Source organism: Flavobacterium sp. W20_MBD1_R3 (assembly GCF_052119725.1).
Classification (GTDB): domain Bacteria; phylum Bacteroidota; class Bacteroidia; order Flavobacteriales; family Flavobacteriaceae; genus Flavobacterium.
In genome coordinates this window covers 173,015-230,685 of record NZ_JBGQOR010000003.1, presented here as the reverse complement: position 1 = coordinate 230,685, position 57,671 = coordinate 173,015, and the positions used below count along the sequence as shown (strand labels likewise).

The following is a 57,671-nucleotide window of genomic DNA, read 5'->3' as shown; positions in this document are numbered from 1 at the left end:
TTTGTTTGTAACTGTAATGGTCTTTATACGAGAAATGAATGAGTTTATTTTTTAATTTGCCAACACTTCCGTTAACAATTAGTTTTTCGTGTACAATCTTTTGTGAGGCATAGTTTGCTTTATCTTTTTTGAAAAGTCTGAATATTTTATCCGTTTGCCAACCACTAAAGAATAGTTTTTTGTTTTGGAACATAAAAGTTCTATGAAAAAAATAGGCTGAAAAACTTTCTTCCTGAGAAACAACTTCCATGATCTCGTCCTTAAGTTCTGCACTAATTCTTTCGTCAGCATCAAGGAAAAGAATCCAATTATGTTGGGCTAAACTGATAGCGAAATTGCGCTGCGCAGCATAATTTTCAAATGTATGTTGAACTACTGTTACATTGTCGTGTGAGGAGGCAATAACTGTAGTTTGGTCTGTACTAAAAGAATCGATTACGATAATCTCTGCTGCAAAATCTAAATCGTTTATTGCAGATTTAATGTTCTCTGCTTCATTATACGTGATGATCAAAGCACTTACAGGCACTTTGTTTTGATGAACAGTTAGGTTTGATTTTTGGGTATTGTTAAGATTTTGGTTTAAAAATTGTTCGATTTTATCCTCGAATAAATCAGGTGTTAATTTTAGGTAGAGAGAAAGTGCCTCTTTCTTGAGTTCTTTTTCGGTTTTTGAATGAAATAATTGAGGTTTAAAATCATTCAAATGAACGGACATGTGCTGTATTCCATCTTCAAAAGTGGCCCATATTTTCTTTTCGATCCAAGGAGAAAAAATAATAAAAGAAGGTTTTCCTAATGCTTTTGCCATGTTTATTGCGCCACCATCATTACCAATAATTAAGTCACATTGATTCATTATGGCAATAAACCCTCTTAAATCTTTAGCTAATAAGTCAAAATAGATCTTTTCTTTGGTAGCAGTTTTACAGGCATCAAAAATAATTTTGGCATCCTCAATTTGCTTTGGAAAATAATTAAAAAGTATATTTACATCTTGATTATCGGCTATTGTATCAACTACTTTTGCCATGTATTCCAGCGGATAAGTCTTTAGTTTTTCGCTGCCCAAAAGGCTGATTAAGACTGTTTTTCTATTTTTTTGTAATTGATGTTGCTCAAAAACACATAGCGCTTCCTCATTTTCTTTTTGGGTTACAAATAACTTGGGTAGCGGATCTATCTCAATAGGTAAATCTAGGGGCTCTAGTAATGAAAGTCTTCTCTCAATTGCTAAACCTAAATTCGTTTTTGGAAAAGCAGCAAAGGGAACATTGTCTGTATATAAAAAATTTCGTCCTTTCTTTTGATAGGAGATTTTCCTTTTGGCACCACTTAATAAAACGATCAGCCAGCTTTCTAATTTCGAATAAGCATCGATCAGTATGTCGTATTCAGTAGCTCGAATTTGAAGGGCCAAACGGAAAAATTCTTTTTTGCTGTTGCGATGTTTTTCCTCAAAGAGAATGATGTTGTCAATACTTAGATTTCCCTCTAAAACGGGCGTTGTAGATTTGTAAACCAAATAGTCAATTTGAGCATCGGGATAAGCCATACGCAAATTGTTGCATAAAATGCTGCTTATCAAAACATCGCCAATCATTTTTTGTTGTATAACCAGTATTTTCATAACATAAAAAAACCTCCCGTTGAAGGGAGGAATATACAATATTTTTTTGTTTTTAAAACAAATTAAACGGCTACGTCATATTCGCGTAAAGCATTATTTAAAGAGGTTTTCAAATCTGTTGAAGGTTTGCGGGTTCCAATGATTAAAGCACAAGGAACCTGAAAGTCTCCCGCTGGAAATTTCTTAGTGTAGCTTCCTGGAATCACTACTGAACGCGCAGGAACAAATCCTTTCATTTCAACTGGAGTTTCACCTGTAACATCAATAATTTTTGTTGAGGCAGTTAAACAAACATTAGCACCAAGAACGGCTTCCTTACCTACATGAACGCCTTCAACTACGATACATCGGGAACCAATGAATGCTCCGTCTTCAATAATTACCGGAGCGGCTTGCAACGGTTCCAGAACACCACCAATACCTACGCCACCACTTAAATGTACGTTTTTACCAATTTGAGCACAACTTCCTACGGTTGCCCATGTGTCTACCATAGTTCCTTCGTCAACATACGCACCAATGTTTACATAACTTGGCATCAAGATAACACCACTGGAAATGTAAGCACCATAACGCGCTACCGCATTAGGAACTACACGAATTCCTTTTTCAGCATAGCCTCTTTTTAGTAGCATTTTGTCATGGTATTCGAAAATTCCAGATTCCCATGTTTCCATTTTTTGAATAGGAAAGTACATCACCACGGCTTTTTTAACCCATTCGTTTACTTGCCAATTATCTCCTACTGGCTCTGCAACACGCAATTTTCCGGTGTCTAATAATTCAATAACTGCTCTGATAGCATCAGTGGTTGTCGTTTCTTGTAACAAAGCACGGTTTTCCCAGGCTTGTTCTATAATGGGTTGTAATAGATTCATTTTTGATAGATTTTTGACAAAGATAGGATTTTTAACCAAAAGCAAAAAAGCAAAACGGGTTGAAAATGTTACAGATTTAACTTCTTGTTTGATTGCCTTTTTACAAACAGTAAGATTCGGTTTTTACTTTCCAAAAAGTCCTATCTTTGTACATCAAACAAAAAGATTATGGAAACAATTAGATTAGAATTTCAACCAAAAATAAAAGCCAAAATTTTGGAGTTATTAAGTTCGTTTTCATCGGATGAACTAAAAATTGTTCAGGAAAGGTCAACTTTTGAAGAAGAAAAAAGAATGTTACAGTCCAGAATTGATAAAATTGATGATGGAACTGCAGTGTATTCTAGCTTTGAGGAGCTAGATGTTTTGCTGGAAAAAACCATATCAAAATATGAGGATTAAATTAACTATCGAATTTAATCACGATTTGGAGGATATAATTGATTTTATTTCTAGAGACAAACCACTTGCTGCAAGAAAGTTTAAAATTGCATTAATAAAAAACATAAAAAAAGATTTGCAGCGGCCATTTCTTTTCAAAAAGTCAATTTATTTTGGAGATGAGAATATAAGAGATTATGTTTTTAAAGGTTTTACAGTTATTTTTAAAGTTGATATTGAGCTTGAAACTGTTTCAGTTGTGGCAATTTTGAAACACAGAAATTCATTATAAATAAAAAGATTATGGAAACAATTAGATTAGAATTTCAACCAAAAATAAAAGCCAAAATTTTGGAGTTATTAAGTTCGTTTTCATCGGATGAACTAAAAATTGTTCAGGAAGATCCTGATTTCGATGAAAATAAGCGGAAACTAGATATTTCTTTGGCTAAGATTAAAGATGGAACAGCAAAATTTTACACATCTGAAGAGATAAATGCTATACTTGAGGAAACAATTTCTAAGTATGAGAATTAAGTTTCAAGATGATTTTTTGTTTGAATTAAATAGTCAGATTTATTATATTTCGAAAAATAAGCCTGTTGCTGCTAGGAAGTTTAAAAATGATTTATTGCGAAATATTCAAAAAGATTTAAAACAACCTTTTCTTTTTAAGAAATCTAGATATTATAACGATAAAAATATAAGAGATTATGTTTTTAAAGGCGATACTATCATTTATTATATTAATGAGGCTGAAAACTCCGTTTCTGTCTTTGGTCTTATTAAACACAAACATTCTTTATAAATGCCAAGAATTCTCGCCATAGATTACGGACAAAAACGAACCGGAATAGCGGTTACCGATGAAATGCAAATTATTGCTTCGGGATTAACAACCATTGCATCAGCCACAGCCATTACTTTTTTGAAGGATTATTTTACCAAAGAAAAAGTCGAAGCAGTTCTTATTGGCGAACCCAAACAAATGAATGGCGAACCTTCAGAAAGTGCTTCAATAATTAAAGGTTTTGTTACCCATTTTACTAATCATTTTCCGGATATGAAAGTCATTCGGGTGGATGAACGGTTTACTTCAAAAATGGCTTTTCAATCCATGATAGACAGCGGTCTTAGTAAAAAGCAACGTCTTAATAAAGCACTTATTGACGAAATTTCGGCAACGATAATGCTACAGGATTATTTGACCAGAAAACGATTTTAAAAATAGTGCGAAAAAGCTGTTTTTTTGCTAAAACGAGTTGATAAATGTAACTTTTACGGCAAGATTTATACTTTTTTTTGCAATTTTATATTTTACCTTTGTACTTTAAAATATAATTATGTCTGACACAACCATACGTACAAAAAGTGAGGTAGTTCTTATTGGAGCCGGAATTATGAGTGCCACTCTAGGCTTAATCCTAAAGGAACTGCAACCCGATATAAAAATTGAAATTTACGAGCGATTAGATAGAGCCGCTGCCGAAAGTTCTGATGCGTGGAACAATGCCGGAACGGGACATTCAGCTTTTTGTGAGCTCAACTATACTCCTGAAGGTCCTAATGGAAGTATTGATCCAAAAAAAGCGATTAGTATAGCAGAATCTTTTGAAGTTTCCCGACAGTTTTGGGCGTATCTTGTTCAAGAAAATATAGTTCCCTCTCCTGAAAATTTCATTAAAAGTATTCCTCACATAAGTTTTGTCTGGGGAGAAAAAAATGTAGCGTATCTTCAGAAAAGATTTACAGCCTTGCAGCCTAATCCTCTTTTTAAGCAAATGGAATTTAGTACTGATTTTGCAGAATTAAAAAAATGGATGCCTTTAGTTATGGACGGAAGATCTGAAGATGAAAAAGTTGCTGCTACCTCCATGGCAATTGGTACAGACGTTAATTTTGGAGAATTGACTCGAAGTATTTTTGGCTATTTAAGCAATTTAGAAGGGGTGACAATTCATTTTAATCATGAAGTTCAAAAATTAAAGCAAAGAGAAGATAAATCTTGGAGAATAAAAATTACTGATATGGCTTCTGGCCAAAAGAGAAAGGCATACTCCAAATTTGTTTTTATTGGTGCTGGCGGTGGTTCCTTGCCTTTACTAGAAAAAGCAAGTGTGCCGGAAGGAAAAGGGTATGGAGGTTTCCCTGTGAGCGGACAATGGCTAAAATGTACAAATCCTGAAGTGATTGCAAAACATCAGGCAAAAGTATATGGAAAAGCCAGTGTGGGAGCACCACCTATGAGTGTTCCGCATATTGATTCCCGCATGATAAATGGAGAAAAGGCATTGCTTTTTGGTCCTTTTGCTGGTTTTTCGACTCGGTTCTTAAAAAATGGTTCCTATTCCGATTTACCATTATCGATAAAACCGAATAATATTATTCCAATGTTAGCCGCTGGTATTAAAAATATTCCACTTACAAAATATTTAATAGATCAAGTTCGCCAGTCCCCAAAAGACCGTATTAATGCATTGCAGGAATATGTTCCTGGAGCAAGATCTAAGGACTGGGTTTTAGAACGAGCAGGACAACGCGTGCAAGTAATCAAAAAAGACGAAAAAGAAGGAGGAATACTGGAGTTTGGAACCGAAGTAATAACAACAGCGGATGGGTCTTTGTCTGTTTTACTTGGTGCTTCTCCCGGAGCTTCAACGGCAGTTTCTATCATGGTAGACTTGGTTGGAAGATGTTTTAAAGAGGAGATGGCAACGGCAGAATGGCAGGAAAAATTAAAAAAAATGATTCCATCTTATGGACAAAATCTGAATGAAAACCCTATTTTTTTAGAGCAAATAAGAAAAGAAACCGCAGAAGTTTTAAAATTAAATAATTAGAAATTCAGGCTACTATAAAAAGCGGTTAAATTAGATTTTATTCTTTTTTAACCGCTTTTCTTTTTAAGATTTTTGAAGTGCTGTAGTAGTTTTTAAAATATTTTCAGATAAACTCGTTAGCCAAATTAGCTGTTCGATAATTAATTGTGCCTCTTGCATTTTCAGTTGGAATGCTTTGTCATCGATTGGAATTCCTTCTTTTAATTCTCGTTCACGGATGTTCTTTAATTCCGAGAAACGCAGTGCTAGATCTTCTTTTGGAAGGTTTTCTCTCCAGTCTGAACCATTATCCTTCAAAAGGGCTACCGCATTGTCTAGGTTTTTAATTACAGTTTCCACTACAACATTAAAAGCTTCCGATGCTGAAGTTGTTTTGTGGGATTGTATATATGTACCTAAAGAGGCTAATGAGGAGAGTAAAGAGTGATTTAGAACGGTTAGTTTATATACGTTCGGCAGATGTGTTTGTTTTGATTTGGGCTCTTGCGCCATTCTTTGAAAAGAAGCCATTAAATTGCCAATTTCGACAAAAGCATTTTTTCGAGCTAAGCGATAGGATGTTGAAACGCTTCCTTTCTTATTGTAAAAAACGGAAATTTCTGTAAGATAACTTTGATTGGCTTTGATAGATTTTTCTAAATACATGGGCATGTTCAAAAATTCCCAAGAGGGCCATAAAAAATGATTTGCCAAAAAAGCGAGAGTAGCGCCCACCATGGTATCTAGAATTCGAAATTGAACGAGATTGCTAATATTAGGAGTTACAATTCCATAAACAAAAACTACATACATGGTGATAAATGTCGCACTGACTTTGTAATTTACTTGGGTAAAAGAGAAACCTAAGAGCATACAAATAATACAAAAAACACTGATAATAATATTGTCTTTTATAAAGTAAAGAATTCCAAAGGCAATTAGTCCACCTAAAACAGTACCTAATATTCTATGAAAAGTACGCTGCTTAGTCAAGCCATAACCCGGTCTCATGATAACGATAATAGTCAATAAAATCCAATAGACATTATCGAAAGGTAATATTTTTCCGCAAATAAATCCAACTAATAGCGTTATTGTTAGTCGCAACGAATGCCGGAATATTGTACTGGAAAAACTAATGTTTTCTGTCAGAGTGCGCAAGAGATAATACTGCGGCGTTAAGAATTTTTCTAAATCGGTATCAATTCCCTTAAAATCCTTTAAATTAAAAACTAAGGTGAAAGCACGCTCTACAACTTTTATTTTCTCTACTTGTTTTTCGGCATATTCTAGCATAGTGGTAAGCATAAAAACACCTTCGGAAGCGGAATTTACTCCTAAATCCTTTTCATAATCAGTAATTGCCAGATGCAAGGCATTTAAGTCAGTAAGCAAGGTGTGTTTTGGAATGTAATTAGTTCGTTTTTTTACACTTTTGGATAACTGCTTTAAACTAGCGGCCAAGTTATACGCTAAGTTTTGATAGGTCGATAGCACTTTTGGTTGATTATCAAATTTTTGATTTAATTTATCATGGTCAAATGCGGTGGACAGTGCTACTTCAAGAATTTCGACTAATGCTATAAAAACAAGTAACATTTTTCGGTTTTGATTTGACGAACCATCGCTGCTGTGGCTATTAATCAAGACTTCTCTAATATTTTGATGAATGGTATTCAACTCGACCTGCAGGTTCAATTGTTTTTCAATAATTGCTTTTTTATCGGTATTTAAGGTCCACAAATCACCTCTTAGTTTTAAATATTTAGCCGTGAGTTTGATGCATTCCGCAATTTGTAATTCGATGTATCGATTGGGTCTGATGTAGTGAAAAGTAAGTGAAACTAGCAGATAGAATAGTCCTCCAACAAGAATTAAACCAGAATGTTGTAGCATTTCCCAGCCGGTATTGATTCTTCCAAAGGCCAATGAAACTGAAATTAGAGCAGAAAAAGAAACCATTGTAGCGCGCTGTCCGTAAACGGCAAGCATCGATATAAGGAAAATTAAAACGGCTAAAAAAGGATAAAAAATCCATGAATAAGGAAAGACTAGGTTGACCATCAAGTTTACACCAGCAACAAGAACCACAGCCACAAGAATTCCGTTGATTTTATGTTTTAAACTGCTGGGAATATCGCTGGGGTAAGTAAAAAAGGCTCCGAGAGCAATGGTAAAGCCTATTTCAAATTTACCTAAAAAAGAAAATAGTACCACGGGAATCACTGTGGCAATAGTCACTTTTAGTGCATTAGTAAAGTAGGTTGTATTGGTAAATTTTTTAATTTTATAAATCATACTCTTGTATAGGTCCCAAAGGTAGGGATTGTAAGAATTTTTCAAAGGAATAATAAAGGACTTTTAAACTAAATTTAAATAGTGACGAATTATCATAAGAGGATTATTCATTGTCTATTTTTTTACTATTTTTGCACACTGAATTAAAAGAGAACTTTTTTCTATTTTAATAGCTAATATTTAATACAACACGAATGATTTTACCAATTATAGGATATGGCGATCCCGTCTTAAGAAAAACAGGAGAAGTTCTTTCACCGGAACATCCAAATTTGACAGAAACCATTGCTAATATGTATGAGACCATGTATAATGCTTATGGTGTGGGACTTGCTGCGCCACAAGTTGGATTAGCATTTCGTTTATTTGTAATCGATACAACTCCTTTTAGCGATGACGAAGATTTGAAAGATGCAGAACAAGAGGAATTAAAGGGATTCAAAAAAACGTTTATCAATGCAAAAATGATAAAAGAAGAAGGGGAAGAGTGGTGTTTTAATGAAGGTTGTTTGAGTATTCCTGACGTTAGAGAGGATGTTTACCGAAATCCCACGATAACAATTGAGTATTGCGAAGAAGATTTTGTAATGAAAACAGAAGTTTTTGAAGGATTAATCGCTAGAGTAATCCAACATGAGTATGATCATATTGAAGGAATATTATTTACTGATAAAATTTCATCATTAAAAAAACGGTTGATTCAAAAGAAACTGAAGAACATCATAGAAGGCAAAACATTCCAAGATTACCGAATGAAATTTTTTGCAAAAAAGGGAAGGTAAAATAAATTTACAGCTTCGCTTGGTATGATTTTTGGTTTTAAATAAAAAATAAATAAGTCAAATTCTTAATAATAATTACACAAAACATGAATTTAGAAAAAATATTAGCCATTTCTGGTAAACCAGGTTTATATGTATTGAAAGTGCAAACAAGAACTGGCTTCGTAGCAGAATCATTGGCAGACGGAAAAAAAATTACAGTAAACTTGAAAAGTAATGTGAGTTTATTATCGGAAATTTCGATTTATACGTATGAAGGCGAAAAACCATTAGCTGAAATCATGCAAAAAATTGCAGATAAAGAAAATAAAGGTGCTGCACTTTCTCATAAAGAAGACAATGCTAAATTGATGGATTATTTCAAAGAAATTTTACCAGATTATGACGAAGAAAGAGTGTATCCTTCTGATATCAAAAAAGTTTTAAACTGGTACAACATGTTGCAAGCAAAAGGATTAGTAACTGATGAGGTTGCAGCAGTTGCAGTGCCAGAAGAAGTTGCTGCCGTTGCCGAAGAAACTCCTGAAGCTGAAGTGAAAGCTCCTGCAAAAAAAGCTAAAGCTAAAAAAGAATAATTAAAATTTAAAATACTATTTAATCCTGTTCGGTTATTTTCTGAACAGGATTTTTTTATTTTTACCAAAAACAATTTCTGATGAATTCAAGACAAAACCAGCTGCAAGCTTTTGAAAGATTATTAGACATCATGGATGATTTGCGCGAAAAATGTCCTTGGGACAAAAAGCAAACTATGCAAACCTTGCGTCATCTTACCATCGAAGAAACGTACGAATTAGGAGATGCGATTTTAGATAACGATTTAAACGAGGTCAAAAAAGAATTGGGTGATTTGTTGCTGCACATTGTTTTTTATGCCAAAATAGGAAGTGAGACCAACGATTTTGACATGGCTGATGTGTGCAATGAAATTTGTGAAAAGTTGATTCATCGTCATCCGCATATTTATAGTGATGTGGTTGTGAAAGATGAGGAGGAGGTAAAACAAAATTGGGAAAAACTTAAACTGAAAGAAGGTCGGAAATCCGTTTTGGAAGGAGTACCAAAGAGTTTACCTGCATTAGTAAAAGCTAGCCGAATCCAAGATAAAGTAAAAGGAGTGGGATTTGATTGGGAGGAATCACATCAGGTTTGGGATAAGGTTCAAGAAGAATTAGACGAATTACAAGTTGAGGTTGAAGCAGGTGATCAGGATAAAATTGAAGCCGAATTTGGAGATGTTTTGTTTTCGATGATTAATTATGCACGATTTTTAAATGTAAATCCGGAAGATGCTTTGGAACGAACTAACAAAAAATTTATCAAGCGCTTTCAATATTTAGAAAGTAAAGCTGGAGAATTAGGAAAACCCTTAATGGACATGACTTTAGCTGAAATGGATGTTTTCTGGGAGGAAGCTAAGAAATTGTAGTGTTCAGTGTTCAGTATTTAGTGTTCAGTATTCTGTGTTCAGTGTTCAGTCTCTATGCGCAGGGATTAGTGTTCAGAGTTCAAAGTCTAGTTTGAGATTAATTTATAATTACCCATGTCAGAAAATAAAACCGAGTTAAAACGTTCTTTAGGATTAATAGATGCCACGAGTTTAGTTGCCGGCTCCATGATAGGATCCGGAATCTTCATTGTTACATCAGCCATGGCGAGAGATATTGGGTCTGCAGCCTGGTTATTGGTCATTTGGTTAGTCACAGGATTAATTACAGTTGCAGCAGCATTGAGCTACGGAGAATTGGCTGGAATGATGCCTAATGCGGGTGGACAATTTGTTTATATACAACGCGCTTATGGAAGATTAGTTTCTTTCCTGTACGGTTGGACTGTTTTCACGGTAATTCAAACCGGAGTTATTGCAGCGATTGCGGTTACTTTTGCGAATTATGCGGCGATCTTTTTTCCTGTTTTAGATCAAACTCTTTTTAGGATTGGCAATGGTTTTGTTTTTTCGTACCAAAAAGTATTGGCTATTTTTAGTATAATTCTACTTACTTATATCAATACAAAAGGTGTCGAAAGCGGAAAAACAGTGCAGTTGATCTTTACTTCGGCTAAATTAATTGCCCTTTTTGCATTGATTATTTTAGGATTGTATGTTGGTTTACAAACAGATGTTTTGTCCAATAATTTTGCAAACATGTGGGAAGCTAGCAAAACGGTAGTTAATCCTGACGGTACAATTACAGTAACAAAATTAGTGGGAATGGCTATTTTAGGCGCTGCTGGAGCAACAATTATTAATTCGTTATTTTCTAGTGATGCATGGAATAATGTGACTTTTATTGCCGGTGAAATTAAAGAACCTAAGAAAAATATTCCCCGAAGTTTGTTTCTAGGGACCTTAATTGTCACTGTTATTTATGTTTTAGCAAATCTAGCTTATTTGGCTTTGCTACCCATGCAAGGAACGATAAATGCCGCTGATATTGCCAGTAACGGAATCATGTTTGCCAGTAATGATAGAGTGGGGGCAGCCGCTGCAAGTATGATTATGGGTAATATAGGTGTATTTGTGATGGCTGGGTTGATCATGGTTTCCACTTTTGGTTGTAATAGCGGTTTGATTCTTTCTGGAGGACGATTGTTTTTTGCTATGGCAAAAGATGGATTGTTTTTTAAACAAGCAACTGAACTAAATAAAAATCAAGTCCCTGCTAAAGCGCTGTGGGTACAATGCATTTGGGCTTGTGTGCTGTGCGTTTCTGGAAAATTTGGAGATTTGCTTACCTACGCTACTTTTGCCTCATTGTTGTTTTACATCTTAACTATTTTAGGTGTTTTTATCCTTAGAAAAAAAGAACCAAATACAGATAGACCTTACAAAGCATTTGGTTATCCAGTTGTTCCCGCGCTATATATCATTGTGACATCAGCTATTTGTTTCACATTATTGATTTATGACACCTTCAATACAGGATTAGGTTTGTGTATTGTAGCGCTGGGGGTGCCAGTATATTATTTTGTGATGAATAAGAAAGAGCAAAATTAATGTGAAGCTATTCTGCTAATTTTTTTAAGGCATTAATATCTTTTAAAACAATTTTTTTACCTGTTAATTCAATTACCCCTAATTTTTTAAAATCAGATAGCAAACGGATGCAACTTTCGGTAGCTGTTCCAATTATGCTGGCTAGTTCATCACGTGAAAGCTGCACTTTTAGTGAATTATCATCGTTTTTTCCAAAAGTTTCGTATAAATAAAGAAGCGTTTCGGCTAACCTTTCTTTGACTGTTTTTTGTGCTAAATTTACCATGTGGTCATCAGAATCTTTTAGATCACCACAAATTGTTTTCATCACATTCATTGAAAACTGATTATTTTTGTCAAAATATCCCATCACTTCTGATTTTGGGATAAAACAAACTTGCATATCTTCGAGAGCTATGGCGCTTAGGTTTACCGGTTCGTCACTAATCATTGAGCGTTGTCCTAATAGTTCGCCTTTGGTAACCAATTTTACAATATGGTCTTTACCGTTTGCACTCAGTTTAGTCAGCTTGCAAATGCCGTCTTTGATGCAGTAAATACCGTTTACATTTGAGCCTTCTTCAAATATAATATCTCCTTTCTTAATAATATGGGATGTTTTGCAGTCAGAAAGTTTTATGAGTTCATCTTTAGTAAGTGCTTTTAAAGAACTGAATTCTCTTACGATACATTGTTCGCATTTACACATAATGTTTTGGATTTATTGGTAGAACAAAAGTAGCTCTTTAATATGACAAATATCATATTTTTAAGTGATTCAATGAATCACCTTTGTTCCAGGTAAAATGAGCATAGTTATGGACACACAAAACTGTTTCCATTGTGGATTAGATATTATAAAAGAAGACGAAATTATTTTTGATGATAAAAATTTCTGTTGCAACGGTTGTAAAACGGTGTATGAAATTTTTAGTCTGAATGACTTGACTTGTTATTATGATTTTGAAAAATCCCCTGGAGCAACTCCGCAAGATATTAATGGTAAATATGATTTTTTAGACAATGAAAGTATTGTATCCAAACTTTTGGAATTTCAAGAAAATTCAACCGCAATTATTTCACTTAACATTCCTCATATTCATTGTAGCTCGTGTATTTGGATTTTGGAAAATCTACAGCGTCTTCAAAAGGGAATAAGCACTTCGCAGGTTAATTTTCCTGAAAAGAAAGTGAGAATTACTTTTAATCCTGAAGAAGTTTCCATCAAAACGATTGTCTATTTGTTGAGTTCTATAGGCTATGAACCCTATATAAGTCTAGAAAATTATGAAACGGGATCAAATTCTGTAGATCGAAGTTTGACCTATAAATTAGGGGTTGCTTTCTTTTGTTTTGGAAATATAATGCTACTTTCTTTTCCTGAATATTTTGAAGTCAAGGAATATTGGCTGGATCAATACCGCGGTTTTTTTAGATGGTTGATTTTTATTTTAGCATTACCAAGTTTCTTTTATTCCGCCAGTGATTATTATGTGTCAGCCTATAAAAGTATAAAGTCTAAGATGCTTAATATTGATATTCCTATTGCTTTAGGAATTGTTGTAATGTTTGTTCGCAGTGCCTTTGATATTTTTATGGATTACGGTTCAGGCTTTTTTGATAGTTTAACGGGATTAATTTTCTTTATGCTTTTAGGGAAAATGTTCCAAATCAAAACCTATAGTTTTTTGAGTTTTGAAAGAGATTTTAAATCCTATTTTCCAATAGCGATTACCAAAATAAATGCAGATTTATCAGAGGAAAGTGTGGCAATCTACGATGTTGAAAAAGGGGATCGATTGCTCATCCGAAATCAAGAACTTATTCCGGTTGATGGTATTTTAATTTCAGAAAAAGCTGAAATCGATTACAGTTTTGTTACGGGAGAAGCAGTTCCTATTTCGAAAAAATCTGGTGATAAAGTATTTGCAGGTGGAAAACAAATAGGAAAAGTTATCGAAATGGAAGTTTTACATTCAGTTTCCCAAAGTTACCTGACACAATTATGGAGTAATGATGTGTTCCAAAAAAATGTAGAGCAAAAACACAAAACCATTACGGATCGTATTAGTCGGTATTTTACGCCAATTTTATTATTAATTGCATTTTCCGGATTTGGTTATTGGATTTTTATTGATGTTAATACTGCTTTTAATGTATTTACGGCAATTTTGATCGTTGCATGTCCTTGTGCTTTGGCTCTGACGGCTCCATTTACATTTGGGAACGTATTGCGTATTTTAGGCAAACAAAAATTCTATCTCAAAAATGCTTTGGTCATTGAACAATTAGCAAAAGTAGATACGATAGTTTTTGATAAAACGGGAACGATTACCACCAATAAAAAATCGAATATTTCTTTTGAATCCTCAGCTAACTCCTCCCAAGGAGGGGAGCTAAAAATAGTAGATACAAATGCAAATTTATTATTGATTAAAAACGCGCTTCGTGGATCAAACCATCCGTTGAGTAGAATGCTATATGATTTTTTACCCGAAACGAAAAGATTAAAAATCGATGATTTTGAAGAGATAACTGGGAAAGGAATTAAAGTAAAAATAGGAGGGAATACAATTCTAATTGGTTCTAAAGAATTTTGTACTCCGCCATTATTGGTTTCGTCTCCCTCTGCTTTAGATAGAGTTGGAGAAAGGACTTCGGTTCACATTAAGATTAATAATGTTTATTCCGGAAAATATATTTTTAATAATCAATACAGAGAAGGATTAGAAGAACTCTTTAAAAACCTAAGCAGCAAGTATCAAATCAAGGTCTTATCAGGTGATAACGAAGGCGAACGCGCCACTCTGGAGGAACTTTTGCCAAAAGGCACAGAATTGATTTTTAATCAGAAACCAGAACAAAAATTGCAATTTATTAAAAACTTGCAGGACGCTGGCAGTAATGTCATGATGGTTGGAGACGGTCTGAATGATGCAGGTGCTTTGGCCCAAAGCAATGTAGGTATTTCAATTTCTGAAAATGTGAATGTTTTTTCACCGGCATGTGATGCTATTTTGGATGCCAATGAGTTTCAAAAATTAAACTATTTCTTAAAATTATCTAAAAATTCCATAACAACCATTAAGATGAGTTTTGTACTCTCATTGTTGTATAATGTAGTAGGATTATCGTTTGCTATTACCGGTAATTTATTGCCTTTGGTGGCTGCTATTATTATGCCGTTAAGCACTATAACGATTGTCAGTTTTGTCACAATGATGAGCAGTTATTATGCCAGGAAAAAATAGCTTTTTAAGATTTGCTTTGTTTTGCTTTCACAAAAAATTAACATAAATCAATTAGTATGACAATTGTCATGTTATACTCGGAAACGTCGCAGTAACTTTGTTTACATAAATTAAGGTATGAGTGTCATTTATTTATTAATCTCCATCAGTATAATAGTCGCCATTGGTTTCTTTATTGCTTTTATTCGCGCAGTAAAAACAGGTCAATATGACGACGATTATACGCCATCAGTCAGAATGCTTTTTGACGATGAGCTCGTTAAGACTAAGGTCAAAAAAACAAACCCTAAAAAATCAACTACGCTTTAGAATGTAATTTTTTGACGACAGGTCATTGTACAATAAACAACTTTAAAAATAATTATAAATATGGAAATGCAGCAGTTTTATTATGACAACAAAATTGTAAAAAAATTCATTTACGCGACCATTGTATTTGGGGTGGTAGGAATGTTGGTAGGGCTTACGTTAGCCTTTATGTTCCTTTTTCCTAATATCACCGATGGTATTTCGTGGTTGAGTTACGGTCGGTTAAGACCTTTACACACAAATGCCGTTATATTTGCTTTCGTTGGGAATGCAATGTTTGCGGGTATTTATTATTCTTTGCAGCGATTGCTAAAAGCCAGAATGTTCAATGATTTTTTGAGTAATTTAAATTTTTGGGGTTGGCAATTAATTATTGTTGCAGCGGCGATTTCTTTGCCATTAGGATACAGTACATCTAAAGAGTATGCCGAATTAGAATGGCCAATAGATATTGCTATTGCTTTGATTTGGGTTGTTTTTGGTATCAATATGATTGGAACTATTTTAAAACGTAGAGAGCGACACTTGTATGTTGCGATCTGGTTTTACTTAGCTACATTCGTTACCGTAGCGGTTTTACATATCTTTAATAGTTTGGCTTTACCGGTATCTGGAATGAAGAGTTATTCTGTATATGCAGGTGTGCAAGATGCATTAGTGCAGTGGTGGTATGGTCACAATGCGGTAGCCTTCTTTTTGACAACTCCTTACTTAGGATTAATGTATTATTTTGTTCCAAAAGCAGCGAATAGACCAGTGTATTCATATAGATTATCAATTGTTCACTTTTGGTCATTAATTTTCATTTACATCTGGGCTGGACCACACCATTTATTATATTCTGCTTTGCCTAACTGGGCACAAAATTTAGGAGTTGCATTTTCAATTATGTTATTAGCTCCATCTTGGGGTGGTATGATAAACGGACTTTTGACCTTGAGAGGTGTTTGGGATAAAGTACGTGTAGAGCCTGTTTTAAAATTCTTCGTGGTGGCGATTACCGGATACGGAATGGCAACTTTTGAAGGACCAATGTTATCTTTAAAAAATGTTAATGCGATTGCACATTACACGGATTGGATTATTGCTCACGTTCACGTAGGTGCTTTAGCCTGGAATGGTTTTATGGCTTTTGGTATGATCTATTGGTTAGTTCCCAGAATGACAAAAAGTACTTTATATTCTCTTAAGTTAGCTAATTTCCACTTTTGGATTGGTACTTTAGGAATAATATTATATACAATTCCAATGTATGTTGCTGGTTTTTTACAAGCTTCAATGTGGAAACAATTTAATCCAGACGGAACCTTAACCTATGGTAATTTCTTAGAAACAGTAACGCAAATCATGCCAATGTATTGGATGAGAGCTATAGGAGGAACCTTTTACTTAATAGGTATGTTGACATTAGTGTATAATGTTATTCAAACTATTCGTTTTGGTTCTAAAATTGAAGATGAATTAGCAGAAGCGCCTGGTTTACTAAAAATTAGTTCTGGTCGAATTAAAGGAGAGAAATTCCACCCATGGTTAGAAAGAAAACCAATTCAGTTAACTATTTTGGCAACTATAGCAATTTTAATTGGTGGTGTCATCCAAATTGTTCCAACGATTATGGTGAAATCTAATATCCCAACCATTGCAAGCGTAAAACCATATTCACCATTAGAATTAGAAGGACGCGATTTATACATTCGTGAAGGTTGTGTAGGTTGTCACTCTCAGTCCGTTCGCCCTTTCCGTAGTGAAGTTGAACGTTATGGACCGCAATCTAAAGCTGGAGAATTTGTTTATGATCATCCATTCCTTTGGGGATCAAAACGTACGGGTCCGGATTTGTTAAGAGTTGGAGCTAAATACAATGACAATTGGCATTTTAACCACTTTTGGAATCCACAAAGTATATCTTCAGGTTCTATTATGCCCGGATATAAATGGTTGTTTGCCAATAAACCAATGGATATTTCTTTGACACAAAAGAAAATGGAAGTTATGGTTACCCTGGGAGTTCCTTATACCGAAGCGCAGATTGCAAGCGGTTTGGATGATTTAAGAAAACAAGCGATTGGAATTGAGGAAAATTTGAAAAATGATCCTGACTTTGTAAAAAGTTATAACGAAAGCAAGAAAAAAGCAGAAGCCAGAGGAGAAAAATTTGTTCCAATGAACGAAAGAGAAATCGTAGCCTTGATTGCTTACATGCAAAGACTGGGTACCGATATTAAAGTAAAAGATGTAGCTAAAAAATAGAAATTATGTTTGAACAAATAAAACACAATATGGAAACGATTGAAGGTGTGGCCATTTATCCCATCTTATCACTAGTAATCTTTTTCGCTTTTTTCGTAGGCTTAGGTTTATGGGTGTTCTCTTATAAGAAAGAGACAATTAATGAATTGAGTCAAATTCCATTGAGAGACAATTAAATAGTATAATTTTTAAAAAAATTAGAAAATGAAAAAATTAATTCCAGCATACGTAAGGGTACCTGTTATTTTATTTGCTGTTTTTGGCGCAATGGAATATCTAGTAGACTCCGGTAATAAACCAGCATTTATCAAGTTCCCAATGATATCTGTATTCTTACTTGTATTTGCTTTTCTTTTGATAGCAATCGAAATTACCATAAACGCAGTAGATACAATCACCTATCATTTGTTGACAGAAGAACAAAAAGTCAAAGCAAATGAGGTGAATAATCTGAGTTTTACAGAGAGTGAATGGTATAAAAAGCTAGTGATACGTTTTACTAAAACGGAATCCGTTGACGAGGAGGGTCAATTACTAATGGACCATGATTACGACGGTATAAAAGAGTTGGATAACAATTTGCCTCCTTGGTGGGTATATTTATTTTATGGTTGTATCGTGTTTGCTCTGGTCTATATGGTCCGATTTGAAGTTTTAGGTGCCGACAATCAAGAAATGGAACTAAAAAAAGAAATCGCTCAAGCTAAAATTGATATCGCTGAATACATGAAAACTGCTCCAGATATGATGGACGAAAAAACAGTTACGCTGTTGACAGATCCTGCAGATTTAGCTGCTGGTAAAGAAATTTACACAAATAATTGTGCCGCTTGTCACAGAGCTGATGGTGGTGGGCAGATAGGTCCTAACCTGACCGATGATAAGTGGATTTTAGGAGGAGGAATAAAAAACGTATTTCATACTCTCGTAAATGGTGGACGTGACGGAAAAGGAATGATCTCATGGAAAGGAACACTGAAACCAAAAGAAATGCAAAAAGTAGCTAGCTACATTCTATCCTTAAAAGGAAGTAATCCGCTGGATGCTAAGGCTGAAGAAGGAGAAGTATGGGTCGAAGAAAATGTTACCGTTGCAGTTAAATAACAATTATAAACACAGGTTTTTATTTAGCTTAAAATGTTACTAGTTATTTAAACTTGTGTTTTTAAATAAAAAAAAATGTCAAAATTACCAGACGAAGCGTTTAGAGATACAATTGGGACTATAGATGAAGAAGGAAATAGAAAATTTATTTTTCCTAAAAAGCCTTCCGGTAAGTTTTATGATTACAGGAAATGGGTAAGTTATTTTTTGCTGATTGTACTTGTTGCAAACCCTTTTATAAAGATAAATGGGAATCAGTTCATGATGTTCAATATATTAGAACGAAGGTTTAACATTTTTGGATTTCCGTTTTGGCCGCAAGATATTTATTTATTTGTCCTTATTATTATCGTAGGAGTTGTTTTTGTAATTCTATTTACCGTGATATTTGGTCGTATTTTTTGTGGTTGGATTTGTCCGCAAACTATTTTTTTAGAAATGGTTTTCCGCAGAATTGAATACTGGATTGAAGGAGATCGTGGTGCCCAAATTCGTTTAGAAAAACAAGAATGGAACGCAGAAAAAATTAGGAAGAAAGCAATTAAGTGGACCATCTTTTTAATTATTTCCTTTTTTATAGCCAATGTTTTTTTAGCATATCTGATCAGTAGTGATAAGTTGCTGCTAATGATTGAAGAAGGACCTGAAAATCATGTTAGTACACTGGTTTCTTTATTGATTTTTACAGGAGTTTTCTACTTCGTTTTTGCCTGGTTTAGGGAGCAAGTTTGTATCATCGCCTGTCCATACGGAAGATTACAAGGCGTTTTATTAGATGACAAGTCAATCAATGTTGCATATGATTTTGTTCGTGGAGAAAAAGTAGCAGGCAGAGCTAAATATAACAAACAGGAAGATAGAGTTGCAAGTGGCAAAGGCGATTGTATTGATTGTAAACAATGCGTAAATGTATGCCCAACTGGAATTGATATCCGAAACGGAACTCAATTGGAGTGTGTCAATTGCACGGCTTGTATAGATGAGTGTGATACAATTATGGATGGTATTGGATTGCCAAAAGGACTGATTCGTTATGCCTCTGAAGATGAAATTGAGAAAAATATCAAGTTCAAGTTTACGCCAAGAATGAAAGGCTATTCTGCTATGCTGTTTATCTTAACAGGGATACTAGTTGGATTATTATTTTTGCGTAGCGATGTTGAAGCCATTATTTTGAGATTACCGGGTCAGTTATTTGAACACAAAGGTGATAATATCAGTAATATTTATACTTTTAAAATTATCAATAAAACGAATAAGGATTTCAATGATATTCATTTTAAATTGGTAAACATCAAAGGAACTTTAAAGATAGTAGGAAAACAAGAGATAAAAATACCAAAACAAGGTATGAATGGTGGTTCTCTATTTATTGAAATCAATCAAAACGTCTTAGAGAGCGATAAAACGAAGTTGAAAATTGAGGTATATAATGGAGATGAAAAAATTGAAACGAGCACGACTAACTTTCTAAGTCCGCGAAGTTTTGATTAATATCCTCACATTTAAGACTATAATTTATTAAAAAAAAGATCATGAAAATTAGCTGGGCAACAGGAATCGTAATCGCTTTTAGTTTATTTATTTCTTTCATCTTGTATTTTGTATTTACGGTACAATCTAATTCAAAATATGATAATGAATTGGTTGTAGAAGAGTATTACAAGCATGATGCACATTATGGAGATGAGATGAAGCGCGCTCAAAACGTTATGAATTTAGCCCAAAAACCGGCAATAAATGCTGTTTCTGCAGGAATTGAAATAGTATTTCCTGAAGTTTTTGTACCTAAAAACATCAAAGGTAAAGTGTCCCTATATAGACCGTCTAACAAAAAATTAGATTTTGAAATTCCGATTTCATTATCTGGTGCTACTACTTTGCTCATACCTAAAAAAAGTTTGGCAGGCGGTCGATGGGACATTAATATGGAATGGCAGTACGATGGTAAATCGTATTTGTCAAAAAAAACACTTTATATCAATTAGTCATAAAGTCAAAGGCCTGAAGGTTTATTATGACTTTAGGCAATAGACTTTAGAACATTAGACAAAAAAAATGCTGTATACTGCCTTTATTTTTGGGTTAATAAGTAGCTTTCATTGCATTGGAATGTGTGGTCCTATTGCAATGATGTTGCCCGTTGACAGAACAAACCAAACTAAAAAAGCAACGCAAATTATGACCTATCATTTGGGGAGATTATCGGCTTACGGTACGATAGGTTTTGTATTTGGATTGTTAGGAAAAGGTTTTTTTATGGCAGGTTTGCAGCAAAATTTATCCATATTTATTGGTGTCGCTATGATTATTGTAGTCTTAACTCCAGAAAAACTTTTCGCAAAATATAATTTTTCAAAACCAGTTTTTAAATTAATTTCTAAAATAAAAACTGCTTTAGGAAGTCAGTTTAGAAACAAAAGTTACAAATCGTTATTTACAATTGGTTTATTAAATGGGTTTTTGCCTTGCGGAATGGTTTATGTTGCCTTGTTTGGCGCCATTGCTATGCAAAGTGAAAGTCGAGGAGTTTTGTACATGATTTTGTTTGGTTTAGGAACCGTTCCTATGATGAGCAGTGTCGTGTATATTAATTCGTTTTTAACAGTGCCCATGCGAAACAAAATCCAGAAAGCGATTCCTTACGTCGCCGTTTGCATTGGTTGTTTGTTTATTTTAAGAGGATTGGGATTAGGAATTCCGTATATCTCTCCTTCTAACATGAGTTTGTTCATTCAAGCAGACCCAAATTGTCACTAACTTTAAGCTCTTAGATGATATGAAATAGCACGCCATTTTGCATGCTTTTTTATTTTTTTAAATTTATAAAACATTAAATTGTCATCGAAAATAATGCTGTTTCTGGTGCTTTTCTTTTTAAACGTAAGTCAAATGCCATACAAACATTTCGTACGTAAGGTTTCCCTTTTTCAGTTACGGTGATGGAATGGTCACTGATGATTAGTAATTCATCCTTTTCCATTTCTTTTAATTGAAGTACAATCTCAGGGATTTCAGTAAAGTAATCTTCTTTATTAATCCAAGAAGTTTGAAATTGGCACATTAAATTCAAAATGTGTTTTCGTATTGTAAGGTCTTCATTATTCAATAAATGTCCTCTAAAAACGGGTAAATTATTGGATTCTAATAATTTGTAGTACTCTTCTAAATTTTTTACATTCTGAGCAAAACTAAACCAGCTGTCGCTGATGGATGACACGCCTAATCCAAGCATTAATTGTGTTTTTGAAGAACTGTAACCCATAAAATTACGGTGTAACGTGCCATTGTGTAAAGCTTGATTTAAACTATCTGTTATTAGTGCAAAATGATCCATTCCTATTTCATGGTATCCATTTTCAAACAGTAGCTTTTTTCCAGTTTCATATAGCATTCGCTTTTTATCATCTTTAGGAATATCTTCATCGTTGAAACCTCGTTGTCCATTGCCTTTTATCCAAGGAACATGTGCATAACTATAAAATGCCAAGCGGTCAGGTTGCAAGGATTTTGTTTTTTCAATTGTATCAATGACATCCTCTATTTCCTGAAATGGTAATCCGAAAATTATATCATGACCAATAGAAGTATATCCTATTTCTCTTGCCCAAAACGTAACTTTTGCCACATTATGAAAAGGTTGCAAACGGTGAATTGCTTTTTGTACTTTTTCTGAATAATCCTGGACACCAAAACTTACTCTTCTAAAACCTAAATCATATAGCTTTTGCAAATGTTCATGAGAAGTATTGTTAGGATGACCCTCAAAACTAAACTCATGATCTTTGGCTTTTTTGGCACTAAGAAAAATACCATTAATTAAATCTTCTAAATTTTTTGTCGAAAAAAAAGTTGGAGTTCCACCACCCAAATGAATTTCCTTGATAATTGGTGTTTCTCCAAGAATGTTGCAGTACAAAGTCCATTCTTTTAGAACGGCATCAATATACGGATTTTCAACAGAATGATTTTTAGTGATGCGCTTGTTACAGCCACAAAAGGTGCATAAGCTTTCGCAAAAAGGCAAATGAATGTATAAACTGATGCCTTCAGAGGAGTTGCTTGTCACAAATGATTTCTTGAGTGTTTGGGTCCAAATTTCATTTGAAAAATCAGTTTCATCCCAATAGGGTACTGTAGGATAGCTAGTGTATCTAGGTCCAGGTACATTGTATTTTTGAATTAAAGAATTTTTCATGTAAAAATATTTAGCAATAGCCAAAAGTAGCATTACTACCAAAAATTAAAAATGATAATTATCATATTGAACTGCTCCAAGTTCAAAAAATTAGAATTTGAAAAAAAACAGATAAGAATTTTTCTTTAAAAGAACATCACTTTATAACGGGACAATCGAGGCTTTGTCCGACACATTAGACATTTAGCTAATGGTATTGTGAATTGAATATCTGTGCCATGACTTAGTTAATGATGATAAAAAGTTAAATTATATTAAACGAACGATTGCCACTTTTTAAGTTAATTCGGTATTCGAAATGGAATATCTAGCAAGTAATGCAATTGAAAAAGAAGTAAAATTGTCTTTTAGTACACTAATAACAATAAATTTCATGGTTAATTCAATGTGCAGCTTTGTTCTATTTTTGATATTTAAAGAAAGTTATTTGTAGTATGTTATTTTGACTATGATGAATCCTAAATATTTACATGTCAGTGTGTACAGCCTAGTATTGCAACAAATTTTTAATATTAAAAGGCTTTTTTCTAGACTAGTTTTTTTGTTGTGACCTGATTTTGGTGAATTATCGTAGTTCGGATTTTGTTGTTTAATCGAATATGGAGAATCCTAAACGAAAAAGTTATTTATACTCAATTAATCAACTTTATTATCAATAATAAATAAAAAAACCCGAAAATCAATGATTTTCGGGTTTTTTGTGGAGTCGCCGAGAATCGAACTCGGGTCCAAACAAGCAACTAAAAAGCTTTCTACGCGTTTATTTTCTGATTGAATTTTCGATGTTGTGTTAGGCCAGAAACAGCCACACCACACTTATCTTCTTAATTTTGAAATCCACCCGAAGCTCATGGAAATCTAGGTCTATTTTTACGGTTCTCCTGGACTGAACGCCACAAACCAAGGCTTTCAAGGAGAATCCAGCTTTCCTATCTGATAGGAACGTGGCGTAATCGTACTATAATTCGGATTATGCAGCTAAAGCGTAGTTATTTTCGCCGTGTAAAATGGTAAGATCTTATATTTACGAGCAAGGTCTCAATGCTCGACGTGCTTACTTATCAATTCGACTTGCTGTCAAAACCAGTCGACCCCTTTTTTGTTTTAAAAACCTAGAATTAAATTTCTAGTTTGCAAAGGTACACCTTTTATATGAATTTCTGATTGTGATGCCTCTAACATGATACAATAATGATGCCTTTCTTACTCATCTTTTAATTTGAACGGATAATCGCCAAATAATGGCGCTAATTTCCGAACGTCATACGTTTTTCTGGTAAATTTATTAGATAATGCTATGATCGTAACTCCTTCTTTTCTGAGCGTAATATAAGACGAAGTATTCCCGTGCCACCAACCGTTGTGAAAATAGAAATTTTGTCCCGTTTCCCAATTGACCATTCGAATTCCCAGACCGTAATTTTTGGTTCCTTTGCGTTCATTACTATAGGGTTTATAAACCTGACTTTGAAGCGCAGGCGTCAAAAAAGTAGGACTGTTCCGTGCTCTGTCAAATTTTAATAGATCACGGGGTGTTGAATAAATGTTTTTATCACCGTAAATGGCATCTAAATAATCTTTTCCTATTTCTACTTTATTTCCTTTGTACGAAGTAACTGCTGTATCCTTGTCTCTTTCATAATCAAAAACATAAGTATCTTTCATTTGTAAAGGCTTAAAAATAATTTTATCCATAGCTTCTTTGTAAGGAAGTTTAGTTATTTTTTCGATAATTAGCGCTAGAATAGCATAATTAGTATTGCAGTAACTGAAACGTGTATCGGGCTTAAACTCTAAACCAATATCCTTGGTTGCCATGATGGTCAATATATCTTGATTAGTAAGTATGTCATGCCTGTCCCAAACCGTTTTGTCCCGGTCTGTGAAATAAGCGTAATTGCGCATGCCACTTCTATGATTTAATAATGTTTTAATAGTAATGTCTGGATAGGGGAACTCTTTCAAAACTGTGTTTACCTTTTGATCTAATTGAATTCTATCAGCATTGACTAATTTTAAAATTGCGGTGGCAGTTATGACCTTGCTTACCGATGCAATATGTAACGATGTAGATTTATTTATTGATTTTTTAGCTCTATAGTTTGCGTAACCTTCGTATTTTTCATAAATAATTTGGCCATTTTTCGCCACTAAAAAGCTACCATTTGCGCTGTTATTTGGCCAATTTTTTTTATAAAAAGAATCAATGGCGTTCTTTTTAGCAGTTATATAGTTTGCCGTAAGTTTTGGCTCTAATTTATCTAAAGGCTTCATCTTTGGCAATGTATCCTTTGGTAGTTGCGCATCTTGTACCTCGACCTTCTTTTTCTCTTTGGCACAAGAACCCAAAATTAAAAAGAGGAGGCATATATGTAGTATATTTGTTTTTTTGATTGTGTTCATTTTTATAATGCTAGAAAGGCAAATATATAGAATCAATGTCTTTTCATACGTTGTTTATTCTAAACCTTAACAGTATTTTAGCAGTAGCCGATTCTAGTTTTTTGTATTAATTTGTGCTTCAGTGAATAGTAGTTTCTCGACAGCATTTTTAAATATCAAAAGAAGCACCACATTGTTTAAAATGTTATATTTGAAACAAAAAAGCATTTTAAAGTTGTATTAATGTTAATTAAAAGCATAAAATAAATATGAAATTTGGAATTTTAAAGGAAAGAAAAAATCCGCCCGACAGAAGAGTTGTTTTCTCACCAGATGATTTGATAAAATTCAAACAGCAGTTTACAAATAGCACAATTGAAGTCGAGCGTTCTACGATTAGAATTTTTAGCGATACAGAATATGAAGCACTAGGAATGGAAATGACCGATGATTTAAGTAATTGCGACGTTCTATTTGGAGTTAAAGAAGTGCCAGTAGAAAATTTAATCCCAAATAAAACCTATTTGTTTTTTTCACATACAATAAAAAAACAACCCTATAATAGACAATTATTGCAAGCTATTTTAGAAAAAAATATCGATTTGTATGATTATGAAACGATTGTTGATGATCAAAATCGAAGATTAATTGGTTTTGGAAGATATGCAGGAATAGTAGGGGCGTACAATAGTATTAGAGCATTTGGAATCAAATTTGAATTGTTTAAATTGCCAAAAGCCGAAACACTTTCAGGTAAAGAAGCGTTGATCACTCATTTAAAACGATTGATATTACCTCCCTTGAAATTTGTAATTACAGGAACTGGAAAAGTTGGAAAAGGAGCTAAAGAAGTTCTGGATGCAATAAAAATAAAGGAAGTTTCAGTAGCAGATTATTTAACTAAAAATTATTCGCAGCCGGTTTACACCCAAGTTGATGTGTTAGAATATAACATGCGCAAAGACGGACAGGTTTTAGATTATCTTGATTTTTATAATAATCCAAAGGAGTATATTTCTGATTTTGAAAAATTCACTACTGTCTCGGATATCTATATTACCGGACATTTTCACGCTAATGAGGCTCCGGTAATTCTGACACGTGAAATGCTGCAATCTAAAGATTGTAAAATTAAAGTGGTTGCTGATATTTCTTGCGATGTTAATGGACCTATAGCCTGTACGCTCCGATCATCAACAATTGCAGAACCCTTATACGGATATTTTCCAAGTGAAAATAAAGAAGTTGATGTTTTTCATCCAGCAGCAATTGTGGTCATGGCCGTTGATAATTTACCTTGTGAATTGCCAAAAGATGCTAGCGAAGGATTTGGAGAAGTAGTACTGCAGCAAGTACTTCCCGCTTTCTTCAACGGAGATAAAGACGGTATTTTACAAAGAGCTAAAATTACCGAAAAAGGAAAACTTACGCCACGATTCAGTTATTTACAAGATTTTGTTGATGGAAAATAAGTTTTAATACTTTCAATACTAATAAAACCTGCCACAGAAAGTTGCAGGTTTCTTTATGAAATCGAAAGAGACGAAGAATCCCAATGTCACAGATTTATAAGTAAAGCTATCTATTTTAGTCTATTTACTTTTTAAAACTAAAAATTTTTTCTTCTAATGTTACAGGGGAGCAATTTATTTGTTACAAATAAATAGAAGAACAGTTGTAAGATTTTAAGTTTGTCCATAGGAATTGTGTACTTTCAGTTCACAATGTTTTGTATTTGTTAGAAATATTATAAATCAATTAACACTACACAATTTTTGGCTCGAACTGAAATGATTATTTTTGTGTAAAGAAGAAATTTATAATGACAAAAAATATTCCATTTTCCGTATTAGAATTAGCATTGATATCGCAAGATAATGATGCTGCTGAAACACTACAAAAAACAAAGAAGGTAGCGCAACTCGCAGATAGTTTAGGATATAAGCGATTTTGGTTAGCGGAACATCATAATATGGCTCATGTGGCCAGTACAGCAACAGTTGTTTTGATTGGTTATATTGCTGGTCAAACGCAAAATATTCGGGTAGGTTCAGGTGGCATTATGTTGCCAAATCATGCGCCCTTAATTATTGCAGAGCAATTTGGTACCCTCGAAATATTATATCCAAACCGAATTGATTTAGGATTAGGCCGAGCACCGGGAACCGATGGATTAACCGCACAAGCAATTCGGAAAGATTTTTTTGAGCAATCGCAACGATTTCCTCAAAATGTGACAGCACTGCAAGAATTTTTATCGGAGGATAATGCCACTGCAAAAGTGCGCGCTTTTCCCGCCGAAGGTACTAAAGTTCCTATTTGGATATTAGGATCGAGCATGGATAGTGCTGCTTTGGCTGCTGCCAAAGGATTGCCTTATGCCTTTGCAGGACATTTTGCACCAAAGCAAATGCATCAGGCATTCGAATTTTACAGAAACAATTTTGAACCTTCAGAATTTTTAGACGCACCCAAAACGATGGCTTGTGTCAACGCAATAGCCGCAGATACTGATAAAGAAGCAGAGAAATTATCGACTAGTTTGACTCAAATGTTTCTTAATCTGATTCGGAATGATAGAAGACCCTTACAGCCACCATTAGATTCGATGGATGGAATTATGAGCGAAGAAGAACATTTTCACGTAAACCAAATGACTGCTTGTTCTTTTGTGGGAAGTAAAAATAAAGTAGCGGTCGAATTAGAACAGTTTATGGATTACACAAAAATTGACGAATTGATGATTACCAGTCCAATTTTTGATCATGAGGACAAATTGAAAAGCATTCGAATTATGAAGGAAGTAATGGATATAATTAATAAGAAATAGAATCTGTGGAACTTTATTAGAACTTATAGGACTTATCTGATCAGAAATTGTTACCATATAATTTACGTAAGTTTATTTAATGAAAACTAAATTAATATATTTTGCTATTAGAATATAAATTTATAACAAGAAACCCTGCAACGTTACATTGCAGGGTTTTTTAATTTGCAGCTGATTAGTAATAATTAACAATTCAGTATTGAAAATTAATTATTTCAAGCTTCCCACCATATCTTCTGGTTTAACCCAAGCATCAAAATCTTCTGAGGTTACGTATCCTAAACGAACAGCTTCCTCTTTTAGTGTTGTTCCGTTTTTGTGTGCAGTTTGAGCAATTTCAGCTGATTTGTAATAGCCAATTTTAGTATTCAAAGCCGTAACTAACATCAATGAATTATCAACTAATTCTTGAATACGTTTGTAGTTTGGCTCGATTCCTTGCGCGCAATGTTCATCAAAAGACATACAAGCATCACCCAGCAATCGTGCTGATTGCAAGAAATTTGCAGCCATTAATGGTTTGAAAACATTCAATTCATAATGACCTTGCATTCCTCCAACAGATATTGCAACATCATTCCCCATCACTTGTGCGCAAACCATAGTCAATGCTTCACATTGCGTTGGGTTCACTTTTCCCGGCATGATAGAAGAACCAGGCTCATTTTCTGGAATAATGATTTCTCCAATTCCGGAACGTGGCCCAGAAGCTAGCATACGAACATCATTAGCTATTTTATTCAATGAAACTGCCAGTTGTTTTAGCGCACCATGAGTTTCTACTATGGCATCGTGTGCTGCTAATGCTTCAAATTTGTTTTCAGCAGTTACAAATGGATGTCCTGTAAATTCAGCTATATATTCGGCTACTTTTACGTCATATCCTTCTGGAGTGTTTAATCCAGTACCAACAGCCGTACCGCCTAAAGCTACTTCTGATAAGTGAGCTAATGTATTTTTAACGGCTTTTAATCCGTAGTTCAATTGCGCTACATATCCTGAAATTTCTTGTCCTAAGGTAAGGGGAGTTGCATCCATTAAATGTGTCCGACCTATTTTAACTACAGTATTGAATTCAGTTGCTTTAGCATGAAGCGTGTCTCTTAATTTTTCTACTCCCGGAATAGTAACTTCTACTACGGCTTTGTAGGCTGCAATGTGCATCCCTGTTGGAAAAGTGTCATTTGAAGATTGTGATTTATTCACATCATCATTGGCTTTTATAAATTGTTCGCCTTCGCCAATGTTAAATCCTTTTAGGACTTGCGCGCGATTAGCAACTACTTCGTTTACGTTCATGTTACTTTGTGTACCAGAACCTGTTTGCCAGATCACTAATGGAAATTCATCATCTAGTTTACCAGCTAATATTTCATCACAAACGGCAGCAATGGCATCTCTTTTTTCAATTGGCAAAACTCCTAAATCACAATTGGCGTAAGCCGCTGCTTTCTTGAGATAAGCAAAACCTTGCACAATTTCTTTTGGCATCGATGCTGATGGACCTATTTTAAAATTGTTGCGGGAACGTTCTGTTTGTGCACCCCAGTATTTGTCAGCTGGAACTTGCACTTCACCCATGGTGTCTTTTTCTATTCTGAATTTCATTTTGTTGTTATTTAAAAATAATTATGTTGTTTTATACATTTTATAGCCCGGATGGCAGCGGAAATCCTTTTCTTTTTATTTTCAAAAAGAAAAGATTGGAGTGAACAGCGGGAAATAGCTCCAAACTCTGAGCTCAAAAATACGGATAATTCCTTTTTTATAAAAATTGATTGGTAGTTTTTATGCTTTTTAATTGGTACAAAAAAGAATTAAACTTACATTTGTGGCTACATTCAAAATTCCGGAAAACATGTTTGAATTTTCACAGTACTTAGGCTTTTTACTTTTCTTAACCATTCTTACTATAGGATTTTGGTTAATGTTTTTTCTAGTTGGTTTCGTATCCTATTGGGTAGGAGGAGCAAGTTGGGAAGCATTCAAGGAGAAAAGAGCAAAAAAGAAGCAAGAGCAATCAGTATAATCTGTTTGTTAAATAAAAAAAGGACTCCTGTAAAAGAGTCCTTTTTTTATGCCTATTATTTTTCATTGTACAAATAGATAAAACGAAAAAAAAGGGACTCTTTTACAGGAGTCCCTAAATTTTTATCCTTGATAATCGCCTTCGTTATCCCCTTGATTTCTTTTAGGTTGTTCTCTTTCGTTTTTAGGTTTGTTAAAACGATAGGTAAATGACAAGCTAAACTGTCTTACTCTCCATTGCATTTCACTGTAGGAGTTAGCAAATCCAGGAAGATTCGTTTCCATCATTCTTTTTCTGGAATTAAATACATCGCTGATGTTAAATGAAAGTGTTCCTTTTTCTTTTAAAATATCTTTACTGAACGCTAAGTTGGCACTAATAATTCCTAAACGTCTTCCTTGAGCACTTTTTTCAGGACCATTATACGTAGCATTGGTTTGCCAGTCAATTTTGTATGGCAACGAAACTTTTGAGGTGATTCTTGTAAACCAAGAAGTTGCTGTATTGTCAAAGTTTTGTGTAATTACTTTATTATTGAAATCAGTATAAACAAAATCTCCTTGTGTTTCATTTCTGAAGAAATTGAAATTTCCATTTAACTTCCACCATTTGTAAGGAGAATAGTTTAATGTAAATTCAAAACCAGCTCTGTATTCTGTGGCTAAATTGATTGGGGAGCTTATTGTTATTGGTATCCCGTTAACGAAATCTCCGGATTCTCTTCTTGCAAATTGAAAAACATCTGTTGTTTTGTTGACGTATAGGGATGTATTAAAAGTCACTTTTTCCCATCTTTTGATGTATCCAAAATCAATTGCATCAGAAAAAGCGGGATCCAAATCTGGATTTCCAACAAAAATATTTATGTTACTGGATAAGTTGCTGAACGGGTTCAACATTCTACCTCTTGGTCTTTGTATTCTTCGGCTGTAACTTATAGAAGCGCTGCTTTTATCTGATATTTCATAAGTAAAAAAGGCGCTTGGGAAAAAGTTATTGTACTTTTTAGTATTGTAATCATTAGTGGCCAATTGATTGATGTCAATATTTGAATCCTCAAAACGCATACCTAGCAACACCGAAAACTTATTGATTTTCATCCCATATTGAGTGTAAACCGCATTTATTTTCTCTTTATATTCTAAGGTGTTGGTAAAATTTTTATTGATGACTCCATCATTATCAACTTGATAATCCGTAAGTAATTCAGAAAAATCACCACGATATCCGGCTTCAAACTGACCGCCCTCTCCTATAGGCAACACATAATCCATTTGAAGTAAGTTTCTGCTTTGACTTTGGTTGTTGAGGGTGTTGTCAAATTTTACATCAGTAGTATTAGTAGCTCTATCAGTAATGACTGCAACTTCGAGATCCTCACTGGTCGAGAAGGACCCGTCTAGCGTTAATTTATGACCCTCTTTTTTGAATTTTTTAGTAAAATTAGTTGCAAATTCTACGTTTTCACTGTCACTGCTTTCTAAATTGATTCGGTTACGTGAATAATCAAAAGTGTTATCCACTTCATAATAATTTTGAAAAACATTATCTCGATTATCACCTTTATTTTTTCGGTAATTGAATGTATTGGTCCAAGTTGTAGTTTCATCTAAATACAATTCTATACCAAAATTCCCATTATATCCTTTGCTATATCGATCATTCTCTCTTGTTTCATTAACTATATTTTTGATGGAATTGTCCGCATTTAAATAATTAGTATTGGTAAGCGCATTTCCTGGACTATTTCGCTTATTGTATCCTTGTGTAGTAAAAAGGTTGAAATTTTTAGATTTATAATTTATAGTACCACTCAAACCGTTATTTTCGGGATCACCTGCAGTAGCAATAAAAGTTCCGTTCAGACCTAAATTTTTTCCCTTTTTCAAAATGATGTTTAATAAACCTCCACCACCTTCAGCATCATAGCGCGCTGATGGATTTGTGATTACCTCTACTTTTTCGATTGCATCAGCAGGAATTAATCGTAAAGCTTCAGCTATGTTAATTGCGTTTGACGGTCTTCCATCAATAAGAACGCGGACGTTTTCATTTCCGCGAAGGCTTATTTTTCCTTCAATGTCAACAGAAACAGATGGAATGTTGTCTAAAACATCGCTTACAGTTCCACCTCTTACCATTAGATCGGTTCCTACATTGTATACTTTTTTGTCTAATTTGATTTCGACGGTTGTTTTTTCAGATCGAATGACAACCTCATTCAACTGATTCGCATCTTCTTCTAGACTAATCAAACCTAAACTGGTACTTGATTTAAGATTTTTTTGCTTAATTTCATTTATTTTGAAAGAAATAAATTCGATATTGATATCGTAAACACCGGGATTAACATCAATTGAAAACTCTCCTTTTGGATTTGTTATTCCTCCAGCAACGGGCTTTGGATTGTTTGGATTCATGAATGTTACAGTAGCATATTCAAGGGGTTGTTTGCTGACTTTTTCGATTACTTTCCCAGAAATTCTTATCTTTTGGGTTGAGGCTTGCTGGGCAAAACTAAATAAGGTAGTAAAAAAGAGAATCAGAATTAAAACAGAATTTATTTTTTTCATTTTTAAAAAAACTTTGGTTACGACGTTTAGATTGCAAAAGTAGAATAAGGTTTAATTGTACAAATCACAAATAAATGTTAATTAAAAACTATGATTTTAAGAGATAAAGACTTCTACTTTTTGTAAATCTCTTCCTATTATTGCATTATTTCCCATAATAACAATAGGTCTTTCGATTAAAATAGGATGAGAGACCATTGTCTCGATAATCTGTTTGTCATTAAGTGAATTATCTTTGAAATTCTCTATCCAAATTTTTTCTTTTTGGCGTATCAATTCAATAGGTTTCATATTTAATTTTTGAAGAATCGTGGATAATTCTTCACAAGAAGGAGGATTTATCAAATAATGAATTACTTCAACGTCTTTTTTAGAGTTTTCAATAAGTGTAAGGCAATTTCTGGATTTTCCACATCGGGAATTATGGTATATTTGTATCATATTTTGTGTTTCGAAGAATGCAAATTGTAATTAAATAGTATGTAAAGTGCAACAAAAATAACATTTGTCATACTAATCAAGTATATAATTAAAGTAAAAATTCATGTTTATAGAACAAGGCATCAAACCAGAGAATACATTTTGGAAATATATAGGAGGATCAATAATAATTATTTTCGCTTCATTTTTAGGGCAAATTCCGCTTTTATTGGCTTTAGTTTCTGAAACATTTGCTACCGGAAAACCGTATCCTAATACAAATGAGGCAATAATGCGATTTTTTGAACCTAATTTGACTTTAGTCTTTGTACTCATTTCTTTTGTTTTTGTCATGGGTGGTATTGTATTGGTTGTTAAGTCGTTGCACCAGCAAACGATGCTTTCTGTAACCACTTCCAGAGATAAAGTAGACTGGAATCGTATCTTATTTTCATTCTTACTATGGGCTGCCTTTACAATTGTTTCCACGTTGCTGTTTTATTATTACAATCCAAGTGATTTTATAATCAATTTTAAACCTATTCCATTTGCAATTTTAGCGGTTATAGGTATTGCTCTTATTCCAATTCAAACCAGTTCTGAAGAATATATTTTTAGAGGTTATTTGATGCAGGGTTTTGCTAATCTTGCTAAAAACAAGTGGTTTCCATTGGTAATGACTTCCCTTATTTTTGGGGGAATGCATTGGTTTAATCCTGAAGTAACTAAAATTGGTCCTATTATCTTAGTGTATTATATAGGAACAGGTTTATTTCTCGGAATTATTACGCTAATGGACGAAGGAATGGAACTCGCTTTGGGATTTCATGCTGCTAATAATTTAGTTGGTGCATTGCTGGTCACATCAGATTGGTCTGCTTTTCAAACGCATTCAATATTCAAAGATATCTCTGATCCATCTGCAGGATTAGATGTTATTGTACCAGTTGTGCTTATTTACCCGCTTCTTTTATTTATCTTTAGTACAAAATACAACTGGACGAACTGGAAAGAGAAATTAACTGGTAAAATTCAGTAAGGAAATTTCGTCAATAATTTATAAAAATCATAAACATGGTCAAAACTATCACGTATCAGAATGTGCATAATTTATTCAAATTGAATGGCTATCATTTAAATCGAAATGATTTGTGTAGAGTAGCCTATAGCTTCATTAAAGAAGGGGAAGAATATGAGAAAGCTGTAGGTGATTTTATTTTGGATTGGTTTGATAACAAATCATATCTCGAAATGAATACTTCTGGTACAACCGGAGTACCAAAACTGATCCGAATTGAAAAACAAGCCATGGTAAATTCTGCCATTGCAACAGGAGATTTCTTTGATTTACAGCCCGGAGATAAAGCATTACATTGCTTGCCAACTAAATATATTGCTGGAAAAATGATGTTTGTAAGGAGTTTTATTCTGGGTCTTGATATTGATTTTGTAGCGCCAAGTTCAAATCCTTTGTTAAATAATGAAATCAAATATGATTTTGTTGCTATGGTTCCTTTGCAAGCTCAAAATTCATTGACTGCATTGAAGAATGTCAAAAAAATGATCGTTGGTGGAGCTAAAATGAATAAAACTCTTGAAAAAGGACTTTCTAAATTAAAAACTAAGGTTTATGAGACTTATGGAATGACGGAAACCATCACACATATTGCGGCAAAGCAAGTTGGTGAGGCGGCTTTCTCCTTGTTGCCCAATATAAAAATTACCAAAGATGAGCGGGATTGTCTAGTTATTGATGCCTCAAAAATAGCAGGTGAATCAATTGTGACCAACGATTTAGTTGAATTGATTGGAGATAATCAATTTGTTTTTTTAGGACGAATAGATAATGTTATAAATAGTGGAGGAATTAAACTAATTCCAGAAATAATTGAAGAAAAATTAGCAGATAAAATACATTCCAGATTTTTTGTCACTGCAAAACAGGATCTTGTTTTGGGCGAAAAATTAGTATTGATCATCGAGGGTGAAATACAATCAATAGCTGAAAATATTTTTGATGTTTTAGACAAATATGAGAAACCAAAAGAAGTTTTCTTTGTAGCAAAATTTGCCGAAACACAAAACGGCAAAATAAAACGCAAGGAAATTTTAGAAAGCATATAAATAAAATTCTGAAGAAAAGAATAAAGCATCCCTTACTAAACGTATGCTTTATTCTTTTTAACCAGTACTACATCAATTAATAAAGCGATAGTTTATTCGTAAACCAAGACTGTTTTCAGCATGACCACGAGCTAAAAATTGAGTGAAATCCATTGAGATTCCTATTTTGTTTTTTTTGGGTCCAATGCTTAAACGTTTTCCTAAATACAAGCCAGAACACAGTCCAAAGGGTTGTTCACTGGCATATTCAGAAATAAAACCAAGACCGATTTTAGGATCTTCATCTGAAAGTGCATAACCAATTCCTGATTCTACTCCCCAATACCAATTTCGATTTAAATAAAATTGAACATTAGGTTTAAGACTAAATAAACTAAAATTACTGCGTAATGCTCTTTCTTCTAAGGTGCTTTCCGGAGTTAGTATGCGGCTGTTTTTCTTGATAAATCGGTAATCATAATCGAACCGTATTCCAATTTCACCTTTTTTAGAAATTTTTTTTCCAAGTCGCGCATTAACACCAATTGCCAGTCTGTGACTACGGTACATCTGAATATGTACTGGTAACGATGCATTGATCCCTGATTCTAAGAACAAGGATCTCTTTTGAGTTTGTGGTGTATTACCATCTTTGTCGCTTTGTCCATAAACAAATGGACCTAGGAATAAAATAGCAGAAAGTAGTAAAATCAAAATCTTTTTCATTTTTTTAATTTTAAATAATTAAAATGAATTCGGTTAAGATTTTCAATGCGTTATATAACAATGGGGAGTGCGTTATAACTATTTATTCAGTATGAAATTATAGTTATAAAGATACAAAAATATATATAATTAGCTGTAAATCAGATATTAAACTTGAATGACTCCTAGGTTAAATTTTTTCTCAATCGGAGAATGATTAGCTGCTTCAATTCCCATTGAAATCCAAGTTCTAGTATCCAATGGATCAATTATGGCATCGGTCCATAATCGAGATGCGGCATAATATGGAGAAACTTGTTCGTCATATCGAGCTTTTATTTTATCAAATAATTCTTTTTCTTTTACTTCATCTACAAGTTCTCCTTTTGCTTTAAGCGAAGAAGCTTCAATTTGTGCCAATACTTTTGCGGCTTGTGTTCCGCCCATCACGGCTAATTCAGCACTTGGCCAAGCAAATATTAATCTGGGATCATACGCCTTTCCACACATAGCATAATTTCCAGCTCCGTATGAATTTCCTACGATAACTGTAAATTTAGGAACAACTGAATTAGATACAGCATTTACCATTTTAGCACCGTCTTTTATGATTCCGCCATGTTCTGATTTAGATCCTACCATAAATCCGGTAACATCTTGAACGAAGACTAATGGAATTTTTTTCTGGTTGCAATTGGCAATAAAACGAGTGGCTTTATCGGCACTATCGGAGTAGATTACGCCTCCAAATTGCATTTCTCCGCTTTTAGTTTTTACTACTTTTCGTTGGTTGGCAATTATTCCCACTGCCCAGCCGTCAATTCTGGCATAACCAGTAATAATTGTTTGACCATAACCATCTTTATAGGCTTCAAATTCAGAATTATCAACGAGACGATTGATGATTTCCATCATGTCATATTGTTCATTACGAGCTTTTGGTAACACTCCGTAGATTTCATTTTCGTCTAATGCGGGTTTTTCTGCTTTAATTCTGCTGAAACCTGCTTTATCAAAATCACCTATTTTATCAACTATATTTTTTATTTTATCTAATGCGTCTTTATCATCTTTAGCTTTGTAGTCCGTCACACCCGAAATTTCGCAATGTGTGGTTGCGCCTCCTAATGTTTCATTATCAATGCTTTCACCAATGGCGGCCTTCACTAAATAACTTCCTGCTAGGAAAATACTTCCTGTTTTTTCAACAATCAAAGCTTCATCGCTCATAATGGGCAAATACGCACCACCGGCAACACAACTTCCCATTACAGCCGCAATTTGGGTGATTCCCATACTACTCATTTGTGCATTATTTCTAAAAATGCGACCAAAATGTTCCTTGTCAGGAAAAATTTCATCTTGCAAAGGCAAGTAAACTCCAGCACTATCCACTAAATATATAATTGGCAGACGGTTTTCCATCGCAATTTCTTGCGCGCGTAAATTTTTCTTGGCGGTTATAGGAAACCAGGCACCTGCTTTTACGGTTGCATCATTGGCAACTACAATGCATTGTTTTCCTTTGATATATCCTATTTTTACTACAACGCCGCCAGAAGGGCAGCCACCGTGTTCTGCATACATTCCTTCACCTACAAACGCGCCAATTTCTATACATTTCGCTTTTGGATCTAACAAATAATCGATTCGCTCACGAGCGGTCATCTTACCTTCGTTATGTAGCTTTTGGATGCGTTTTTCTCCGCCGCCTAATTTAACGACACTAAATTTTTGTCGCAATGACGAAAGTAAAAGTTTATTGTGGTCTTCGTTTTTGTTGAAGTTCAAATCCATGTTAAAATGTGTTAAAAATAATTTTCGGCTAAAATACTAAATCGAATCAGATAAATTTTATTCGTTTAGAAAGAAAATGGTGTATATTTTGGTATAAAAACACAAAAACAGAATTTAGCTCCTGTTTTTTTATGAATCTGATAAAAAATATTATTTGTGCTTGGATTCATTTACGAGTCTTTTCAAAATTGCCCATTGTTTTAGTGCATCACGAGCCTCTACTGCTGGGTATCCTAACATGGTTTTTCCTGCGGGAATATCTCCTGTTACGCCGGAACCAGCACCTACAATGGCACCATCACCTATGGTTACGTGATCTTTTATAGAAGCGCTTCCGCCAATGATTACACCGTTTCCTAGAGTCACAGATCCCGCTAGCCCGCTGTTTCCAGCCATAATACAATATTTTCCCAATTTGCTGTTATGACCAATTTGAACTAAATTGTCAATCTTACAGCCATCTCCTAAAATAGTAGAACTAAATTTGCCTCTATCAACGCAGCTATTAGCACCAATTTCAACATTATTACCTATGATGACGTTCCCAATTTGCGGAATTTTCACCAACCCTCTTTGTGGATCAGGTCTAAAGCCAAACCCATCAGCTCCTATAGTTGCATTGGGATGCAAAATGCAATCATTTCCAATATGACATCGTTCTCTAATAACGGTTCCAGACCAGATTACAGTGTTTTCGCCAATGGTACACTCATCCAAAATAGTCACATTTGGATAAATGGTGGCGTGGTGACCAATGACAACTTGTGGTCCAATGTAACTTCCTGCGCCAATGCGGGCACCATTGCCAATTGTGGACGTAGGATCAATCATGGCATTGGGGTGAATGTCTACCGTAAATAATGGTGTAGGAGGGGCAAAAAGCTCTAATACTTGTGACATGGCTAAATCAGCATTTTTAACTTTTATAAAAGCTCTGTTTTCTCCCGGTTCTATTGCTATATCTTCATTTACTACCGCAGCACAAGCATTGGAAGTAAGCCATAATTTTTCATATTTTTTATTTCCAATGAATGAAATTTCAGAGGAAGTGGCCAACTCTAATTGTTCTGGAGCTGTAATCTCTTGTGTTGTATTCCCTATAATGTCTCCATTTAGAATCTCGTTAATTTCTTGTATGGTGTAAGATTTCATAACGTATTGATTGGATTTTCTTGTTTAATAATTCTCAAATAAAAGAATTTAGCGTTGAAATTCCTAATCTTAATTTTTTCTTTAACACGAATAAAAGAGGTATTTATGTAAATTATGAAACGAATTATGTAACATAATCAACGACCCTTGGCGTACATTTGCCCTATTATAATCTATTTGTTATGAAATTACTTCAGATAAAATTATCCTTTTTACTAGTTTTATTCTTTTGTTTTATTGCTAATGCCCAAGTTCAGGCTCTATTTAACAGTAAAACACAGCTTCGAGATTTGACGGAACGTTGGGAATTAGATACTACTTCTATTAGAGGGACTTTTTTAGTTACTCCTTACAAGCCAATGTATGTTTTACCGGTCCGCTGGTCTAATAATCCTAATGAACGTCCTATTTCAGGAAATATAGATCCAGATTATGTTGCTCCGCTAGGGGTTGATTACAACAATATTGAGTCTAAATTCCAGTTGAGCTTCAAAACAAAAGTCTTGCAGGGTATCTTTTGGGGTCATGGCGATTTATGGGTGGCATACACACAAATATCGCATTGGCAAATTTATAACAATGCGCTTTCTAGACCTTTCAGGGAGGTCAATTATGAACCAGAACTTATTCTGAATATTCCTGTTAAATTTAATTTATTTGGTTTTAAAACCCGAATGATTGGAGTGGCTTTTAACCACCAGTCCAATGGTAAAAGTGAGCCTTTTTCCAGAAGTTGGAATAGGGTCATCTTACATGCAGGATTAGAACGAAAGAATTGGACTATTTATGTCAGACCTTGGTTTCGTATTCCTTCCGAGAAGGATGATAATCCAGATATTTCGGAGTATGTTGGACGTGGGGATGTGAATGTAATTTATACCAAAAACAGCAATATATTTTCTTTTATTGGGAGTCATAATTTAAACTTTAATTCAAAAGCAAGAGGGAATTCCTCTTTTTCTTGGTCTTATCCCATTAAAAATAATCTTAAGGGTTATTTATTGGTTTCGCACGGATATGGAGAAACATTGATTGACTATAATAATTTACAAACCACAATAGGAGTTGGGGTTTCCTTAATTGAATGGTTGTAATTAATTGCAAACAAAAAGCCGATACTGACCTAATAGTATCGGCTTATTTGTATTTATTTGATGCTATTTTTATGCTTTAACAATCATTTTTCCTTTATTTTCTCCTTTAAACAGACCAAGTAAAGCCGCTGGTAATTGATCAAAACCCTCTATTATTGTTTCTGTGAATTTTAATTTTCCTTCATTTACCCATTTTGATAAATGAGCAATTCCTTCGGGAAATTCTTTTTGGAAATTATTGATGATAAAACCTTGCATTAGTACACTTCTCGTTAGTAACATAGGTTGAATTCGGGGTCCCATTGGAATTTCAGTGCTGTTGTACAAAGAAATTTGCCCACATAAAGCAATTCTAGCATGAAAATTTAGGTTTTGAATAACGGCATCAGAAATAATGCCACCCACATTGTCAAAATAAACGTCAACTCCATTTGGACATAAATTAGCTATTGCGGTATTTATGTTGGTGGTAGTTTTGTAGTTGATGACTGCATCATAACCAAATTCTTCTTTTAGCATTGTTGCTTTTTCATCTGAACCAGCAATTCCTATCACACGTGCTCCTTGGATTTTTGCGATTTGGCCAACAGTAATTCCTACGGCTCCTGCTGCTCCTGAAACCACTACAGTCTCACCTGCTTTTGGTTTTCCAATGTGCATTAGACCAAAATAGGCGGTAAGTCCAGTCATTCCTAAAATTCCTAAATAATACGTCAGGGATTCTACCGTTGATTCTACCTTTTGCAAATTTTTATCGGAAGCAATCATTTTTTCGCTCCAAGGCAAAGCTCCCAAAACTACATCTCCTGTTTTAAAGAGATCCGATTTGGATTCTAGAACAGTGGCGAGAACACCGCCCTCTATTGCTTTGTTTAATTCAAATTCAGGAACATAAGATTTTCCTTCGTTCATTCGCCCACGCATATAAGGATCTACGGAATAATACATTCCTTGTAGCAGTACTTCTCCTTGTTGTAATGTGTCTAATTCTGTATTTTCAAATCTAAAATCATTCAATACAGGAGTCCCGTTTGGTCTAGCTGCTAATACGATTTGTTTTGTTGTCATAATATTTTATTTTTTAAAAGTGAGTCATGTAAATAATATAAATGCCAAAGCCTATCTATTCTACTACTTTAAAATTGGTAATAGAATAGATAGGCCTTAGCTAATTATTATTTTCTAGAACGGATCAGATAATCCACTGATACGAATTAATTTTTTATTTACAAATTCATGAATTCCTATTTCAGATAGTTCTCTACCGTAACCAGAACCTTTGGTTCCTCCAAAAGGTAAGTCAGTTTGTGTCCAAGTTGGGTGATTGATAAATACCATTCCAGAATCAATTTGATCTGCAATACGTTTTCCACGTTCAATATCTTGTGTAAAGATGGAACCACCTAAACCAAAATCAGAATCATTTGCCAATACAATTGCTGCTGCTTCATCTTTTACTCTGTAGAAAGAGGAAACGGGTCCAAACAACTCTTCATGATAAGCAGGTATTTTAGGGTTTAAATCTGTTAAAATGGTAGGCTCCATAAAGGCTCCCGGTCCATCTACGCGTTTACCACCTAATAAAACGGTAGCTCCTGCTGCAACGGATCTTTCAACTTGATCTAGTAAGTGTAGTAAAGCTTCTTCACTACTTAAAGGACCTAATTCTGTATTTGGATCCATTGGATCACCTACTTTTAATTGTGCTAACTTGGCGGTATATTTTTCAATAAATTCATCAGCAACAGCTTCTACAGCAATAATTCTTTTTGAGGCAATGCAACTTTGACCGTTATTGTTCATTCTACCTACCACGGCCCAGTCAACAGTTTTATCAATATCTGCATCTTCTAGAACAATAAAGGCATCGTTACCACCTAGTTCTAAAACTGATTTTTTAAGATTTTTACCAGCTTCTGCAGCTAAACTAGCACCAGCGGCTTCACTACCAGTTAGTGAAACACCTTTGATTCTTTTGTCAGAAACAATGGCTGAAGCTCTTTTTCCTGAGATCAACAAATTAGTATACAACCCAACTGGTGCTTGTGCTTCTTTGAATAAATCTTCAATAGCAATTGCACATTGAGGAACCATAGAGGCATGTTTTAGTAAAATAGTATTTCCTACCATCATGTTAGGTGCTATGAAACGCGCTACCTGATAAAAGGGAAAATTCCAAGGCTGAACTCCAAGTAAAACTCCTATTGGACTTGATCTAACAAATGCTTCACCTAATTCAGGCTCTAATTTTTTATCAGCTAAAAAGGTTTCGCCATTTTTAGCGTAATATTCTAAGATATTTGCACTTAACTCTACTTCACCCTCTGCTTGAGCATAGAGTTTTCCCATTTCAAGAGTAATTAAAGTAGCTAAAGCTGTTTTTTTCTCTCTCATCAAAGCGGCAACTTTATTTAAAACAGCTGCTCTTTCAGGATAGGATGTTTTTTTCCACAATTGAAAAGTACTTTCAGATTGTGCAATGGCTTGTTCTACTTGTGCATCCGTCATTTCGTCAAATGATTTCACGACTTGATTAGTAGCCGGATTCGTTGTTTGTATAGACATAATTTAATGTATTAAAAAGATTAATATTTTGGCTTCTGCCAAAAGTAATTTGTAATGCAAAACACACTGTTTTGACATTAACGGTATTCAAGAATAATTAAGAGGATTTTCCAAATCAGATTTTTATAAATAAAATTTTTCCGATTTGTAGTACTAATTATTGAGTCACAAAGATAAAAATAGAGTAGGGATTAAGACTTACATAATTTCCACATTAACTTTTATTTGTGCGTGTCGTTAACATTTTCAATAGCCGTGCTTATTTATTGTACTTTCAATTTTACGCAATGATCGATGCTGTTGATTTTGCAGTGTAACCAAATTTTTAGGAATAAATAACAGCAAAAAAAGTATTGGATGTAATTAGTTTCTAAATTATAATTTTCAGAGGTTTGTGTGATTCTGTTTAGCGAGATTGTATCTAGAACAAGAAATTATAGAATTAAATACGGTTTTCAATACACGTCACTTTGAATGCAAGTTGTATCCAGAGTTTTGTTCCTTTATTGGCTACAAAAAAAAACACTTGAATTAACGTTTTGAATATTTATAATTACCAAGTTAAAACAGCTTTAACCTATTTGAGGCAACTGCTTTTATAATTTGATAAAAACAACTAATAGTAGCAATTAGTATCAGCAGCACTATTTAATAGTTTGTATGGATGTGGGTCACTCTAAATCGATTGTGATAATTGGCAAACCATTGCTGCACAATGAGTTGCTTTACTTGAAAGAAAATAATTTTTAGAAAGTTACTTATTTTACAGTAAGGGGTAAGCCAAATTTTACACTTGCAATTTCGCCATCTATTTTGCCGGGAAGCCATTTTGGACTATGAAATAATACTCTTAAAGCTTCTACATTCATGTCATAATTGAGTCCTTCAACGATTTTAAAATCAGTTAAAGTTCCATCTTTTTCAACAGTAAATGTTATTTTAATTTGGCCTTTGGCGCTGTTTGGAGATTTGAAGTTTTGTGCTATATATTTATAAAAAGCATTTATTCCTCCCGGGAATTCAGGTTTGGTATAATAAGGGAAAAAATCAATTTCGGTTCCGTTTTCATCAAAGCATTTCCCGTCAACAAATTTGTTATTTTTAAAATTTTCAGAACGTTTTATCTGACCGTTTTCATAATAGCGCGTTTGGACGCCTTCTTGTTTACCTTTACTATATAAAGCTAACGTTTTTTTAGCGCCATTTTGATACCAACTTTCGGATGTGCCGTTTATAATTCGTTTTTTATAATTTGAGAATTGATCTTTGGAATAAAGGGAATTATCAATGTAATATGATGTTCGCAATGTTCCCTCTTGATTCTCTTCGTATATAGTGTAGTAAAAGGCATTGACGGCAGATGGTAGTTCTTTGAAATCTTCTGTAAAATATACTTTTTTCTGTGCATAAAATGTTAGAGAGAATAACAAAGCGAATACTATAAGTAAATTTTTCATGGATACAAGATTTTCTTTGGATAAAAGTAATAAAAAAATCCTACAATATAGATGCTTTCTTACTGTAGGATTTTTTTATTACGAGGCTAGATTTATTCTTCTTTTTGTCCCATCATCATCAGATAGGCTTTTAGGAATTCATCAATTTCCCCATTCATCACTCCGTCAACATTACTGGTTTCATAACCGGTACGAACATCTTTGACTAATTTATAGGGTTGCATTACATAATTTCTGATTTGCGAACCCCATTCTATTTTCATTTTTCCGGCTTCGATATCCGCACGTTGTGCCTGTTTCTTTTTTAACTCAATTTCGTACAATTGAGAGCGTAACATTTGCATAGCACGTTGCCTGTTGTCTTGTTGCGAACGTGTTTCGGAACATTGTATTTGAATTCCGGTTGGTTTATGAAACAATTGTACTTTAGTTTCTACCTTATTTACATTTTGTCCTCCTGCGCCGCTGGATCGCGAAGTCGTAATCTCGATGTCAGCAGGATTTATGTCAATTTCGATACTGTCATCTACCAATGGATACACGTAGACGGAAGCAAAAGATGTGTGACGCTTGGCGTTAGAGTCAAAAGGGGAAATACGAACTAGTCGATGTACGCCATTTTCGCCTTTTAAATATCCAAAAGAATAATCACCTTCAAATTCGAGTGTTACGGTTTTTATACCCGCAGCTTCTCCTTTCTGGAAATTCAGCTCTTTTATTTTGTAACCATATTTTTCTCCCCACATCATGTACATGCGCATCAACATTTCAGCCCAATCACAACTTTCTGTACCTCCAGCACCAGCGGTTATTTGGATCACAGCACTCAAAGTATCTCCTTCATCTGAAAGCATATTTTTGAATTCAATTGCTTCAATATGCGCTTGGGTGGCAATGTAATGCTCGTCTAATTCTTCTGAGGTGAGTTCGCCTTCTTTGTAAAAATCATAAGCAAGTTGCAATTCGTCGGTCATTTCGATTGCTTTATTGTAATCCTCGATCCATTTTTTCTTGTTACGAAGGTTTTTTACAATAAGCTCAGCCTCTTTTGGATTGTTCCAAAAGTTTGGTGCAAACGTTTTCTCCTCTTCATTTGAAATCTCAATTAATTTGGCATCAACGTCAAAGATACCTCCTCAACGCACCAAGACGCTCTACAATACCTTTAATTTGTTCGGTAGTTGTCATAAAATTATATTATTTTGATTGGTCTTTTTTTTATATTTATCAAATTTGCTCTTCTGTTTTACAATTAGTGTAGTTTTAACGCAACTAGTTGGAATAAACAAACGGTATTGTGTAAATTTGTGGCACAAAAATAGAAAAATTTTATGAAGGGACAATTAGCGAATTGTCCGTACTGAAAATAAAAATAATTATATGGAAATAAATTTAGTTAGCGATACCATTACAAAACCTTCACGTGAAATGCTGGTTTATATGTTAAATGCTGAAGTAGGAGATGATGTTTACAAACAAGATCCTACGGTTATTGCTCTTGAAGCTAAAGTTGCTGAAATTTTTGGGATGGAAGCAGGACTTTTTTTCCCGTCAGGAACAATGGCAAACCAAACGGCGATAAAATTACATACGCAACCTGGAGAACAATTGATTGCCGACAAATATGCGCACGTTTATCATTACGAAGGTGGGGGTGTTTCCTTTAATAGCGGGGTTTCTTGTTGCTTATTAGACGGAAATCGCGGTATGATTACTGCTGAACAAGTGGCAGGAGCTATAAATGATCCAGAGTTTTACCACAGTCCGCTAACGAGTTTAGTTTGTGTAGAAAACACCACAAATAAAGGGGGTGGTGCCTGTTATGAGTTGGAAGATTTACAAGAAATAAAAAAGGTTTGTGATGCGAACAATTTAAAATTCCACATGGATGGTGCTCGGATTTGGAATGCTTTGGTAGCAAAAAATCAAGATCCTAAAGCATTTGGAAAATTATTTGACACGATTTCAGTTTGTCTATCTAAAGGATTAGGAGCGCCAATTGGTTCAGTTTTGTTGGCTGATAAAGCTACGATCCACAGAGCGTTGCGTATTCGAAAATTATTTGGTGGTGGAATGCGACAGGTTGGTTATTTGGCCGCAGCCGGAATTTATGCTTTGGATCATAACATAGAACGTCTTTCTGACGATCATAGAAGAGCAAAAGAAATTGCCGAAGTTTTGAAAAAAGTAAGCTGGGTTGCATCAGTAGAGCCAGTTGAAACTAATATTTTGATCTTTTCATTGGTTCCAAGTTGCATTGAAAAGAATTTAATTGAATTATTAAAACAAAAAAACATTTTAATTAGTTCCATGGGTCATGGAAAATTAAGAATTGTAACGCATCTCGATTACAAAGAGGTGATGCATACTTATGTATTAGAAACGCTGCAAAAGTTAGTGTAATTTTGTCTTTAAAATTTATTTAATGTTTAAGGTTTAACGATTTTATCGTGATTAATAAACGTTAAACCTTAAACGTTAAACTTTTTTATTTAAACAAATCTTCCATGCCGGGAATCATTGGCATATCCATTTTGGTTACAGCATCCAGTTCGATTTGGTTTACATTTGTCGCTTTTTCAATCGCTTTATTCATTACTAAAATTATGTAATCTTCTAATTGCTCTTTATCTTCTAGTAAGGAGTCATCAATAGTGATTGATTTTAAAGTTCTATTAGCCGTAAAGGTAACTTTCAATAAACCATCAGTACTTTGTTCATCAATAAGAACCGTGTCCAAACGTTTTTTTGTGTCTTCTATTTTTTGTTGGGTTTCTTTTAGTTTACCCATCATTCCCATTAAATCCATGTTTTAATTTTTTAAATTACTTTATTGACAAAATTACTATATTGCATAGTCAAAATCAATAAAATATTCATGAAAAATAAACTCATCCTAAGTTGTCTTTGTGTTATTTTTGCAGCATCAAATACTAAAATTAAAGCACAGCAAATGTTAAAAAATATTCCTACTCCAGTAGCTAAAATAATTCCAAAAACGTTAGAAAAACATAACCAAAAACGGATAGACAACTATTTCTGGTTAAATGATAGAGAAAATCCGGAAGTTATTGATTATTTGACTCAGGAAAATAATTATTATGATGCGATGACTGCGGATTCGAAAGATTTTCAGAAAGAGTTGTACGAAGAAATGAAAGCCCGTATCAAGGAAGACGATCAATCGGTTCCCTATTTATACAACGGGTATTATTATATTACCCGTTTCGAAACTGGTAAAGATTACCCTATTTATTCCAGAAAAAAAGGAAATCTTGCTGCAACTGAGGAAATTTTATTCAACTGCAATGACTTGGCAAAAGACCAATCATACTTTCAATTGGGAGGTTTAAGTGTGAGTCTAGACAATAAATTTGCGAGTTTTGGAATCGACACTGTAGGAAGACGAATTTATACAATACAATTTAAAAATCTTGAAACAGGAGAAATTCTTTCGGATAAGATTGAAAATGCTACCGGTAGTTCGGTTTGGGCAAATGATAATAAAACGATTTTTTATACCAGACAGGATGAGGTTACGTTGCGCTCTGATAAAGTTTTCAAACATAAATTAGCCACAAATTCAGCTGATGATGTACTAGTTTTTAATGAAAAAGATGATACCTTCAATGTTTCAGTAGGAAAAGAGAAATCCAAAAAATACATAGTAATAGGTTCTGGAAGTACTTTAACAACAGAATATAGAATTTTGAATTCCGATACACCCGATGGTGAATTTGTTGTTTTCCAACCAAGAGTTCGCGGATTAGAATACAGTATTTCTCATTTTGGGGATTCTTTTTATATCATGACTAATAAGGATAAAGCAACTAACTTCAAGTTGATGAAAACTCCTGAGAACGCTACTGCAAAAGAAAATTGGAAGGATTTAATTCCACATCGCAGAGAAGTATTACTGGAAGACATTGAGATTTTTAGCAATTATCTTGTTGTAGAAGAACGTTCTAATGGTTTGAATCACATTCGCATCATGCCTTGGAGTGGGGAAGGGGAATATTATTTGCCTTTTGGGAGCGAAACGTATAGTGCTTACACCACAACAAATGTTGATTTTGATACCGATATTTTACGTTATAGTTACCAATCAATGGCCACACCATCTTCGGTTATTGATTTTAACATGAAAACTAAGGAGAAAGAAATCAAGAAAGAGCAGCAAGTTCTTGGTGGCAAATTTGATAAAAATAATTATATAGAAGAGCGTATATGGGCCACAGCTACTGATGGTACTCAAGTACCCATTTCAGTGGTTTACAAAAAAGGATTGAAAAAAGACGGCAATAATCCGCTATTGCTTTATGCGTATGGTTCTTATGGTGTGACTATGGATGCTCACTTTTCGTCGACACGTTTATCAATCTTGGATCGCGGATTTATTTTTGCAATAGCGCATATTCGAGGAGGTGAGGACTTGGGAAGAGAATGGTATGAAAACGGAAAATTGTTAAAAAAGAAAAATACTTTTACCGATTTTATTGATTGTTCCAAATATTTAATTCAGCAAAAATATACTTCACCAGAACATTTGTATGCTGAAGGAGGATCAGCTGGGGGTTTGTTAATGGGAGCAGTAGTTAATATGGCACCAGAATTATACAATGGAGTGATTGCTCAGGTTCCTTTTGTGGATGTAATCACCACTATGCTTGATGACACGATTCCGCTAACAACAGGAGAATATGATGAGTGGGGAAATCCAAATGAGAAAAAATCGTATGAATATATGCTGTCCTATTCTCCTTATGATAATGTTAAAGCTCAAAATTATCCTAATATGTTTGTCTCTACCGGACTGCATGATTCTCAAGTACAGTATTGGGAACCGGCAAAATGGGTTGCAAAACTGAGAACTCAAAAAACAAATAATACCGTTTTATATTTGAATACGAACATGGATGCTGGTCATGGTGGTGCTTCCGGTCGATTTGAAGCTTTAAAGGAATTAGCAAAAGAATTTAGTTTTTTATTAAATTTAGAAGGAATTAAAAACTAGAATGATTTTTTTGTTAAGTTTGGGCCTTCATGGTTTACTTAAATATTGGTGCAACTAACTATTTTTTTATGGAAAGAAAAATAAACGCTTACAATAATGTCTTAGAACTAATTGGAAATACGCCACTTATTAAACTCAACAAAGTTACGGAAGGAATAGAAGGTTCTTTCTATGCTAAAGTAGAAGCTTTTAATCCGGGACATTCCTCAAAAGATAGAATAGCATTGCACATAATAGAAGAGGCAGAAAAAAAAGGTATTTTATCTCCCGGTGATACCATTATTGAAACCACTTCCGGTAATACTGGTTTTAGTTTAGCAATGGTAAGTATTATCAAAGGATATAGCTGCATTCTGGCTGTTAGCTCTAAATCATCTAAAGACAAAATAGACATGCTTCGCAGTATGGGTGCCAAAGTATATGTTTGTCCCGCACACGTATCTGCTGACGATGAACGGTCTTATTATAACGTAGCCAAACGGCTTCACGAAGAGACGAAAGGCTCCGTTTATATCAATCAATATTTCAATCAGTTAAATGTTGATGCACATTATAAATCTACAGGTCCTGAAATTTGGAAACAGACTAACGGAACAATTACACATTTAGTTGCATGCAGTGGGACTGGAGGAACTATTTCAGGTACAGCAAAATACTTAAAAGAACAAAATCCAAACATTAGAATTCTTGGAGTGGATGCTTTTGGATCGGTATTAAAAAAATATCATGAAACCAGAGAATTCGACAAGAATGAAATTTATCCGTACCGAATAGAAGGTCTGGGTAAAAACTTAATTCCATCAGCAACAGATTTTGATAGTATTGATAAATTCGTCAAAGTAACTGACGAACAAAGTGCTCATGCTGCGCGAGAAATTACTAAGAAAGAGGGTTTGTTTGTAGGATACACATCAGGAGCGGTTTTACAAGCAATTAAGCAATACGCCGATGAAGGCGAGTTTGATGCTGAAAGTGTTGTTATTGCTATATTTCCAGATCATGGTTCGAGGTATATGAGTAAGGTATTTAGCGATGATTGGATGAATGAACAAGGCTTTTTTGATAGCATAAACCAAGAAGATGTTCAAAAAGTCGAAATGATAAAATAAGATAAAAAGTACTATTAAAAAAAGTCCCATTTGCAATAGCAAATGGGACTTTTTTTATTAAATATACGAAAGTGCCAATTTTACTTTAATCCAATAATTCAGGAGTAGTAAGGATCAATTCAATTTTTTTGATTGTAATTGTGATTTGGCTCATTTGTAATTCTATATTTCTAAAAAAGAGACTAATATCTCTATTGACCCAACTTTCAGAAATGACTCTGGCGCCCAAACTAATTCTTAAAATAGCACTTTCAATCTCAGTAGTATATTTTACATTAACTGCTTGACCAATATGGCATTTTTGAGCTGCAAGGCGAATAATTTCTAAAGACGAACCTTCAAATTGATCCGATAAATCAGAGTTTAGTAATGTGTATAATTTTTTTACCTTATCCACAGTTAAGACCTTATTATCTTGGAAAATAAAGAAAGGAAAAATAGTTCGGATATTTCGTATTCCAAATTCTTTACTGCTATAACTCTTGGTTTTTGTTTCATCGCCATAAATAGGCTGCAAAAAAGTAGCTTCTTTTATGGAATCATCAACAAAATTACAAAACATCTCAATACCCATATTTCGATATAAAATAGGTGTTTTGTAATACCTGTCCATTTCAACAACGGCTGAATTCCATCGCATATAAGAACCATAGTTATAGCCATCTGATAATTCATTAGAACAATATAATGAAGTTGGCCAATCAGAGCGATTGTAATATTGATTTAAACCTTTAGGTAGGGTGTTTTTTGCAGAATGAATTAATTTATTAACATTTTTAGGTAGTATTAATGCACCACAATAGGGAGGCCCAGTGAAGAATTTACTTCCCGTTATGGTAACTATATATCCTTTATTTAAATAATTTTGTATGTCTTTTGGGTCTAGTCTAAGCTGCGAGCCATCTACAATAATCTGAATAGATAAATTTTCAAGAGTATTTAATTTTTTAATTAATTCATCACTTGGAGATTGATATCCTAATTTTGATTGGTCCATCGCATGCAATACGATGTGCCTGTCCAGGTTTCTGGTTCTGGCAACGGCATCAAAAACTTCATTGTCCAATTGCTTAGAAGATTTCAATACACCATCTTGATCTCTAAACGGGATTTTAATTAAATCAACGTCTCTAAAACCTTCAATTTTAGTGTCTTTTTTAATAGGATAATTTAAAGCAGTAGTATTTTCAAAATGACATCCTTTCAGGGCTGCAGCAACGCCACTACCAGTTTCATCTGATGCTACTAAAATATGCGTAATTTCCTTGTCTGAAATAATTTGCGTTATGGCTGCAATTTGCAGTGATGAATCAGTTCCTGACGGGGAGAAAATTATTTCACATTCATCACTTAATTTAAATGTTTTTCTAAGGTTATTTTTTAGTAATTCGGAAAACTCTATCGTACTATTTTTAAAACCATTTTTCAAGCTGTTTCGAATTAATATACTTCTCACTTTATCTGTTTTATCGAAAGCAAAGTTTGAAACACTGGTTGCCGTTGATGAGGCAAAAGTAAATGCATCAGGTCTAGGGAATGGACGACAACCATATTTGTTTAGCAAATGAATTTCGTCAATATTTAATCTAAGATCGCCTCCGGACATCAATAAGTATTCCGTTGGTTTTGCTAAATTATTAACAATAGATTTCCAAGAATCTTTGAATTCAGTGTTCGAATTTTTTAAACCATGAAAAGATTGCAGTTCTTCATTTTTTACAGAAGATTCCGTGTTTAAATAAGTGTCATTTTTAATTAAATTAATTAAAAGATAATCAAGATCTTCTAATTTTTCTTTATCGTCTTTAGGCAATAAATTATAAAAAATTCGAATCACTTCAAGTGCTGCGATATCGCACAAAACAGCATCTTTTTTTTCATTATTTAAAGCCTTGTACCACAGTTGCCATTCAATACCATATCTTAAGTAAACTAATGCTAAAATAGGTTTATTCAAAAAAGAAGAACCAATTATTATCGCTTTATTAGGTACAATTTTGAAAATAGAAGGCTCCGTGGTTGACGTAATAATATTGATGTTATTGACCTTTGGTACGGTATTAAATCTTTTTAAAATGCGAACTAAATAGTTTACATTTTCTTTTTCAAATAAACTGGTTCTTTTATATTGATTTTCAATTAGAATGTTGTTTGTCATATATGTTATATTTAATGCGTTCCTTAGAACGATATTCTAGATTTGGATATTTAGCTAATTAACTACATCATTCTTTTACTAATTGCATTTTGTAGATAATCGTTATAAAAGCCAATTTTTATTTGTATTAAATGATAAATTTGTATGTTTAAAACAATTATAAACCCAATAATTTGCTTTATCACTTGTTTTTTTTGGTTTCGTATTTATCAGAAAGTAGGCAAAGATAAGCAACTTGGTATCAGGAAAAAAGACATTAAAAAATACTCCTTTGCTAAATCACTTTCTTTTAATTGGATTCTGTCATTTTAATGGTATTTGTAATACAATATAACATTTTTTATCTTTTAAAAGACAGAACATTTTGGGTATTGATTTTATTTCTTTAAAATTATGAATAATGTGAAAATTATTAGGACTGAATCAGTTAGTCGTCTGTTTTAATAAAGTTCCTAACTTTCTGCCACAGATTTCATAAATTTTAACGGATTACTCAGCCGTGCAGCCTTAAATTTTTTCGCTAAAGATTACAGCTATGCACAGATTATGACCTTCTGTAGTTTAAAACATTTTCATCTTGCCAATCTGTGTTAAAGACCTTTTTTAATAATTGTTATAGTGGATTTTTCTGAGTTCTATTAACTGTTCTTAAATTTGGTTTTTAAGAGGAAAATCAAACCAATATGGCAAAAACGGTATTTGATGAATGCATTTCATTTGTACCTACCACACACTTTTTGCTACTATAAAATTATCTTGAGTTGACTTTAAACAAGAAATATCAAGGGTTTATTTCATAACTATTTAAACAAAAAAACTCCAGCCGAAGCTAGAGTTTTTATATCTAATTGAGAAAAGTGCTATGCTTCTTCCATAGTATGATATACGTTCATAACATCATCATCTTCTTCCATTTTTTCTATTAACTTTTCTACATCGGCCATTTCAGCTTCCGATAATTTTTTAGTAATTTGGGGTATTCTTTCAAATCCGGAAGAAAGGATTTCCAATCCTCTGTTTTCTAATTCTTTCTGGATGGTTCCAAAACTTCCAAAAGGCGCGTAAATCAATATGCCGTCCTCATCTTCAAAAACTTCTTCTGCACCAAAATCTATTAATTCTAATTCTAGTTCTTCTGGATCAAGTCCGTTTGCCGGAATTCTGAAATTACAAGTGTGATCAAACATAAATTCAACCGAACCTTGCGTTCCCAATGTGCCGTTGCATTTGTTAAAATGACTTCTGACATTAGCTACTGTTCTGTTATTATTATCCGTAGCAGTTTCAACCAGAATTGCAATTCCATGAGGCGCATATCCCTCAAATAAAACCTCTTTATAGTTAGCCGTATCCTTGTCGGTAGCTTTTTTAATGGCGCGTTCCACATTTTCTTTAGGCATATTCACTGCCTTAGAGTTTTGGATCACGGCTCTTAATCTGGAATTGGCATCAGGATTTGGTCCGCCTTCCTTTACCGCCATTACAATATCTTTTCCTATTCTGGTAAATGCTTTGGCCATTGCAGACCAACGTTTCATTTTTCTTCCTTTTCTAAACTCAAACGCTCTTCCCATTTCTTTTTCTTATTTTGAACTGCAAAAATACAGTTATTCTAATCTTTATCCAATGATTTTATTTCTTGTAAAAAGGTAATTTCACCACTTTGGCAGGAACGTCATTTTTACGGATTCTGATAAAAATATCACTCTCTAAAGCACTGTTTTCAACAGTTACATATCCCATTCCTATTCCTTTACTCATAGATGGTGACATCGTACCCGAAGTTACAATTCCGATTACATTTCCGGAAGCATCTACAATTTCGTAATCGTGTCTTGGCACTGCACGTTCCTGCATTTCAAATGCAACTAATTTTTTAGTAACTCCCGCTTCTTTTTGCTTTTTCAGATTTTCAGAATTCGTGAATTCTTTTGTGAATTTTGTAATCCAGCCCAAACCAGCTTCCAGTGGAGAAGTTGTGTCGTTGATGTCATTTCCGTACAAACAAAAACCCATTTCTAATCGTAATGTGTCACGAGCCGCAAGACCAATTGGCTTGATGCCAAAAGCCGAACCTGCTTCAAAAACTTTATTCCAAATTTGTTCTACTTCTGAATTTTTACAATAAATTTCAAAACCTCCTGAACCCGTATATCCTGTAGCCGAAATAATTACGTTTTCGATACCGGCAAATTCACCCACTTCAAAATGGTAATACGGAATCGCTGATAAGTCTTTTGAAGTCAACGATTGCATCGCTTCAACCGCTTTTGGTCCTTGAATAGCCAGTAAAGAATAATCATCCGAAAGGTTTTTCATCTCCACGCCCAAGTCATTTTGAGCAGAAATCCAATTCCAATCTTTGTCAATATTCGAAGCATTTACCACTAATAGGTACTGCTCGTCTTTCATTTTATAAACCAGCAAATCATCAACAATTCCGCCATCATTGTTTGGCAAACAAGAGTATTGCGCTTTTCCAATAGTCAAAGTCGAAGCATCATTTGAAGTCACTTTCTGTATCAAAGCCAAAGCATTTGGACCCGTAAGCAAGAATTCACCCATGTGAGAAACATCAAAAACACCCACGTCATTTCTAACCGTTTCATGTTCTGCATTCACTCCTTCATATAAAATGGGCATATTATATCCAGCAAACGGAAGCATTTTTGCTCCCAAACTCTCGTGTATGTGCGTTAGCGCAGTATTTTTCATGGTGTTTTTATATAAAATTTGAAGTCGCTAATTTATTGATTTTATTTCGGGTGACAAAGGCGGAACCGCGCAAAGTTTAAAGTTTCAAACGTTTTCGAAATAACAAATTTTGTAGGATTTATGATAAGTATTTTTAGGAGCTATTTCCTGCTATTCGCTGTATTCCCGCTTAACAAAAACTACGGCTAAAAAAACCTTCTTTTTCTAAAGCGGGAGATGCCGCTTTTATCAGGGCTAGGAAATTTGGGTTCAAATAACGAATTTGTTTCCTATTAAATTCGTAATTTTAAACAAACAAATTTCCATGACGAATCCCATTTACATCGACCAAAAAGAAATCCTGAAACATTACAAACAACCAGATAAACATACACACAAAGGAATTCAGGGACACGCCTTAATCATTGGCGGAAGTTATGGCAAAATAGGAGCAATCAGTTTGTCTTCGAAAGCGGCTTTGAAAACCGGTTGCGGATTAGTCACCGTTTTTATTCCAAAATGTGGCTACACTATTTTGCAAACCGCAATACCTGAAGTTATGGTTCTCACAGATAATCAGGAGCAAATAATTTCTAATATCACTTTTGACATATCGCCGCAAGCCATCGGAATTGGTCCCGGTTTGGGTCAGGCTGTAGAAACCCAAAATGCGCTCTATCAATTTCTAAAAACGAACAGAGTCCCATTAGTTGTAGACGCTGATGCATTGAATATTATTTCTAAAAATAAAAAATTATTAGCTTTAGTACAACCCAAAACGATTATCACGCCACATCCCAAAGAACTGGAACGATTAATTGGGAAATGGCATTCCGAAGAAGAGAAAATGAGTAAAGCAGTCTCTTTCTCCAAACAATACAAAATTATAATCGTAATGAAAGGCGCACCCACCCGAATAATCAATGGCGAAACCGTTTATGAAAACACCACCGGAAATGCTGCGCTTGCAACTGCGGGAACTGGCGATGTTTTGACAGGAATGATTACTAGTCTATTGGCGCAATCCTATGAACCTACAAGCGCTGCAATTCTTGGCGTGTATCTCCACGGATTAACCGCTGATATCGCTTTGCCGGAGACCGGTTATCAGTCTTTTATCGCTTCAGATGTGATTGCGAATATTGGAAAAGCTTTTTTGAGTATTACAGAATAAAAATTTTAAAAACGCTTCACAATAGTTATATTTTCAATTCGTTAAATAACTCAGCCAGTTTGGTTTCAGATGGTTTTGGAGCATTTGAATTTACAATGTTGCCATCTGGATCAATAAGAATGAATCTGGGGATTTCCTTTATTTCATAAGCTTTAATAAATTCAGAATTGAAGTCCATATCTGCTAATAATTGAATTCCTCCCAACTGTTTTGTGTTTACAAGATTGCTCCATTTTTTTCGATCTTTAATATTGTCAATAGAAATGCTAACAAACTGAATATTTTTACCTTGGTATTCTTCTTCTACTTTTTTCAAGGATGGTACTTCCTTAAGACAAGGTCCACACCACGTTGCCCAAACATCTATGTAAACATATTTCCCTTTTAGACTTTCTAAAGACGTTTTTCCACCTTTTTGGTTTTCGTAATCAAATTGTGGAGATGCTTTGTGCGGTTGTGTCGCTAATATATTATTATAAATTGTAGTTAGGCTCTCTTTTAATTTCGGATCATTTGTAATGGAAAGATATTCTTGGTATATTTTTCCATAATTGGCATTATCAATATTTACGTCATAAATAGAATTATGAATGATGAAATTCTTAAGGTTTTGACTTTTGATGGCTTTAATATTAATGATTTTAGCTTTAATAAAATCAAGATCAGTTCCGTTAAATTTGATATTATTGAGGAATTTCAACACAGCTAATTTTTGATACTCACGGGAAAATAAAAAATCAGCATCATTATCTAAATCAATTTTTTCATCAAATTTTGGGTATTCCTCTGAAACGTGAAATTCTTTTAAATGGGCGTGAAAATTATGGTACTTTTCATAAAACAAGAAGTGTTTTTGCTCTAAATAATTGATATTAGAAACTTCTTTTTCTTTGAAATAGGTATTAGTAAATTTAGTTGTATTGTACAAGTCAGAAATAGAAGTTTTAATTTCATTCACTTTATTCAGGAACTCCATTTCATCCAATTTATATAATTCTTCATCTGAAATTTGTGAAGTTATCTTTAATTTTTCAATTATATATTGATTCTCGATACTACCTTTGCCTTTATATTTTAAACTTGTGTAAAAAACGCTATCATCTGCAAGTAGCACGAGATTAGTCTCTTTTGACAAATAGATTGGTACACTGTTTTTCCCAGTTTCAAGAGTATAAATTCCATCATATGGAATACTTATGTTTTCTGAAAAACTACCGTCAGCTTTTAATATAATTTCTTTCTCAAATAATTCTCCTTTTATACTGATAGAGTCGCTAGCGGTATTTGTAATTTTCCCTGAAATTGTTGTAAGCTCTTTTGAAGTTGTAAATGAGGCCAAAACTAATATTAGCAATAGATAAATAACTTTTTTCATTGCAGTTTATTTTTAATAATTAATCAAATATAAACTATTTCCTAAAAATTAGTATCTAATTCTTTGAGAATTAAATAAAAAGGGATTGTTTTTTTTTAAATTTAGACACGAATAGTGTATTATAATAAACGGGGAACCAGTCTTAAATTGCTTCTTATCGTAT

The 57,671-nt window shown here is 33.9% G+C and carries 49 protein-coding genes and 1 other RNA gene (1 of these 50 cut by a window edge); 28 read left to right on the top strand and 22 right to left on the bottom strand.

The genetic code is table 11. The features are described 5' to 3' along the window. Both ACEN2F_RS06930 and ACEN2F_RS06925 read right to left on the bottom strand, forming a co-directional pair. Positions 1 to 1,630, bottom strand: the 5' portion of a protein-coding gene (locus tag ACEN2F_RS06930) for a glycosyltransferase family 9 protein (protein ID WP_441737341.1). The gene continues 221 nt to the left of window position 1, outside the view; only the first 1,630 of its 1,851 coding nucleotides appear in the window; the start codon lies at positions 1,628 to 1,630; the stop codon falls past the left edge of the window. A 62-nt stretch (positions 1,631 to 1,692) separates the two neighbouring features. Further along, complete coding sequence (locus tag ACEN2F_RS06925) at positions 1,693 to 2,508, bottom strand: 2,3,4,5-tetrahydropyridine-2,6-dicarboxylate N-succinyltransferase (RefSeq protein WP_441737339.1); 816 nt, start codon at positions 2,506 to 2,508, stop codon at positions 1,693 to 1,695. Positions 2,509 to 2,676: 168 nt separating this feature from the next. On the opposite strand from ACEN2F_RS06925, the gene ACEN2F_RS06920 reads away from it, so the two are divergent. The 6 genes from ACEN2F_RS06920 (at position 2,677) to ACEN2F_RS06895 (ending at position 5,729) form a co-directional block, all read left to right on the top strand. Continuing rightward, complete coding sequence (locus ACEN2F_RS06920) at positions 2,677 to 2,910, top strand: hypothetical protein (RefSeq protein ID WP_441737337.1); 234 nt, start codon at positions 2,677 to 2,679, stop codon at positions 2,908 to 2,910. Continuing rightward, a complete protein-coding gene (locus ACEN2F_RS06915; protein WP_441737335.1) occupies positions 2,900 to 3,181 on the top strand; it encodes a type II toxin-antitoxin system RelE/ParE family toxin in 282 nt (93 codons plus the stop codon). Before ACEN2F_RS06920 ends, ACEN2F_RS06915 begins: the two co-directional genes overlap by 11 nt. An 11-nt stretch (positions 3,182 to 3,192) precedes the next feature. Next, positions 3,193 to 3,426 carry a hypothetical protein gene (locus tag ACEN2F_RS06910; RefSeq protein ID WP_441737333.1) on the top strand — a complete coding sequence of 78 codons (234 nt, stop codon included), beginning with the start codon at positions 3,193 to 3,195 and terminating at the stop codon, positions 3,424 to 3,426. Further along, positions 3,416 to 3,697, top strand: coding sequence for a type II toxin-antitoxin system RelE/ParE family toxin (locus ACEN2F_RS06905; RefSeq protein WP_441737331.1), 282 nt, complete (start codon positions 3,416 to 3,418; stop codon positions 3,695 to 3,697). The genes ACEN2F_RS06910 and ACEN2F_RS06905 overlap by 11 nt, the downstream gene beginning before the upstream one ends. Further along, complete coding sequence (ruvX, locus tag ACEN2F_RS06900; RefSeq protein WP_441737329.1) at positions 3,698 to 4,114, top strand: Holliday junction resolvase RuvX; 417 nt, start codon at positions 3,698 to 3,700, stop codon at positions 4,112 to 4,114. It abuts the gene before it with no gap. Positions 4,115 to 4,232: 118 nt separating this feature from the next. Beyond that, positions 4,233 to 5,729, top strand: coding sequence for a malate:quinone oxidoreductase (locus ACEN2F_RS06895; RefSeq protein ID WP_441737327.1), 1,497 nt, complete (start codon positions 4,233 to 4,235; stop codon positions 5,727 to 5,729). Between the two features lie 63 nt (positions 5,730 to 5,792). Here the strand turns inward: ACEN2F_RS06895 and ACEN2F_RS06890 are convergent, their stop codons facing one another. Further along, positions 5,793 to 8,006, bottom strand: coding sequence for an FUSC family membrane protein (locus ACEN2F_RS06890; RefSeq protein WP_441737325.1), 2,214 nt, complete (start codon positions 8,004 to 8,006; stop codon positions 5,793 to 5,795). 194 nt (positions 8,007 to 8,200) lie between these two features. On the opposite strand from ACEN2F_RS06890, the gene def reads away from it, so the two are divergent. The 4 genes from def to ACEN2F_RS06870 all read left to right on the top strand — a co-directional run bounded on the left by def (position 8,201) and on the right by ACEN2F_RS06870 (position 11,786). After that, on the top strand, positions 8,201 to 8,788 hold the full coding sequence (def, locus tag ACEN2F_RS06885; RefSeq protein WP_441737323.1) for a peptide deformylase: 588 nt from the start codon (positions 8,201 to 8,203) through the stop codon (positions 8,786 to 8,788). An 86-nt stretch (positions 8,789 to 8,874) separates the two neighbouring features. Beyond that, the gene (locus tag ACEN2F_RS06880; RefSeq protein ID WP_441737321.1) at positions 8,875 to 9,363 is read left to right on the top strand and encodes a DUF5606 family protein; all 489 of its coding nucleotides are present in this window, start codon (positions 8,875 to 8,877) and stop codon (positions 9,361 to 9,363) included. Between the two features lie 80 nt (positions 9,364 to 9,443). Beyond that, positions 9,444 to 10,217 carry a nucleoside triphosphate pyrophosphohydrolase gene (mazG, locus tag ACEN2F_RS06875; protein ID WP_441737319.1) on the top strand — a complete coding sequence of 258 codons (774 nt, stop codon included), beginning with the start codon at positions 9,444 to 9,446 and terminating at the stop codon, positions 10,215 to 10,217. A 114-nt stretch (positions 10,218 to 10,331) separates the two neighbouring features. Continuing rightward, positions 10,332 to 11,786: an APC family permease gene (locus ACEN2F_RS06870; protein ID WP_441737317.1), complete on the top strand. Its 1,455-nt coding sequence runs from the start codon at positions 10,332 to 10,334 to the stop codon at positions 11,784 to 11,786. Positions 11,787 to 11,793: 7 nt separating this feature from the next. On the opposite strand, the gene ACEN2F_RS06865 is transcribed toward ACEN2F_RS06870, so the two are convergent. After that, positions 11,794 to 12,474 carry a Crp/Fnr family transcriptional regulator gene (locus ACEN2F_RS06865; RefSeq protein ID WP_441737315.1) on the bottom strand — a complete coding sequence of 227 codons (681 nt, stop codon included), beginning with the start codon at positions 12,472 to 12,474 and terminating at the stop codon, positions 11,794 to 11,796. A gap of 109 nt (positions 12,475 to 12,583) precedes the next feature. On the opposite strand from ACEN2F_RS06865, the gene ACEN2F_RS06860 reads away from it, so the two are divergent. The 8 genes from ACEN2F_RS06860 to ACEN2F_RS06825 all read left to right on the top strand — a co-directional run bounded on the left by ACEN2F_RS06860 (position 12,584) and on the right by ACEN2F_RS06825 (position 21,439). Continuing rightward, on the top strand, positions 12,584 to 15,016 hold the full coding sequence (locus ACEN2F_RS06860) for a heavy metal translocating P-type ATPase (RefSeq protein WP_441737313.1): 2,433 nt from the start codon (positions 12,584 to 12,586) through the stop codon (positions 15,014 to 15,016). A 117-nt stretch (positions 15,017 to 15,133) separates the two neighbouring features. Next, entirely contained in the window at positions 15,134 to 15,325 is a 192-nt protein-coding gene (gene ccoS / locus ACEN2F_RS06855; protein ID WP_441737311.1) for a cbb3-type cytochrome oxidase assembly protein CcoS, read from the top strand. 60 nt (positions 15,326 to 15,385) lie between these two features. After that, a complete protein-coding gene (gene ccoN, locus ACEN2F_RS06850) occupies positions 15,386 to 17,575 on the top strand; it encodes a cytochrome-c oxidase, cbb3-type subunit I (protein WP_441737309.1) in 2,190 nt (729 codons plus the stop codon). A 5-nt stretch (positions 17,576 to 17,580) separates the two neighbouring features. Further along, positions 17,581 to 17,751, top strand: a complete 171-nt coding sequence (locus tag ACEN2F_RS06845; protein ID WP_441737307.1) for a cbb3-type cytochrome oxidase subunit 3 — start codon at positions 17,581 to 17,583, stop codon at positions 17,749 to 17,751. 28 nt (positions 17,752 to 17,779) lie between these two features. Next, positions 17,780 to 18,679: a cbb3-type cytochrome c oxidase N-terminal domain-containing protein gene (locus tag ACEN2F_RS06840; RefSeq protein ID WP_441737305.1), complete on the top strand. Its 900-nt coding sequence runs from the start codon at positions 17,780 to 17,782 to the stop codon at positions 18,677 to 18,679. 75 nt (positions 18,680 to 18,754) lie between these two features. After that, on the top strand, positions 18,755 to 20,173 hold the full coding sequence (ccoG, locus tag ACEN2F_RS06835) for a cytochrome c oxidase accessory protein CcoG (protein WP_441737304.1): 1,419 nt from the start codon (positions 18,755 to 18,757) through the stop codon (positions 20,171 to 20,173). Positions 20,174 to 20,214: 41 nt separating this feature from the next. Next, positions 20,215 to 20,667, top strand: coding sequence for a FixH family protein (locus ACEN2F_RS06830; RefSeq protein WP_441737301.1), 453 nt, complete (start codon positions 20,215 to 20,217; stop codon positions 20,665 to 20,667). A gap of 70 nt (positions 20,668 to 20,737) precedes the next feature. Then, on the top strand, positions 20,738 to 21,439 hold the full coding sequence (locus ACEN2F_RS06825) for a sulfite exporter TauE/SafE family protein (protein WP_441737298.1): 702 nt from the start codon (positions 20,738 to 20,740) through the stop codon (positions 21,437 to 21,439). A 73-nt stretch (positions 21,440 to 21,512) separates the two neighbouring features. Here ACEN2F_RS06825 and hemN read toward each other — a convergent pair whose 3' ends face one another. The 3 genes from hemN to ACEN2F_RS06810 form a co-directional block, all read right to left on the bottom strand. After that, positions 21,513 to 22,877, bottom strand: coding sequence for an oxygen-independent coproporphyrinogen III oxidase (gene hemN / locus ACEN2F_RS06820; protein WP_441737295.1), 1,365 nt, complete (start codon positions 22,875 to 22,877; stop codon positions 21,513 to 21,515). Between the two features lie 698 nt (positions 22,878 to 23,575). Beyond that, positions 23,576 to 23,972: a transfer-messenger RNA gene (gene ssrA, locus ACEN2F_RS06815) on the bottom strand. Between the two features lie 108 nt (positions 23,973 to 24,080). Then, a complete protein-coding gene (locus ACEN2F_RS06810) occupies positions 24,081 to 25,280 on the bottom strand; it encodes a serine hydrolase domain-containing protein (RefSeq protein ID WP_441737292.1) in 1,200 nt (399 codons plus the stop codon). Positions 25,281 to 25,528: 248 nt separating this feature from the next. Here ACEN2F_RS06810 and ACEN2F_RS06805 point away from each other — a divergent pair, with 248 nt between their 5' ends. Then, positions 25,529 to 26,731, top strand: a complete 1,203-nt coding sequence (locus tag ACEN2F_RS06805) for an NAD(P)-dependent oxidoreductase (protein WP_441737290.1) — start codon at positions 25,529 to 25,531, stop codon at positions 26,729 to 26,731. A 350-nt stretch (positions 26,732 to 27,081) separates the two neighbouring features. Continuing rightward, a complete protein-coding gene (locus ACEN2F_RS06800) occupies positions 27,082 to 28,089 on the top strand; it encodes an LLM class flavin-dependent oxidoreductase (RefSeq protein ID WP_441737288.1) in 1,008 nt (335 codons plus the stop codon). A 210-nt stretch (positions 28,090 to 28,299) separates the two neighbouring features. Here ACEN2F_RS06800 and fumC read toward each other — a convergent pair whose 3' ends face one another. Continuing rightward, entirely contained in the window at positions 28,300 to 29,697 is a 1,398-nt protein-coding gene (gene fumC, locus ACEN2F_RS06795) for a class II fumarate hydratase (RefSeq protein WP_441737285.1), read from the bottom strand. A gap of 223 nt (positions 29,698 to 29,920) precedes the next feature. On the opposite strand from fumC, the gene ACEN2F_RS06790 reads away from it, so the two are divergent. Then, positions 29,921 to 30,118 (top strand): hypothetical protein, encoded by a 198-nt coding sequence (locus tag ACEN2F_RS06790; RefSeq protein ID WP_441737556.1) that lies wholly within the window; start codon positions 29,921 to 29,923, stop codon positions 30,116 to 30,118. 122 nt (positions 30,119 to 30,240) lie between these two features. Here the strand turns inward: ACEN2F_RS06790 and ACEN2F_RS06785 are convergent, their stop codons facing one another. Then, positions 30,241 to 32,691 carry a TonB-dependent receptor domain-containing protein gene (locus ACEN2F_RS06785; protein WP_441737282.1) on the bottom strand — a complete coding sequence of 817 codons (2,451 nt, stop codon included), beginning with the start codon at positions 32,689 to 32,691 and terminating at the stop codon, positions 30,241 to 30,243. Positions 32,692 to 32,787: 96 nt separating this feature from the next. Beyond that, on the bottom strand, positions 32,788 to 33,132 hold the full coding sequence (locus tag ACEN2F_RS06780; protein WP_441737280.1) for an arsenate reductase family protein: 345 nt from the start codon (positions 33,130 to 33,132) through the stop codon (positions 32,788 to 32,790). A 103-nt stretch (positions 33,133 to 33,235) separates the two neighbouring features. Here ACEN2F_RS06780 and ACEN2F_RS06775 point away from each other — a divergent pair, with 103 nt between their 5' ends. Continuing rightward, positions 33,236 to 34,150: a CPBP family intramembrane glutamic endopeptidase gene (locus tag ACEN2F_RS06775; protein WP_441737277.1), complete on the top strand. Its 915-nt coding sequence runs from the start codon at positions 33,236 to 33,238 to the stop codon at positions 34,148 to 34,150. Between the two features lie 35 nt (positions 34,151 to 34,185). Further along, positions 34,186 to 35,235, top strand: a complete 1,050-nt coding sequence (locus tag ACEN2F_RS06770; RefSeq protein ID WP_441737274.1) for an AMP-binding protein — start codon at positions 34,186 to 34,188, stop codon at positions 35,233 to 35,235. Positions 35,236 to 35,307: 72 nt separating this feature from the next. On the opposite strand, the gene ACEN2F_RS06765 is transcribed toward ACEN2F_RS06770, so the two are convergent. The 3 genes from ACEN2F_RS06765 to lpxD form a co-directional block, all read right to left on the bottom strand. Beyond that, positions 35,308 to 35,940, bottom strand: coding sequence for a hypothetical protein (locus tag ACEN2F_RS06765; RefSeq protein ID WP_441737271.1), 633 nt, complete (start codon positions 35,938 to 35,940; stop codon positions 35,308 to 35,310). Between the two features lie 147 nt (positions 35,941 to 36,087). Further along, on the bottom strand, positions 36,088 to 37,716 hold the full coding sequence (locus ACEN2F_RS06760; RefSeq protein ID WP_441737269.1) for an acyl-CoA carboxylase subunit beta: 1,629 nt from the start codon (positions 37,714 to 37,716) through the stop codon (positions 36,088 to 36,090). A 150-nt stretch (positions 37,717 to 37,866) separates the two neighbouring features. Further along, positions 37,867 to 38,868: a UDP-3-O-(3-hydroxymyristoyl)glucosamine N-acyltransferase gene (gene lpxD / locus ACEN2F_RS06755; RefSeq protein ID WP_441737267.1), complete on the bottom strand. Its 1,002-nt coding sequence runs from the start codon at positions 38,866 to 38,868 to the stop codon at positions 37,867 to 37,869. A gap of 182 nt (positions 38,869 to 39,050) precedes the next feature. Between lpxD and ACEN2F_RS06750 the strand changes: the two genes are divergently transcribed. Next, the gene (locus ACEN2F_RS06750; RefSeq protein WP_441737264.1) at positions 39,051 to 39,962 is read left to right on the top strand and encodes a phospholipase A; all 912 of its coding nucleotides are present in this window, start codon (positions 39,051 to 39,053) and stop codon (positions 39,960 to 39,962) included. A 69-nt stretch (positions 39,963 to 40,031) separates the two neighbouring features. On the opposite strand, the gene ACEN2F_RS06745 is transcribed toward ACEN2F_RS06750, so the two are convergent. From ACEN2F_RS06745 to prfB, 4 genes are all read right to left on the bottom strand, one after another. Continuing rightward, positions 40,032 to 41,030, bottom strand: a complete 999-nt coding sequence (locus tag ACEN2F_RS06745; protein WP_441737262.1) for an NADP-dependent oxidoreductase — start codon at positions 41,028 to 41,030, stop codon at positions 40,032 to 40,034. 114 nt (positions 41,031 to 41,144) lie between these two features. Continuing rightward, on the bottom strand, positions 41,145 to 42,527 hold the full coding sequence (locus tag ACEN2F_RS06740) for an NAD-dependent succinate-semialdehyde dehydrogenase (protein WP_441737260.1): 1,383 nt from the start codon (positions 42,525 to 42,527) through the stop codon (positions 41,145 to 41,147). A 758-nt stretch (positions 42,528 to 43,285) separates the two neighbouring features. Beyond that, positions 43,286 to 43,984 carry an energy transducer TonB gene (locus tag ACEN2F_RS06735; RefSeq protein WP_441737257.1) on the bottom strand — a complete coding sequence of 233 codons (699 nt, stop codon included), beginning with the start codon at positions 43,982 to 43,984 and terminating at the stop codon, positions 43,286 to 43,288. A gap of 92 nt (positions 43,985 to 44,076) precedes the next feature. Then, positions 44,077 to 45,172 (bottom strand): peptide chain release factor 2 gene (prfB, locus tag ACEN2F_RS06730; RefSeq protein WP_441737254.1). Its coding sequence is split into 2 segments (ribosomal slippage): positions 44,077 to 45,108 and positions 45,110 to 45,172, totalling 1,095 coding nucleotides; the frame shifts between segments, so codons are not numbered across the junction. A 192-nt stretch (positions 45,173 to 45,364) separates the two neighbouring features. Between prfB and ACEN2F_RS06725 the strand changes: the two genes are divergently transcribed. Further along, positions 45,365 to 46,387, top strand: a complete 1,023-nt coding sequence (locus tag ACEN2F_RS06725; protein ID WP_441737251.1) for a threonine aldolase family protein — start codon at positions 45,365 to 45,367, stop codon at positions 46,385 to 46,387. A gap of 85 nt (positions 46,388 to 46,472) precedes the next feature. Here the strand turns inward: ACEN2F_RS06725 and ACEN2F_RS06720 are convergent, their stop codons facing one another. Then, the gene (locus ACEN2F_RS06720) at positions 46,473 to 46,793 is read right to left on the bottom strand and encodes a YbaB/EbfC family nucleoid-associated protein (protein ID WP_441737248.1); all 321 of its coding nucleotides are present in this window, start codon (positions 46,791 to 46,793) and stop codon (positions 46,473 to 46,475) included. Between the two features lie 69 nt (positions 46,794 to 46,862). Between ACEN2F_RS06720 and ACEN2F_RS06715 the strand changes: the two genes are divergently transcribed. Together ACEN2F_RS06715 and ACEN2F_RS06710 are read left to right on the top strand one after the other, a co-directional pair. Continuing rightward, on the top strand, positions 46,863 to 48,998 hold the full coding sequence (locus tag ACEN2F_RS06715; RefSeq protein WP_441737245.1) for a S9 family peptidase: 2,136 nt from the start codon (positions 46,863 to 46,865) through the stop codon (positions 48,996 to 48,998). Between the two features lie 68 nt (positions 48,999 to 49,066). Continuing rightward, a complete protein-coding gene (locus tag ACEN2F_RS06710; protein ID WP_441737242.1) occupies positions 49,067 to 50,107 on the top strand; it encodes a PLP-dependent cysteine synthase family protein in 1,041 nt (346 codons plus the stop codon). Positions 50,108 to 50,192: 85 nt separating this feature from the next. On the opposite strand, the gene ACEN2F_RS06705 is transcribed toward ACEN2F_RS06710, so the two are convergent. The 3 genes from ACEN2F_RS06705 to gcvT form a co-directional block, all read right to left on the bottom strand. Further along, entirely contained in the window at positions 50,193 to 52,265 is a 2,073-nt protein-coding gene (locus tag ACEN2F_RS06705) for a hypothetical protein (RefSeq protein ID WP_441737240.1), read from the bottom strand. Between the two features lie 860 nt (positions 52,266 to 53,125). Next, a complete protein-coding gene (locus tag ACEN2F_RS06700) occupies positions 53,126 to 53,839 on the bottom strand; it encodes a YebC/PmpR family DNA-binding transcriptional regulator (protein WP_441737237.1) in 714 nt (237 codons plus the stop codon). A gap of 58 nt (positions 53,840 to 53,897) precedes the next feature. Further along, positions 53,898 to 54,980, bottom strand: coding sequence for a glycine cleavage system aminomethyltransferase GcvT (gcvT, locus tag ACEN2F_RS06695; RefSeq protein ID WP_441737234.1), 1,083 nt, complete (start codon positions 54,978 to 54,980; stop codon positions 53,898 to 53,900). 304 nt (positions 54,981 to 55,284) lie between these two features. On the opposite strand from gcvT, the gene ACEN2F_RS06690 reads away from it, so the two are divergent. Continuing rightward, positions 55,285 to 56,133, top strand: coding sequence for an NAD(P)H-hydrate dehydratase (locus ACEN2F_RS06690; protein WP_441737232.1), 849 nt, complete (start codon positions 55,285 to 55,287; stop codon positions 56,131 to 56,133). 25 nt (positions 56,134 to 56,158) lie between these two features. Here ACEN2F_RS06690 and ACEN2F_RS06685 read toward each other — a convergent pair whose 3' ends face one another. Further along, on the bottom strand, positions 56,159 to 57,508 hold the full coding sequence (locus ACEN2F_RS06685; protein ID WP_441737229.1) for a TlpA family protein disulfide reductase: 1,350 nt from the start codon (positions 57,506 to 57,508) through the stop codon (positions 56,159 to 56,161). Positions 57,509 to 57,671 lie beyond the last annotated feature (163 nt).

What these genes read in the sequence shown, in the direction of transcription:
- ACEN2F_RS06915 (WP_441737335.1), top strand. Translation starts at nt 2,900, where the DNA reads ATGAGGATTAAATTAACTATCGAATTTAATCACGATTTGGAGGATATA.
- ACEN2F_RS06710 (WP_441737242.1), top strand. Translation starts at nt 49,067, where the DNA reads ATGGAAAGAAAAATAAACGCTTACAATAATGTCTTAGAACTAATTGGA.
- ACEN2F_RS06890 (WP_441737325.1), bottom strand. Translation starts at nt 8,006, where the DNA reads ATGATTTATAAAATTAAAAAATTTACCAATACAACCTACTTTACTAAT.
- ACEN2F_RS06750 (WP_441737264.1), top strand. Translation starts at nt 39,051, where the DNA reads ATGAAATTACTTCAGATAAAATTATCCTTTTTACTAGTTTTATTCTTT.
- ACEN2F_RS06765 (WP_441737271.1), bottom strand. Translation starts at nt 35,940, where the DNA reads ATGAAAAAGATTTTGATTTTACTACTTTCTGCTATTTTATTCCTAGGT.
- ACEN2F_RS06715 (WP_441737245.1), top strand. Translation starts at nt 46,863, where the DNA reads ATGAAAAATAAACTCATCCTAAGTTGTCTTTGTGTTATTTTTGCAGCA.
- ACEN2F_RS06840 (WP_441737305.1), top strand. Translation starts at nt 17,780, where the DNA reads ATGAAAAAATTAATTCCAGCATACGTAAGGGTACCTGTTATTTTATTT.
- lpxD (WP_441737267.1), bottom strand. Translation starts at nt 38,868, where the DNA reads ATGAAATCTTACACCATACAAGAAATTAACGAGATTCTAAATGGAGAC.
- ACEN2F_RS06810 (WP_441737292.1), bottom strand. Translation starts at nt 25,280, where the DNA reads ATGAACACAATCAAAAAAACAAATATACTACATATATGCCTCCTCTTT.
- ACEN2F_RS06860 (WP_441737313.1), top strand. Translation starts at nt 12,584, where the DNA reads ATGGACACACAAAACTGTTTCCATTGTGGATTAGATATTATAAAAGAA.
- ACEN2F_RS06910 (WP_441737333.1), top strand. Translation starts at nt 3,193, where the DNA reads ATGGAAACAATTAGATTAGAATTTCAACCAAAAATAAAAGCCAAAATT.
- ACEN2F_RS06760 (WP_441737269.1), bottom strand. Translation starts at nt 37,716, where the DNA reads ATGGATTTGAACTTCAACAAAAACGAAGACCACAATAAACTTTTACTT.
- ACEN2F_RS06775 (WP_441737277.1), top strand. Translation starts at nt 33,236, where the DNA reads ATGTTTATAGAACAAGGCATCAAACCAGAGAATACATTTTGGAAATAT.
- ruvX (WP_441737329.1), top strand. Translation starts at nt 3,698, where the DNA reads ATGCCAAGAATTCTCGCCATAGATTACGGACAAAAACGAACCGGAATA.
- def (WP_441737323.1), top strand. Translation starts at nt 8,201, where the DNA reads ATGATTTTACCAATTATAGGATATGGCGATCCCGTCTTAAGAAAAACA.
- ACEN2F_RS06785 (WP_441737282.1), bottom strand. Translation starts at nt 32,691, where the DNA reads ATGAAAAAAATAAATTCTGTTTTAATTCTGATTCTCTTTTTTACTACC.
- ACEN2F_RS06895 (WP_441737327.1), top strand. Translation starts at nt 4,233, where the DNA reads ATGTCTGACACAACCATACGTACAAAAAGTGAGGTAGTTCTTATTGGA.
- ACEN2F_RS06825 (WP_441737298.1), top strand. Translation starts at nt 20,738, where the DNA reads ATGCTGTATACTGCCTTTATTTTTGGGTTAATAAGTAGCTTTCATTGC.
- ACEN2F_RS06740 (WP_441737260.1), bottom strand. Translation starts at nt 42,527, where the DNA reads ATGTCTATACAAACAACGAATCCGGCTACTAATCAAGTCGTGAAATCA.
- ACEN2F_RS06880 (WP_441737321.1), top strand. Translation starts at nt 8,875, where the DNA reads ATGAATTTAGAAAAAATATTAGCCATTTCTGGTAAACCAGGTTTATAT.
- ACEN2F_RS06685 (WP_441737229.1), bottom strand. Translation starts at nt 57,508, where the DNA reads ATGAAAAAAGTTATTTATCTATTGCTAATATTAGTTTTGGCCTCATTT.
- ACEN2F_RS06905 (WP_441737331.1), top strand. Translation starts at nt 3,416, where the DNA reads ATGAGAATTAAGTTTCAAGATGATTTTTTGTTTGAATTAAATAGTCAG.
- ACEN2F_RS06925 (WP_441737339.1), bottom strand. Translation starts at nt 2,508, where the DNA reads ATGAATCTATTACAACCCATTATAGAACAAGCCTGGGAAAACCGTGCT.
- ACEN2F_RS06735 (WP_441737257.1), bottom strand. Translation starts at nt 43,984, where the DNA reads ATGAAAAATTTACTTATAGTATTCGCTTTGTTATTCTCTCTAACATTT.
- ACEN2F_RS06705 (WP_441737240.1), bottom strand. Translation starts at nt 52,265, where the DNA reads ATGACAAACAACATTCTAATTGAAAATCAATATAAAAGAACCAGTTTA.
- ACEN2F_RS06805 (WP_441737290.1), top strand. Translation starts at nt 25,529, where the DNA reads ATGAAATTTGGAATTTTAAAGGAAAGAAAAAATCCGCCCGACAGAAGA.
- mazG (WP_441737319.1), top strand. Translation starts at nt 9,444, where the DNA reads ATGAATTCAAGACAAAACCAGCTGCAAGCTTTTGAAAGATTATTAGAC.
- ccoN (WP_441737309.1), top strand. Translation starts at nt 15,386, where the DNA reads ATGGAAATGCAGCAGTTTTATTATGACAACAAAATTGTAAAAAAATTC.
- ACEN2F_RS06690 (WP_441737232.1), top strand. Translation starts at nt 55,285, where the DNA reads ATGACGAATCCCATTTACATCGACCAAAAAGAAATCCTGAAACATTAC.
- ACEN2F_RS06745 (WP_441737262.1), bottom strand. Translation starts at nt 41,030, where the DNA reads ATGACAACAAAACAAATCGTATTAGCAGCTAGACCAAACGGGACTCCT.
- ACEN2F_RS06700 (WP_441737237.1), bottom strand. Translation starts at nt 53,839, where the DNA reads ATGGGAAGAGCGTTTGAGTTTAGAAAAGGAAGAAAAATGAAACGTTGG.
- ACEN2F_RS06770 (WP_441737274.1), top strand. Translation starts at nt 34,186, where the DNA reads ATGGTCAAAACTATCACGTATCAGAATGTGCATAATTTATTCAAATTG.
- ACEN2F_RS06870 (WP_441737317.1), top strand. Translation starts at nt 10,332, where the DNA reads ATGTCAGAAAATAAAACCGAGTTAAAACGTTCTTTAGGATTAATAGAT.
- ACEN2F_RS06720 (WP_441737248.1), bottom strand. Translation starts at nt 46,793, where the DNA reads ATGGATTTAATGGGAATGATGGGTAAACTAAAAGAAACCCAACAAAAA.
- ccoS (WP_441737311.1), top strand. Translation starts at nt 15,134, where the DNA reads ATGAGTGTCATTTATTTATTAATCTCCATCAGTATAATAGTCGCCATT.
- fumC (WP_441737285.1), bottom strand. Translation starts at nt 29,697, where the DNA reads ATGAAATTCAGAATAGAAAAAGACACCATGGGTGAAGTGCAAGTTCCA.
- ACEN2F_RS06865 (WP_441737315.1), bottom strand. Translation starts at nt 12,474, where the DNA reads ATGTGTAAATGCGAACAATGTATCGTAAGAGAATTCAGTTCTTTAAAA.
- ACEN2F_RS06725 (WP_441737251.1), top strand. Translation starts at nt 45,365, where the DNA reads ATGGAAATAAATTTAGTTAGCGATACCATTACAAAACCTTCACGTGAA.
- gcvT (WP_441737234.1), bottom strand. Translation starts at nt 54,980, where the DNA reads ATGAAAAATACTGCGCTAACGCACATACACGAGAGTTTGGGAGCAAAA.
- ACEN2F_RS06845 (WP_441737307.1), top strand. Translation starts at nt 17,581, where the DNA reads ATGTTTGAACAAATAAAACACAATATGGAAACGATTGAAGGTGTGGCC.
- ACEN2F_RS06800 (WP_441737288.1), top strand. Translation starts at nt 27,082, where the DNA reads ATGACAAAAAATATTCCATTTTCCGTATTAGAATTAGCATTGATATCG.
- ACEN2F_RS06920 (WP_441737337.1), top strand. Translation starts at nt 2,677, where the DNA reads ATGGAAACAATTAGATTAGAATTTCAACCAAAAATAAAAGCCAAAATT.
- ACEN2F_RS06780 (WP_441737280.1), bottom strand. Translation starts at nt 33,132, where the DNA reads ATGATACAAATATACCATAATTCCCGATGTGGAAAATCCAGAAATTGC.
- ccoG (WP_441737304.1), top strand. Translation starts at nt 18,755, where the DNA reads ATGTCAAAATTACCAGACGAAGCGTTTAGAGATACAATTGGGACTATA.
- ACEN2F_RS06830 (WP_441737301.1), top strand. Translation starts at nt 20,215, where the DNA reads ATGAAAATTAGCTGGGCAACAGGAATCGTAATCGCTTTTAGTTTATTT.
- hemN (WP_441737295.1), bottom strand. Translation starts at nt 22,877, where the DNA reads ATGAAAAATTCTTTAATTCAAAAATACAATGTACCTGGACCTAGATAC.